Source organism: Dactylosporangium thailandense (assembly GCF_059739745.1).
The window spans coordinates 1,023,328-1,079,576 of sequence record NZ_AP029195.1 but is presented as its reverse complement, the minus strand read 5'-3'; the positions used below and the strand labels follow the sequence as shown (position 1 = coordinate 1,079,576).

The window sequence follows — 56,249 nt, the reverse complement described above, 5'->3', positions numbered from 1 at the left end:
CCGCATCTTGTGGACCGGAAGCCTCGATTCTCGCCGTCGCTGTCACTCGCTGTGACGAGGGACATCCTGCCGCCGCGCAGCATCCGCGGCAGATCCGCGCACGTGACCTTGAATCCGCGTGGTGCGCCGGGTGTGAAACGTGCCTCGACTGGAGCGAGCGGCGGCACCATTTGGCCGCGCTCGGCGCGGAGCCGCCTGGCGCGGATGGTGGAGTGAGCTGCGCTGAATACGCGTCGAGGAAGCCGGCCGGCGGGGTGGCTCCCGTGTTTCGGCTGCGGACCCTCATCAGGACTCAACGCGACCGGGCGCGGGGTGTAGGGGCCAGGATCGGGATACTGGCCGCTGTGACGATCAAGGCGCTGATCTTCGACTTTGACGGCCTGCTGATGGACACGGAGACCACGCTCCTGGAGAGCTGGCGCTGGGAGTGGCGGCGGCACGGTTTGGAACTCGACACGGCCGGCTTCTTCGCCGACCACGGCGGCGACGCGAACGAGCCGCGTTACGCCGCGCTGGCCGCGGCGGTCGGACCGGCCTATGACCGCGAGTCCAGCCACGCGCGGCGGATGGCGCACCGGGCGGAACTGAATGCGGTGCTGGAGCCGACACCTGGCATCGTCGGCTGGCTCGACCGGGCCGCGCAGCTGGGGCTCCGGCTGGCGGTGGCGAGCAGCTCCCCGATCACCCACGTAGGCGCGATGCTGGATCAGGCCAGGCTGCGAGCCCGGTTCGAGGTACTGGCGACCGGCGAGGAAGTGGCCGCGCACAAGCCGCATCCGGCTGTCTACCTGCTGGCGCTGGACCGGCTCGGGCTGCCGGCGAAAGAGGCGGTCGCCTTCGAGGACACCGCGCACGGCGTCGCGGCGGCGCACGCGGCCGGGCTGCGATGCGTGGCAGTGCCGAACCCGCATGCTCACGACGCCCGCTTCAAGGCAGCGGACCTGCTGCTTCCCAGCGCCACAGACCTCTCCCTCGACGCTGTGCTGGCCCGGCTGGCCGGGCGCGTGGGCGGTCCGCGGTAAGTGGAGCCGGCGCACGTCGGTGGCGTTTTCCCTGCTCAGCCGTAACGAGGTAGGCCAGCAGGGCGACAGCAAGTTACGCACGGTGCGGACTGGGCCTACAAGGTAGGCCGTCCCGGGCAACCTGGTTCCACGGGACGGTCATAACCGGCCCCGCCCATGTCTAACGCCGCCGCCATCGACATAACTATGAGTAGTCGCAACCTGGCGACAATCGAGCGGACGCGCGTCATCGCGGCAGATGTACGCACCCGATCAAACCGCCGCGACGCCCCATGCAGGGGCCTTGTGTGCCTAGGATCACGGCGTGATTTCGGATGGGTCAATCGGGTTGGGGCGGCCGAGCTGGCCCATCACACCCCTGGAAGGAGTCGGACCGTTGCGATTCGGCATGACTGCGGAGGAAGCTGCCGCAGCGCTGCCCGAAGCGCGTCAGCTGTACCGCTTCGAGGCTGACCCTCGTTCGCCGGAAGTGGTGGGCTTGGCGATGGGGTGGCACTCGGCACAACCCGCGTTTTATGAGTACTTCCTAGGCTCGGGACAACTGTTCTGCGTGGCGGCGGACGCTGTTCGCGGACCACTGATGTCGTTGAACGGAGCCCAGCTGACGGGGAGCGATCCGCCTGAGCTGCAGCAGTGGTTGCTGGGCGTGTCCGAGTCCATGGACGTTGCTTTGCGCTTCGGGCCGCGAACCAATCCTGGTATTGAAGAGCTGGGTCTGGTCCTGCGTGTACAGCGCGCTGCCGATGGAGTGGTAACCCGTCCGGTGCTGGTAGGTCGTGAGTGGTCCGAACGCTGCGTCGATGACTACGAAAGCATCATTCCCGAGAGCGAGTGGACCGGACTTCTGTGGCCTGACGAGCGGGATCCAGAACGAGCGGAGACGTGGCCCGCGGCTGGAGAATTGCCTTCCTGGTACGGACGGTGGGCGCCACCATTTTAGGCCACGACGATGGCCCAACAGTCACCGTCCGCGACGAGTCCGACGGCCGTCGCGCACCAACGGCGGCATGAGCGCGCACGTCTGCCAGCGACCTTAAGGTGGGGGCGTGGCTTTGACCGGTCGGCCCGAAACGGCCGAGCAGTGGCGGGTCTACCTCGCCGGGTACAGCGCAGACTTCCTCCGCGTCGCCGATGCCGATCGGCTTCACCAGCTAGGGGAGGAACGGCGGGCCTCTGGGTGGCTTGGATTCGCCGGTGCGGGCGAGGACGCGCTCGCCGCCGTCGAAAAGCGCCTCGGGGTGGCGCTCCCGCCGGGGTACCGCGCGTTCCTGGAAGCCTCGGACGGGTGGCTTGAGATGGGGCCCTTCGTATGGACGATGCGGACTACGGCCGACGTCGGATGGCTGCGGGATATCGAGCCCGGAAGGTGCGATGCGGGTGACGAGGACGACGAGCTGATGGCCCGGGCGCTGCTGGTGTCCGCCGACGCGGACGCGTGCTACTGGCTCCTCGATCCCGCGGACGTCAGCGAGAGCGGGGAGTGGGCGGCGTACGTCTGGGCGTCATGGTATCCGGGCCTCAGCGACCGCTTCGACTCGTTCGCCGATCTGGTCGCCGCCGAGCGGGATTCGTTCGAGGAGCTCAACGCTCGCGAGGGACGGGCGGTCGAGCCCGCCGGGGCGGCTGAGCTGGTCGCCGAGGGGCGGCGCATGGCACTGCGGGGCGATGCTGAGGGGGCGGCCGAGCGGTTCGAGGCGGCAACTCGCAAGGGGTCGGGAGCGGGGCAGTACCTCGCCGTGGTCGTAGGGGCGTTCCTGCGGCCCGACGTGCACCACAGGATCCGCAACGACGTACTCGCGCATCCGCACGTGGTCGAAGCGGTCGGCGCCGAGCGAGTACGCGCCGAGCTCGTACCGCTGTTCCTACAGCGCGAGTCCGGCGCGTGGGCCCGGCGGCTGGTGACGCAGGCGCTCGGCGAGGCCGGCGACGCGCCGGTACCACCAGAGCCGCCCGAGTTCGCCGCCGCACTCGAACAGGCCCGCGAGTTCGCGCGCCGAGGCGACACCGAGGCAGCCTGGTCGGTCGTGGCGGCGGCTGTGCCACGGTGGCACAGCGACGACCCACTGTGCATTGCACCCTTGACGCTGCTCACCGATCCGGTGCTGAGTCCGCTCATCACCCCGCAGCGCGCCGCCTGGATCGCCACCACTCCGAGAGGCGACGATCACTGACTGATCCGGCAAATGTCGTGATCTCGGCAGCTAGGAACCTGCCACGGTCCCGGGTCCCGGCGACGACCCTCCCGATCATTGATTCAGGGCTGCTCGACAAGCGCCGGAACCATCGGGGCGCCCAGCCGGCTGTAGCTGGGACCATGTCCGTGAGCTTCCACAGACCGACCCTTGCAGCCATGATCACGTGCACGGACATCGGCAGGACAGGAAGTCTTGGCCTCGCCGCGCTGGTCACCCGCTGTAACGTGCACGTGCCTGCCGCCGCGCACCAACGGCGGCATGAGCGAGCGGCTAATCAAGCCCTCAGTTGAAGCCGCTGCGCTGCGTCGTCAGCGTCGTGGTCGACCAGGCCACTTGCGGGACGATGTCGCTGCCGTGCGGGCACGGGCGGCCTGCGTGTGCGGCTGCGACACCGTCAGCCCAGCGTTGCTCGATGTCGGGATAGCGTGCTCGGTACCGTTCGGCGTAGCGGTGGATGAGGTCGGGCCGGCCGCGGGAGGCCAACCATTCCAGCAGTGCGACAGGGTTGTTGGTGCAGACTCCGGCGCGTGAGCCGACGATAGTGTCGGGGTCACTGGCTTCGGCGAACCACGGCAAGACACCCTCGCGGACCATCGCGACGAACCGCTGCAGGCGCCCGGCCCGCTCAACAGGTTCGGCCAGGTCGATGTCACCGTCCGAGGCGTCGCCGTACACGTAGCCGTTGGCTCGGCCCGACGCGTACCCCAGCAGGTGGGCGCAGACTAGGTCCTGATCGGCCGGCCCGCCGACCAGATACGGGTGCGCTACGTAGCCGCCACCGCCGCAACGCCGGATCCTGTACCCCCACATACGTGGCGATCCAGATAGACCCGCCGGTGCGGTTGAACGAACTCGGCTGCAAGGAAATCCGGTGCACGATGCCGTCGGCGTCCCGCTGGACATCGCGAGTTTTGACCAACCAGCGGAATCCGTGCTCGGTCAAGGCCTCAGCGATCCAAGCACCAGCAACATCAACCACGTCACGAGGCCGACGAGCAGTCATCAGCTCCTGATCAAGTGTCACCCGGCAAGTCAACCACCCGCCGCAACGTGGCCTGTCGTCCGAGACACTACGCCGCGCGCCCAGCGGCTACTTATCTAATTTGATCTACGACCTGTGCCTGGCCAGGCTGGGTCGAGGTGATCGGCGGGTGGCTCTCACAAGCGGCTGTCCACTGCACGTGGGTGTGACTCTCTCATGGCTTGCACCCGCCGGTCACCGTGGCCTGGAGTGGCTCAAGAGGGGTATGCCCAGCTCAAAGTAGCGTTGCCCTCCTCGCCGATCGTCCACAGTGTACGAGCGAGGAGAGGCAGCGGATGAGTCGTGTGGTGATCGGGTTGGACCCGCACAAGCGGTCCGCCACGATCGAGGTCATCAACGAACGCGAGAAAATCCTGGCGCAGGGCCGGTACGCCACTGACACCGGCGGCTACGCGCAGATGCTGGCAGCTGGTCGCCGGTTCCCGGACCGGACATGGGCGGTGGAAGGCTGCGCCGGGATTGGCCGGCACATCGCCCAACGCCTGGTCGCCGACGGTGAGACCGTGCTGGACGTGCCGCCGAAGCTGTCGGCACGCGTGCGGGTGTTCGACACCGGTCAGGGCCGCAAGACCGACCCGGTCGACGCGCACAGCGTGGCTGTGGCCGGCCTGCGCAGCCCAGACCTGCGCCAGGTCCAGCCCGACGATGCCACGGTCGCGCTGCGGTTGCTGGTGGACCGGCGTGACGAACTCGGCTACGCCCGCGCCGAGACCGTGAGCCGTATTCACCAGTTCCTGCTCGAGCTCGTGCCGGGCGGTGCGAAGAAGTTCCTCACCCGGGGCCAGGCCAGCTACCTGCTGCGCACCGCTCCGGAGCCGGTCGGCATCGTGGCTGAGACCCGCCACCGGCTGGCCCGCGAGCTCATCGACGAGCTCACCACGATCGACGGCAAGATCAAGGCCGCCGATAAACAGTTGCGTGACCTGGTTGCTGCGGCCGGGAGCACCCTGACCGGGCTCAACGGCATCGGCCCGTCCGGCGCCGCCCGTCTCCTCGGCGACATCGGTGACATCGACCGGTTCCGCACGGCCGGGCACTTCGCGTCGTGGAACGGCACCGCCCCGATCGACGCCTCCTCAGGTGACCAGAAACGGCACCGGCTGTCCCGAGCCGGGAACCGGCGCATCAACCGGGTCCTGCACATCATGGCCATCGTCCAACTCCGCCACGACACCCCCGGCCGCACCTACTACCGCCGCCGCCTCGCCGAGGGCAAGACCACGATGGAAGCGCTCCGCGCGCTCAAACGCCACCTGTCCGACGTCGTCTTCAAACGCATGCTCCACGACGTCGCACGCGCCCGGACAAGCGAGGCGGCGGGCCCAGCAGGACAACCGGGAACGACTCTGCAATCCAGCGCGACCGGCCCAATCCCGACAGCCGGCTCTTCGGACAAGTCACAAACCGAACCCGCCAACACCAAGCCTAGAACATTCCTCACTCCAACCCCTTGACCTAGAGGGGAGCCATGTGTGCGCACTGGATCAACTGGCCGCATCCCCCGCGGCCACAGCCGATCGCATCCCCAGACGGGCTCTGGCTTGCGAGCCTCGGCTGATATCCGCGACCGTTGTCATATGTCAACAGGGCAATCGAGCGACGAAGGCAAGAAGGCCGCCGATCGAGCGGCGCTGGAACAGATCCTGGGACGTCCGTTGCCGCGCGAGTGGCCGTCCGGGTCCATGCCGTCCGGTACGCGGGTTCGAGTCGTCAAGGACGCGGATTGGGACGGGCCGTGGAGACACGAGTTCCTCGGCACCATCGACGACATGGGCGCGCCGGAGCCCGTCCTGCACGATCGTGCCTGGCCGGGCGAGCTGAAGTACTGGATCACGTTCGACGAGCCACAGTTCGACCACGCCGGCGACGGGCCATACCGCAAGGCCCAGATCTGGTCCAGATATCTGCAGCTCGCCGGAGAACAAAACGACGCACGGCCATGACCGCACCGGATCGCAGCCATGAGCGTGTACCGTCGCCGATCGCTACAGCAGGTCGAAGAGTGTCTCGATCCTCGCGGCCAGGATCAGGTTGATGTCCCCGTCCACCCAAATGCTGACCACACTACCGCCGACGGCACGGGCCAGGTAAGCCGACAGCGGCGGCACTCCCGATAGCGGATAGCTGAACCAGCTCTCGACCGACTCATCGTCAGTACGCTCCAGAGCGCCGGTGAGCGCGACCTCGTCGAGGTCGTCGTAGCTGTACCCGATGTAGGCGCTGACGAGCTCGAGGAACCGAACGACGTTGCCCTCGAACACCCAGCCCGCGACGGACGCTATGGGGGAACAGTAGGCGTCGCTCGCCGCTGTCTACCCGACAGGCGCGCTCCGTCTCCCGCGCGTCATCGAATCCGAGGGCGGTCAGCGGATCCGGATGTCTGATCAGGTCTGCGTTCTTTGCCGACCGGTCAGGTTCATGGTGCGGGTTGGAGCTGAACGAGAATCATCCAGTTGTCGCCATCAGCGCGGTACGCCGCCTGGACCCGGTATGCGCTCGGCTCCAGATCGACGACGAGATGGTTATCCGCCTCCAGCTCAGATCCAGGCCACGCCGAATCGAACAGCACGACCGGCCCGTCCACCACCCAGCGGACATCTTCATCGGCGTCCCATTCCACGCCGTCACGTATCGCACGGCGCGCGGCGCGCACCAGATCGTCTTCCTCGTACGCCCGCCGCCCACCGCAAGAACAGCCGTTCCGAGGGCAAGTACGTCGTCATCGCCGGCTCGTCGCCCAGGACGAGCGCCTGCCGCTCGCTGATGGCGACCACACCGATGTATCCATCGATCGCGCACGCTCGGCCGTAGTCGCCCCAGTCCTCCAGGGGTCCATCTGTGGTATCGGCTCCGGTCCACAGCGATAGGGCCGATTGCGGAGCGACGAGCAGCGGCCCGCCGGCCGACGAAACCCATGTGTACTGCAACGACGCCACCCTCCTACGCCGATCTTGCCAGGACGAGCGTGATGCCTGCATGCCCGCCGCGGCCTCAACGTAGTCCAACGCCCGGAGCGTTGACCGCCCGTGCTGCCGTCGGCGATCCTGCAGTACGGAGACGACAGCAAGAGCAGTGAACGCCGCGCGATGACAGCGGCATAGCGCGCATCTGATCAAGTCATGAGCAGCCGAGTCGATGCGTCGCGATGGGCGTTGCGTTGACGGATCATCAGCGGGCAGAGTGCATGTATGTCCGCGCAGTACTACCGCAATCCTTCGGTGGCCTATGGCGCTTTGCCGCGTTGGCTGGCCCGGTTGCTCGAGGCGAAGGACGCCGCAGCGCTGGGGCATCAGGAGGCATTGCGGTCGTTCGTCGAGGGCCTGGTGGCGTTGGAGCCGTCGGGGTCTGTGCGGTTGATCTGCCAGCTGCTCGATTTCCATGGGCAGCGGGCAGGCTGGAATCACCTGGATCGGCATGTGCGGCAGCGGTTCGGATGGCATGCGGCGGCGATTGACGAGGTCGGCGGCCGGCTCTTCGACGGGACTGCGGGACCGGTGAGCTGGGTGCTGGCTGGGATGCACCCGGACGGCCGTGTCCGGCAACGGGCGATCGACGCCATCTGCACCGGCCCGCTCGCGGTGACGGGACCGGTGCATGGACTGGCTGACGGCGTCGGCGCCACGGCTCCGATCAGCACTTCTGGATGGGTGTCATCGTGGGACTTCCTGGAGCCGAAGACCGACAAGGGGCCGTTGGCGATCTTGATGCCGGTCGTCATGCTGCGCTCGGTTGACTGGGTCGAAGAGGTTCGTGACGCCTCCCGAGCAGCGCTGCGAACGCGGGTGCTCGCCGATGCACGCTACCTGCCGGCCGCGTTGTGGTGCCTTCCGCTCATCGCCGGACGTACCCGCGGGCACCACGCGGTGGCAACGCTGCGTGAAGCGCTCACGGTCGCTCCCAGCTACCTGCGCGATGCCCTGTCCCGGGCCGTCGACCCGGCGATCGCACGAACAGCGTCGGACCTGTGCCGGGACGCCGGGTCGGACCCAACAGGTTAGGGCTCCTCCGCGGCCCAATTGGACATCTCCCGGACGACACCCCGTAGCCGGAAACAGGGACGGTTGGCGGCGAGAGGTGACAAGCGACCGGTCTGACTATGCGACGGCCGGATCGCGGCAGACATCCGTGCCCGTGACCAAGGGGCGGCTGTCGTCCGTCAGCGCAGAGCTGGCCGCCCATACAGATGCCGCCGCGCAGTTGATCTGCAACGTGCGCTACTTGCACCTATGGAAGAGCTGGTAGCTGAGCGAGGGACACCTGGTGAGGAAGCGCCAGCCAGCTCACGCTTTTCGCGGACCAGTACAGATGCGACTCCGACGCCATCTGCGCGGGCGTTCGGTGATCCGACGGGATGGTCGTGTCGAAGTCGACATGCAGCAACCCCGAAGAGTCGTGAACTAAGTGGGGGTCGGCGAAGAGCACCCAGCTGAAGGTGTTGACGTCCACCACGCGCCAGTCCCGGACACCGAGCATGCCGATCAACAGCGTGACCCACGCTGAGGTGGCTTGCTCCCGCACGTCAATCGCGAGTCGGGTGCGGCTGAGGGCCGAAGCTGGCCCGAAGCCGTGTTCTTGCAGCACCTGGCGGACACACGCATCATGAAAGCAAAGCGGCTGGTGAGCTGCGGCAGCGTCTCTGGTGTGAGCTGCTGCCACTCTTCCGCGATTACCGCTGACACCCTAGCGGTCGCCGGCGTCACGCAGCAGGCGGTGGTCACGTTGCAGTGGACGGCGGATGCCGACGTTTGGCGCGGCTGCGCCCTTACCTCGCAGCATGAGCGCCACGCGCGCTCATCGGCATGGTCGTGAGTCGTGGTCAGGTTCCGGAGGCCATGTAGGCGGCGAGGATGTAGTTGGGGTGGCGGCCGAGGTTGTTGCGGGCCCGGTCGTAGCGCATCGTGGTTCGGGGGTCGGCGTGGCGGGCGGCGATCTGGACGTCGCGGAGGCTGACCCCGGCGTCGAGCATGGTCGTGACGAACGTGTGGCGGAGCATGTGCGGGTGCATCCGTGGCATCCGGACGCCGGCGGCCGCAGCCAGGTGTCTGAGTCGCCGGGTGGCGGCGTGACGATCCATGCGCCCGCCGAGCATGTTTCGCAGGATCGGTCCGTCGGTGCGGTCGCCGACGGCGCGTTCGATTGCCCGGGCTACCGCTGGCGGCAGCGGCACCAGGACGACCTTGCCGCCTTTGCCGCGGACGCGCAGGACGCGGTGGCCGTGTTCTTCGCCGAGGTCGGTGATGCTGGAACCACAGGCTTCGAAGATCCGTAGCCCGAGCAGACCGAGGAGCGCAATCAGCGCGAAGTCGTTCGGATTTGCCGACAGCCGGGCGGTGGTGATCAGTGCCTCGAACTGCAGATGCCCGAGCCCGAGCGTCGGTGACTCGGCGGGGACTGTTGGCCGGCGGACGTAGTCGGCGGGTGAGTGCGGCAGGATGCCGTCGATCACGCAGGTCCGGTAGAAGCCGGTCACGATCGACAGGCGCCGCGAGACGGTTGATGGCTGGTAGCAGCGTACGTCCTGCAGCCAGCGCACGTACCGTTCGATGTCGACCCGGATCGCGGCGAGCGGGTCGAGTTCGTGGTCGGCGCACCAGCGCAGGAAGATCCGCAGGTCGGACTCGCTGTGCTGCCGGGTCAGGCCGCGGTAGCGACCGAGATAGGCCGCCACCGCGGCCCGCAGAACAAGCTCACCCGAAGGCTCGAGGCGGGCGCTCGGGACAGGAAATACAGCCATGCACTACGGTGCGTCACCAGCCTCGATGAACGCCAGCACTCCCGCCGCGGCAGATGCGTGCATCGGGGTCACACATACGCGTGACCCCAACCTATGACCCACTGGCAGCGACCTGCCGCTTGCCGAACTTACGGCTACGGTGGATAGGTCTGGGATCAGTACAGAGGGTGCTTACGGCACGTTCCAGGCTGTCAGCGTTAAGTCGAAGACGCCGCGGTCACCCTGTGCTGTGACCGAATCGAGGCTCATGAACACGATCTTTTGTTTGACTCCCTGACTTGCCGCCGTCTTGCTATCGGTTACGAAGCAGAGCACCAATCCCTTCGCGGCGGCGATCGGCAGATGGACCGGCTGGGTGCGTACCTGCTCGAGGCAGTCCGCTGGTGTGGCGTCGACGCTCGGCACCGCCGCTTGCGTGAGACTGGAGTTCAGCGAGCCTGGATTGCAGCCGGACAGACGCACATCAGTGCGGTCACTGGCGGCGTCCGCTCTTGGTTCGTCGAAGTCAATCCCAGTGGTAAAGTTGCCATTGTCGACGCAGCCGGGCGTTTCGGCGCGCAGATGTTGGCGCTGGTAAGCGGCAGAGTAGGTTGGGCTTGGAGCGGTGGACGGCCGGGTCGGGGAGGCACTCTCAAGCTCGGCCACACGCTTCTTCAGCGATGCATTTTGACTCTCCAACACCTGCACCTGCTGCCGAGATGTGTCGACTTGCCGACTAGCAGCGTCGTTTCTCTTTGCGAAGAGCCCAACCGCGACTCCCAGTGTAGTTGCGATCGCCGTCAAGAGACCAATCGCCGCTGCCGCCACCTTAAGCTTCAACTCGACGCGTTCAAGTCGGGCTTTCTGGTCAATCTTGGGTGGATACGAATGTATCGCCACTAAGGTATCCCCTTCGGCTGCGGTATGCGTCGCACGGCCAATTCGAAGCGTTGATTTTGCTATTCCGATCGGCGGCAAATAGATCGGTTCATCGGAGCATAGTAGCTTGCACCTCAACGATTCACGCAGCTCTCACCACCGGGCCACCGCGGCAACTGTGCGTGCGCGATCCACGCGACGTTCGCTACGGGTACATCGCAGCAGAGCCATGTCCGGATTGATACACCCGTTCGGCGGAAACGGCATCCGCTCATCGGCATCTTGTTGACCCGCCGAGTCAGTCACCGTCTGCGACGAGCAGTGGCCAGCCGCCGCGCACCAACGGCGGCATAGAGCGCGCACAGGGCCCCACATCGGTCCCCGACGCCGAGCCTGGGCCGGTGACGATCCACTCGACTAGGGAGGCTTCCAGCTCACAAAGACGGATGCCCAATTGCCACAAGGACGTCGTCGGCATCCGCGGAATCACCGGCGGCATCCATCGATCATCGCTACTGCCGCGACAGCAGCCGCGCTGCGCGCGACCGGCCGCATGAGCGGATGCCAAGAACAGCGGCCGCCTCGATGCCGTGAAGGCGGAGACGAAACGACCAGCGGGAGGCGTGGTCGAGCTCGGATTCAGGCGAGCCCTAGCTGCCCCCGGTGCTGCCGCCCGGCAGGATGACACCACGGTCGAGGTATATGGTCAACTCTCGAGCCGCCGGAAGTCGCTTCGAATAACGCCGTGCTCGGCGGGTGTCACCCAGCAGCGAAAGCGCTGGCCAACTAGGTCGGCCACGTCGATCTCAAGCTGCATTGCCAAGACGGCAGCGTCGGTCCGGTAGACCTTTAGAGGATCTGTGACTGTCTGGAAGTTCGCGATTCCTCCGCGCAGGCCGACCACCGTGTACTCAACCTGCCTGCCGGTTTCCGAAGCAGGGCCGGCAAGCCACTGATGTGCGTGCCTGTCGTCCATCGGCTGGCCACAGACACCGCACCTGGGCAAGTGGACCGGAGCGATCACGGCGTGGACCGTATCGCCGCGCCGTCGCCGCCGCAACCGCGGCCAACTTAGGGCCGCCGATCTGCGACCCGCTCGACCGGTCTTGCGGGCTCGTCGACGGCTGACACTCCCCGTCCGGCATCAACATGTTGCTGTCGCTCATCCGCTTGATCATGACAGGCTGCCGCCCGTTCGAGACATCCGCTCATCGGCAGGACAGGAAGTCTTGGCCTCGCCGCGCTGGTCACCCGCTGTAACGTGCACGTGCCTGCCGCCGCGCACCAACGGCGGCAGATCAGGACGTCGGGCGCTGAGCCGGCCACTCGTGCCAGCAGCGATCACAATCCGGCATCGTGCAGTGCATCCAGCCGCCGCAGATCTCATCCGGTTCCCACAGCACGTGCTCGCGGATCGGGTGCGGGCACTGGTCACACACCACCGGCGGCGAGAGCCGCTCAGGTCCGCGATCGGTCACCGCCACATTGTCACCCGCGCTTCTTGGCGAGTCAGTGTGGTGGCCCGGTAGTCCAGCGTTGCCACAGACTCAAAGGATCGCCATATGATCGTCGCCGTGCGCACCACTGCTTCCAGCCCGATCGACATACCGGAGGTCTTTCCGCAGGTCGTGCCTTTCGCCATGACAGCCGTAAGGCTGCATCCCAGGCTTGGAGCACCGACCGTCGAACAGAGTTCGATGGGGGGTCCGCTGCTGTGGCCGGTGAAGGAACCTTGGCCGACATGCGATGGGCCGGAACCGTACGACCACCTCGACAACCAGCCATCTGAGGCCGAGGTGCCGCTTGTCCCGGTGTTGCAGCTGTTTGCTGAAGACCTTCCCGAGCTTCCGTTTCCCGCCGGCACGGACATGCTGCAGGTGCTGTGGTGCCCGTTCGATCACCAACCGTGGAGTTCGCCTCGACCTGAACTGAGGTGGCGCCGCCGCGCTGATATCGGCGCTAGGCTGCAGGAGTTGCCCGAGCCCGACGAGGAGGCGGACGCCCAGTACGTACCCGACCCGTGCGTCTTGGACCCGGAACGCGTCACCGAGTACCCGAGCCGCGACCTGCCCGAGGTTGTCTGGTTGCAGATCAGGGGCAACGTCGCGCGGATCGAGCGGGAGACCGGCTGGCAGTACGAGACCGATTTGGCGGTCGCCTCCGGTACGAAGGTGGGCGGCTATCCTGGTTGGACCCAGATGCCGGACTGGCCGGCATGCGGTTGTGGCGTGCCCATGGAGCATCTCCTCACGGTGGCGAGCTGGGAGTTCAGTCGGGGCGACGAGCGGCGTTGGATTCCCCTGCAGGACCGCCCGGCGATGGACGGATGGGGCTTCGATGCCCCTGATGATCATCCATGGCGACGTATCCAGAACCCGGCCGGTTTGATGCTCGGCGACGTCGGCGGCATTTACTTGTTCATCTGCTTGAGCTGTCCTGACCGGCCGTTCGACTACCGATTCGACTGCTCCTGATCAGTCGGTTGACTACGGTCGGCGGGTGGTCGGGTGCGCGCTCATCGGCAGGACGGGAAGTCCTGACCTCGCAGTGATGTTACTCGATGTGATGTGCGCCGGCTGGCCGCTGCGCACCAACGGCGGCATGTTCGGAAACGCGATCACGTATGGTCGGCAGCGGCGCCGGATACGGATGGCGACTTCCTCTGGACTTCCGCGGTCGGCTCACCTATTCTGGTCGACGGGCTGAAGCGCCGGCCCATCGCCCGAGCTGATGCAGCTCGCTGGCCAAGGTTCATGGAATCGCGCCTCTGTTTCTGCGTGCAGAGGAGGCTGCGACGTTGGCATCAAACAAGCCGGCACCGAGAGGGCTTGCCATCTTTCCTGCGGCCACAGTGAGTGGCGCGGTCGCGTGGGCGATCACTGCCGACGCTGTGGGTGTGATCCTGTTCGCTGGAGTGGTACTAGCGGCAGTAATCGCCATCATCGGGGGATCCTGTTGGATCTTGTCGGACGACGACCGGTCGAACCGCCTCGCTTTGCTGATCAAGAGATTCCGTGAGCGATAATGTCAACCTATTTAAGATTCCTGATTAAACGCAGCGCACGATTCTCAAGCGCGATCGATTGCCATGCAGAGGGTTAAGCCGCCGAAGCGCGTTACGAAGCATGACAGTCGTGCACGCATTGCCGCCCTGAGCTCAGGTCGGCCGGTCCCCAGGGCCCTGGCAGGATCATCGCAATGAGATCACTAGGCGTTACCTCTGGGTCAACTTCGATCACGCTCGTATCAACAAAGGTCGCAGCCCTGACGGCATTCCAGAGTTCGGCAGCTACATCATCCTCGTCGGACTCAATATTTGTGCTTGCAAGGATCAAGCCCGCTCGAAAGGTGCCGTGAGGCGTGTAGCCATCACTTCTCGTGAGTGACAGGAGGATGCGCATTAAGCGCCATCCTGAAGGCATGACTTATTGGGTCGATATGAGGCCCCCGCAGGCCGGGTTGACCAGAAACAGGGTATCCCATCGCAATGCGGCGGTGGCGATCATGAAACTCCCGCATAGGTGAGGCTGGATATGAATACTACCGGCTGCCACAAGACTCAGTCAGGGCCGTACCTGACCTTGGTTTGACCCGCCGGTCGTCTGAGCTCGAGTCGCCGACGTGGAGTTCGGACGCTTCCGGCCGATCGCCGATTTAGGCTGACTGATGTTCACTATCATCGGCAGATCCGGTAGCCGCCTTCGCTAGCTTCCGCTACTCAACGTCACCGTAGGAACGTCGATGGAAGATCAACATCCGACTCGCCATTCCACTCGTGGTTCGTGGCCTTGGTCGTGCTGAAGTTCACCGGTTGGGCGTTTGCGTTGCTCGGCGCGGCGGCAGTCAGTGGCCTAATTCGGCCACGATGAGGAGCAGATCCGGCACGGGTGAGGACTCACCGAGATTGGCCGACCGCTCATCGGCAGGACAGGAAGCCTCGGCCTCGCCGAGCCAGCCACCGTCTGTGACGAGCACCGTCCGGCGAGCGCGCACCACCAGCTGAGGCTGGTGGTGGTGCTCACGTCCAGCTGTTGATTGCGCTGAAGTCGTTGGGGGGGGCAACAGTTGTAGAGGGACGCCAATGTTGCATCTGTTGCAATGAGCCATTTTCAAGCTGACCTGGCAGCTCGGGGCGGGTGTGACAGGCCCGGGGATCGATGAGGGCGAGGCTCCAGGTAAGACAGCAGTCGACCAAGATCCGATGCCCCGACCGGGAGCCTCGCTGTGCTGTCTTACCCCGCCACGATCCCGCTGTCCAGCCGTACCCTCAACGACCTCGCCGACCGCATCCGCCAGCACCGCAACCAGCATCGATCCCGGTGGCGGCGCCTCGACCCGGGCCGGCAGGCGCTGCTCGCCCTTGCCCACCTCCGCAACGGCGACACCTACAGCCGCCTCGCCGCCGGGTTCGAGGTCGGCGTCGCGACCGCCTGGCGATACGTGCAGGAAGCGATCACCCTGCTCGCCGCGGCCGCCAGCGACCTCAGCACAGCGATGGCACGCATCCGCACCCTCGCATACGCGATCCTGGACGGCACCCTCATCCCGATCGACCGGGTCGCCGACCAGCGGCCGTACTACTCCGGCAAACACCGACGACACGGCGTCAACGTGCAGGTCATCGCAGACCCCACCGGCCGCCTCGTGTGGACGTCGCCGGCGCTGCCCGGCGCGACCCACGACCTGACCGCCGCCCGCACCCACAACATCATCGACGCGCTGAGCGCCGCCGGCGTGCAGACGCTCGCCAACAAGGGCTACCAAGGCGCCGGCGGGACCGTACGCACCCCGTTCAAACGCCACCGTCACCGGCTGAAGCTGTCGCGCCGGCAGAAGGCGGTGAACAAGGCCCACGCGAAGATCCGGGCCTGCGGCGAACGCGCGATCGCCACCCTCAAAACCTGGAAGATCCTGGCGAAACTCCGCTGCTGCCCACGCCGAGCCACCACGATCGTGCAAGCCATCCTCGCGCTACACCACGTGGAGACCAGGCACTACACACGATGAAAATGGCTCAATAAAAGCTATTTGACGATGCGGCGGATGATGGAGATTCCGTTGGCCCAGCCAGAAACCTTGGAGATCTTGACTATGTCTCCAGTGTGTGGTGCCTGCACCAGCAGGTCATTGCCGAGGTATAGCCCGACGTGGCCGGGGTGGTCCGGGGTGCCGTTGCTGCCGGGGATGAACAGCAGGTCGCCCGGCTGAATTTGGCTGACGTCTGAGACTGCGGTGCCGGCGGAGATCTGCTCGAAGGTGGTGCGGGGAATGCTGATGCCGGCCGCTCGGTACGCCTGCTGGACCAGCGACGAGCAGTCGCATTGGTGCGCCGGATTGCCGGAGTGCGCGGCGGTGCAGTCGCCGCCGAAATGGTACGGCGTCCCCAACTGGCCCAACGCCCAGAAGATGGCGGTGGCCACCGCCGGTGGCGTCGTGGGCGGCAGGCTGTAGTCGGCTGGCAGCGGCACCGTATCGCCGCTGGCCTGGCCGTCGCCGCCGTCCCCGTCGCAGTCGAATCCGACGGTGTCGACGGGGCTGGCGCTGCTGTCCCAGAACGTGCCGGTGCCGATCGTGTTGACCAGCATGCTGGCGTCTGGCTCCCACTTGGCGAATGCGTCCGGTGTCGCGCTGCGCTGAACCGCCTGCGCGGCGTCGGTCAGCGCCATGGTCTGCCAGTTCGGGACGGTGAGGAGCTTGGTGAAGAACTGCTGGCTGGCGTACACGGGGTCGTGGAGTAGCTCGGGGGTGCCCCAGCCTTGGCTGGGCCGTTGCTGGAACAATCCGATCGAGTCCTGGTCGTCGCCGGTGGGGTTGCTGAGGCTCGACTCCTGGATCGCGGTGGCTACGGCGATGACCCAGCCGCGGACTGGGACGCCCATCTGGGCGCCGACCGACACGATGGTGGCGGCCGTGGCGACCTGGTCGCGGCTGTACGCCCCGGTCGGCGGCCAACTGCCGGCGGGGACGGTCAGCGTCTGGCCGCCAGCGGGCATGGGCAGGCCGCATCCGGCGGCGCCGAACAGGGCGGCGCCGGCGAGCGCGCAGACCACGATGACGCCGAGGAGCGCCGCGACGATTGCGGCCAGGGCCTTGGAGGTCACGGTGCCACCTGCACCGCGGGTCGGGGACGGTGCGCTGGTGCGGGGTGGCGCGGTTGTTGTCTTGTCATGGAAGCCTCCAGAAACGGAAAAGGGCCCGATATGCGCGGCCCGGACGAGGGATGAAGCCTTCAGAAACGAAAAAAAGGGCGCGATACGCGCACCGAGCGGCCCGGTGAACGGGACAGCAGCACGGCCAAGGATCGCGTTCGAGACGTCCTTCCGTGAACGTGCAGTGCGCCGTCGCAGGCTTCAGTCGCGCGGCAGCGCCACGATCCCGCTGCAGTCGGCATGCTGGTCGCCACACCATCGGCGTGCCGGTGGTGTTGGGGTTCGGCCTGCAGCTGTGGTTGGTTGGCACGCCGCTGCGTCCCGCGGGCTGGTGCGCGCGACGCGGGCCCGGGCTTGGTCGAGCCCGGTACGAACTGGTCTCGTGTGCCTCTGGCGAGCAGGATCCGTGAGGTCGGCAGCGGGTGCTGGCCAGGTGGGCGGGACCGGTGTGCTCGCCGGGTCTGTCATGGGCGGCGTCGCGGCCGAGCGTGGACACAGGGAGTGGATGCTGGCGGGCGGCGCGACGGTGCGCCGGGCCACGGGGTGGTGGCCCGGCGCACGCTGCGGTGGTCAGCTCGTCGGTGTCGGGGGGTGGGGCAGGTGGCCGTTGCTGCGGGCCAGTTGAGCCAGCCGCACGGCGGGTGGGGTCGGCGAGTTCAGCAGGCCGGTGGGCCCGACGCTGCGGATCCACTGGGCTTGGCGGAGGGAGATGTCGTGCAGGTCCGCGAAGGCTTGCAGGTCGATGTCGGGCTCGGCGGCCAGTTCGGCCCATAGCTGCCGCCACCGGTCGTAGGCAGCCTGGTTGGTCGGAATCCGGCGTAGTACGTCCGTGGGTGGCATCGCCTGCCCCACGGTTGGCGCGGCGTCCAGGCCGTCGCTGTCACCGTTGACGGCGGCGGCCAGCGGCGGGGGCACCAGGTCGGCGCCGATCACGCGGGCCCAGCCGATCACGTCGGCGTGAGCGCTCAGCGCGGCGGCGACGGCGTCGATGTCCAGTGTGGTGGCCGCGATCGCAGCCCGGACCGGATCTTCGTGCCGGGATCGGATGAGGGTTTCGACGTGCTGGGCGAGCGCGGCACGGCGCCGCTCGTCGCGCAGCTGGGCCCGGGCGGCGTCGAGGGACTCGTGCAGGGTGTAGCCGTACGCGAGTGCGAGGGTGCGGGCGCGGCGGGTGACGGCGGGCTCGCGCCACCACTGCGCGAGTCCGTAGACGGGGGCGGTGTCGGCCAGCTTGCCCACGGCGCGGAGCGCGTCGCGGCGGCGGGCTGCGGCGTGCAGCAGCCAGACGCAGTATGCGAACACGCCGAGGCCGCCGAACACGACGGCCAGATAGGGCACGTCGGCGTGCCCGATGATGTTGATGGCAACGCCGGTGGTGACGGCGCCGGCGGACAGGACCCGCCAGCTGTAGGCGGTTTCGCCGAGGCGTTGCCGGGCGTCGGCGAACGCTGAGGTGACGACGCCGCCGAGGTCGATGACGGCGGCGAACGGGGTCACCAACGCTGCGCGCCACCACCAGTCCAGGGAAGCGGGCCAGGGCGGTGTTTGCACGCCGACCCAGATCTGGCCGATGGTGGAGCCGACCGCGGCGATGCAGTAGAACACCCAGGCCGCGCGTTCGGCGGCCTGGCTGTGGTTGACGATGTCGGTGCTGTAGGCGGTGTCGCCGGCGTTCATGCGCCACCTGCCCGGCGGCGGGAACGGTCGGTGATCGAGTGCACTGGGTTTCCTCCTGCACGAGATGTGCAGGCGCAGCGCCCCCATCACGGCGGGACGCTGCGCCTGGCAAGGCGTGGACGTCCCGCAGGTGCGGGCACCGGGGTTCAGCGCCCGCCGCCGAGGTGGCGTGCAGACACGGTCGTGTGGCCGATCAGGGATGCCCGGACACGTGACCGGCCGGTGTCGCCGGGCTGTGGTGCGGTACGAGCCGGTGGCCGGTGTGGGCTAGCCGAGCGGGGCGGTCTGGTAGCGCTCCGGTCGCTGGGTGGTGCGGACGGCCAGCGCCTCGTCGACGAGCCGCCGACAGATCTTGATGATCGCGCCGCGGGAGGTGCGCCGGTCCAGGGCGTTGGCGAGCTCGGCCGGACTGAAGTCCAGCGCCGGATACTGCCGCAGATGGGCCAGCACCATCGCATACAACTGCCCGGCGGGCAGCGCCGGGCGCCGCGGCGCAGACGGCCCTACGCTGGTGTCCGGTCTGCTGCCGGCCCGGCGCCCGGGTCGGGCTCTCACTGCGGCTCCGGCCGCGCCGGGCCGGGCTGCGATGGCGTTGTGAGGTCTTCCCACGCCTGGCCGGTCCACAGCTGCCACCACGCCCCGGCAGGCACGGCCAGCCGCTGCAGTTGGGCGGTGAGAGCGGCCCGCTGCGCAGGTGTGGTGACCTTCGCCGCGATGCGGCGTGCAGCGGTGTAGTACACCCCGTCGAAGCCGACGCCGAACGGCACGCGCAGCTGGACAGGGCTCCCACCGGCCCGCCTGGCCCGGGCGACGTGGGCGGCGTGCTCATACTCGGTGACGAGTTCCTCGAGCAGATCCTCCTCGGTCAGTGGCCGGCCGTCGGCGCTGCGGCTGGCGGCAACGAACGCGGCCAGGCGGCGCCGGTCGAAAGCCGATCCGGCCACCGGCCAGAACATGGTGATACCGCCCCTGCCCTCGTTGTGGATGCTCCCGACCGGGATACGACCCCATCGGACCGTCGCGGTGTACGCGGCCCCGTCCGGGGTCGGCAGCTCTCGGTAGGACGTGACCTGTAGCGTCGCGTCCGGGACCCGGATGCCGGTGTGCGGCAGGGTGACCAGCGTCGTGGCGGGTTGCGCGGCCGGGTTTGTGGTGCGTCTGGCCGTAGCTGGCGGGAGCGTGTGCGGTGCGGCTTGGACGGTGTGCTGCAACGCGGCGTAGAAGGCCGGCAGGTAGGCGCCGAGCTCCGGCAGCGCCGCGGCGATGACGAGGGCCGCGGCCGGGTTGGCCAGGTCGCCGATGACCAGCGCGGATCGACCGGCTGATGCTTCGCCGAGCGCGGCCCACCAGGCCGTGTCGTCGGGTCCGACGACGGCGATGGGTGGTGTGGCCGGTAGGACGTACAGCATGATGTCCTTCCTTGTCGTGGACGATGTTGGGATGGCGTGCGGCAGCGCCGGACTCTTCGTCCCGGGCGCTCGAGGCACGCGCCATGGATCGAACCGAGCAGCTGGGGTGGCTGCACGGTCGAAGGTTCTGTGCTTGGCGGGCTACCGCCGGCTGCTTGGTCTATCCGGCGGGCGGAGCCGTGGCCGGTGGCGTGGCCAGGTCGGCGAGCACGTCGGTGCTGCCGCGCACAAGGCGGGCCTGCGGGAAGGCGCGCAGCGTCTGGTGGGCGCCGTCGGACACAGCGGACGTGACCGGGCCGGGGACGACCATCGTCGGACGGTCGCGTTCGATGGCGTGCTGCACGATGGTGAGGGCGCGGCTGCGGGTGCTGGCTTCCACCAGCACGGTTCCGGCGGTCAGGGCGGCCACGAGCGCCGCGGTGGCGGTGTACCGCGCCCGTTGGGGTGTGGTGCCGGGCGGCCACGGGCTCAGCAGCATGCCGCGCCGGGTGATCTGGTCGAACAGGTCGCGGTTGGCGTGTGGGTGGGGCTGGTCTACGCCGCCCGGGAGGACAGCAACCGGTGTGCCGTCGCCGGTGAGCGCGCCGCGTAGTGCGGCGGCGTCGATGCCGAAGGCGCCGGTGGACACCACGGTCCAGCCGGTGCCGGCCAGGTCGGTGCCGAGCTGCGCGGCGACGTGCATGCCGTAGCTGGTCGCGGCGCGCGCCCCGACCACGGCCACGGCGCGCCCCAGCACAGCCGACACTGGCTGTGGGAGGTCGCTGCGGACCCACAGGCACAGCACAGCGCCGAGACCGAGTCCTGGCGCGCCGGCCAGGTCGGGCAGCTGCGAGGGCCATTCGTCGTCCTCCGGGATCACCACCCGGGCGCCGGCACGGGCGGTCTGCCGGGCGATGGCGGCGGCCTGCTCAAGCAACTGCGGGCCGGCAGCGCCGGCGGGCAGTGCGTCGAGCATGACGTCGGGCAGGTCCGCCGCGGCGAGCCGGGCGAGCGCGTCGACCGGCTGGTGGGTGGCGATGACCTCGACCAGCCACGGGTTGGCGAGGTGGGCCAGCCCGGCAAGCGTGGCCCGAGCCATCCGGACGTCGCCGATGCCGGCCATCACCGCACCCGCCCCCGTCCGGGACTGGTGAGGCGCAGCGCCGTGCACTCAGCAACATCAGTGAGGTCGGCCCGAACGTCGCGTGTGTGCTCGACGATCGTCGCGGCCGGCTCGCCGTGGCGGGCGTCGACGCTGCCCGGGGCGCGTGCTGCTGCGATGTGCTCACACATGGTTGGTGTCTCCTTTCGGCAGGCTTCTCAGCACCGACATGCCAGGTCGGTGGACCCCCGCAGGGGTTTCGCCGGGCCACTCGACGAGATCAGGAGACGTCGTCGAGGTGGGTCAGGAGACTGCGCAAGTGTTCCCAGGTGAGTTCGCCGTAGTCGGCTGAGCGTTCGTCGCGGTATCGGTAGTCGCCGGTCGACTCGGCTCGCACGCTGAGCCGTTCCAGTTCCGCGCCGGCCGCACGGTCGAACTGCCGGGATCACTGGATGGCCGCGCGCCATGCGGGGTGACCGCGATAGGGTTCCGCTCGCGGCGATCAGCCGGACAGCAGGTCGTGGCTGTCCGTTGATCCGCTGACGGCTGTTCGCCGTGCCGGAGCAGCTCGACGAGTGCTGCAGGATCGGACGCGGCCGGTGGGCGGTGCTCGAGGTGACATGGGCTGCGATCACGGCAATCACGTCGTCAAGATGGCTTCGTCGGTGACTTCGGGGAACCGCTTGTCGGCGAGCCCGGGTCCAGCCGTCCGGCGGCCGATGTCGGCAGTTCGGGACCCATACTTGGGCGATACGCTACGAGGATCTTCTCGCAGAGACCGATTGGTCAGCGGTCCGGCATGCGTTCGGCACGGCGCCAGGGGTGCCGCAGACGCCGGAAATCCTCGCGGCGCTGTTGAGTCAGGACGTTGCGGCGCAGGTCAGGGCGCTCGATGATCTCTACGAGCTGGTTCACCATCAGGACTCCGTCTACCCGGCGACGCCACCGGCCGTGGATTTCGTGGTCGCCGTCCTCGGCGATCAGCGGACGTTGACGCCGGTACCGGCCGATGCGAGGCGCGGTGCCAAGCTGGTGCCGTTACGGGCCAAGCTGCTCGGCTGGCTGACCTCCGTCATGGAGGCCGCTGCCGAGCACGACCAGTGGCCCTCGGCGGGCGGCCCGGCCGAGATCGCTGCCTGCCGTGCCGCTCGCCCGCGCGTCTACCACGCCGCACGTCTGTGGTGCGCCGACCCCGATCCCGAGGTCGTCTTCGCAGCGTTGGGGACGGTCGCATGTCTGCTCGATGCCCCAGAACTCAATGGTCACCGCCACGACACGGCCGTGTGGCTGCGTGAGAACGCCCTAACGTCGCCCGATCGCGGTGTGCGGGTCATGGCGGTGCTGATCCTCGCCTCATGGGGCTACGACACCGCACCGGTGCTGCAGCACGACCCGGATCCCGTCGTGCGCGCGACCGCCGCGCTGTCCGCCGCGACCGTCCGAACGCCTGCCGGCACCCAGGCGATCCTCCACGTGCTGTCGGCCCCGATCGACGCCGCATGGTGCCAGCAGGTGTTGCCGCATTTCGGGCGGCTCTTCCCGTTCCGGCTCCTGCCCGCCGCCATCGAACGTGCGACGCTCGACGAGCTCATCGCGGCGCTGACGCCGCTGCTGGCCGACGCGCCGGACGGCACCTACGCCGGCGACTGGGGCGCACGGCTGCGCGCGAAGGCATTTCCGGACGGCTTCCCGTCAGCACGGCCGCTCGATCCGGCCCAACGCGCCCTGCTGCAGCTGATTGCCGAGCGCTGCTTCGGCCCGGCCGCTCCGCCCGTCCGGTTCGACACGGACCCCAGAAGCGCACTGCGCGACCTCATACCCGACGGCGCGGTCCGCAACGGACGGGCAGCCGGGCAATGGCCGACACGCCAGGCGAAGCCGGAGTAATCCCACCTTTCGAGCACTCAGATCGACCTCAGCTGACGGGTCGGTACCCGCTCATCGGCCAGATCCGTCGGCGGCCACCGGCGAGCACCATCTCTTGCCGCCGAGATGACCTGCACGCGACATGCACCACCTTCCATCCGTCGGCGCGCCATCATCATGCCGCCGCACCTGCTTCGTAAACGCGTCCTCCTGATGAGTCACAACCTCACGTGACATGACCCATGTCGTCGAGGATGCTGCGCGCCCACCGCTAAGGTCATCGAGTATGAGCGTCGACATCGAGGTCGTACAGGACATCACTGACGAGCTGGTCAAGGCATTCGGCCGGCTGCTGCCCCAGCTGTCGCGATCCGCCCCGCCCCTCGATGCGGAGGCGTTGCGAACCCTTGCCGGCTGGCCGGGCAATCACCTGCTCGTCGCTCGCATCGACGGCGAGATCGTCGGCACGCTCACCCTGGTCATGTTCCCCATTCCCACCGGCATGCGCGCCTGGATCGAAGACGTCGTGGTCGACGGGGCAGCGCGCGGCCACGGGGTCGGCGCGACATTGACCCAGGCGGCCGTCCAGCTTGCCCGCAACAACGGCGCGCGGACCGTCGACCTAACCTCGCGGCCGTCACGCGAGGCCGCGAACCGCTTGTACGAGCGGCTCGGATTTCATCTGCGCGACTCCAAGGTATACCGGCTGGATGGCTGACCCAGGGACAGCAGGCACGCCTGCTTGTCCGCTTGGTCATTCGCGATTTTGTACGCCAGAAACCCGTTCTCACCGACGGGGCCAGCAACAGCTTCGCCGTCGTGCCGCGCCGGAGAGACGGCGATGCCCGTCAGGTACCGCGGGTTGTGGTGGTGCATGGTTTCCTTCTGCGGTATATGGCTGGGCGAGCCGGTACCAGGTTGTGAACCCGCACCGCCTGAGGCGGCGTACCGGCGGCTTCAGGTCAGAGACCGAACGCGAACTCGCGGCCGACCAGGTCAGGGTTCGTGGAGGCGGTAATGCGCACGAAGTAGCCGGCGTTGCCGCCGGTGCGGCCGGTGCCGGTCTCGGCGAAGATGTACTCCTGTGCCCAGTCGTCATAGGCGCCGCTGTCCTGATCGGCGGGTGGCACCGGGATGGTCACGGTCGCGGTGGTCTCGACGGTGCCGTACAGCTCGTAGACGTTGTCGATGTGCAGGGTGACGGTCACGTGCCGTGGTGCGACCAGGCCATCGACGGCCCAGCCGCGGTTGGCGGGGTCTTGGGGATGCGAGGCGTCCCAGAGTTCGGTGACGACCAGGTGTCCGTCGTGGTCGGCCCACCGCTGGGCTGCGGCGTCGCGTGCCGCGCGGGTCTTGTAGGTGATGAAGCCGGGGACCTGCGTGTGGTGGCGCAGGACCCGGAAGGGCCGCAGTGGCCGGACCGGGGCCGGAAGGTGATGACAGGGCATGGTGTCTCCTCCAAGGATTGGCTTGGCCATCCGGGGAGCCGGCGCACACGTGCCTCCGCCGTCGCGGAGGCTGGCGGGGCCGGCTCCCGGCGTGGCGGTGTGGTGCTCGTCGTCGGGTTGTGGGTTTCCCCCGCGGTATGGCGTGCGAGCGTGTCGCGGTCGCTGCACGGGCTACGCCGGGACCGGCCCCTCACCCCTGCGCTGTCGTGGCGGTAGAGGTGAATTAGCTTGCGGCTGGCCTGCAGGTCACCAGGCCGGCGGAAGCCGCCAGGTGATCGGCCGTATGCGGCGTGGACGGATGCCTTCGTAGGAGGCGATCAGCAGTCCGCTGTCATCGTCGGTGGCGGTGGTGTAGCGGTCGAGCCAGACGGCGAACCAGGGTTCGGCGGGGGCGCCGAGCCGGGCCGGCTGGTCGACGGCGCTGCTGATGCCGTGGCCGAGGGCGATTGGGGTGCTGCGGTGGCGGGTCATGCGGCCGGCGACCATGGGGCAGGCGGCGGCGGTGTACGCGGCGCAGACCGGGTCGAGAGCCGGTTCGGGCGTGCGGTGGCGGGGCAGGTCGCTGAGCCGCAGCAGCAGGATGCTGCGCCAGTCGAGCTCTCGGCCGCAGACCTGGCAGCGGTGTTCGGTGATGGCCTGGTGCTGGCGTTGCGGGTCGAGGCCGCCGAACAGGTAGCGGCCGTCGAGGCCGCGGGCGGTGATCCAGGGCACGGCCAGGCCGGCCACGACAGGCCGGTGGGCCAGCCACAGCGGGATCGGCGGCGGAGCGTCCGCGGCGGCCGGGGCATGGCCGGTTGTGATGACGCGGCTGGTGGGCACAGGGTGATGCCTTTCGATGTCGAAGGTGCACCGGGGCGGCCGTCGGCTGTCGCGTTACGGCACGGTGCGCGGGACGGTCAGGCGGCGGAGGAACCGCTCTGCTGCAGCGGCAGAGCGGTTTACGTCGTGGCGCGTTGGAGGACTTCGGTGCGGTGGCGCCTCGAGCACCAGATGCTGCGGAACTGGTTGGTGAACCAGTCGCGGGTGACGGCAGCGTTGTTGAGGGAGTAACTGGGGGATGCCGGCCAGCTCCAGGGCGGTAGACCAGCCGAGTTATCGCATCCGGTGCGCGGTGACGTCGCGTTCGCTGCTGCATGCGCCGATGGAGGCGTGAGCGCACGGCCGGCCGCCGGCGTCGGCGTCCCCGGCTCGTCCTCGAGGAGGTCGATCGAGATCCGTGGGCCGGTGCGCCGGTTGACGACCTCGACGACACGCGCCGAGGAACCCAGCCGGCGCACCGCGCGCCACGCCTGTGCAGCGGCCTGCCGCCGGGGTGCCGCCCCGACACGCGAGGACGCCCCGGGCCGGGCGGCTCAGGGCGGGACGCGTCGGGGCGGCGGGCGGGCTAGCGGCGGGTCATCGTCAGCAACTGCCGGTGGGCCCGGGACTTGATGTCGTCGTGGCTGCCTTCCAGGACCGCGGTCGCCCGGGCGGCGAGGTCCCGGCCACGCAGCGACCCGGTGGGCCGGTTGGGCTGCTTCCAGTCGGCGTACTCGGTGATGGCCCGCTCCGCCGCGTAGGCAGTGGAGCCCAGCCGGTCGGTGTTGGCCGTCCACAACCCGGCCAGCATGTCGCGGCGGTTGGTGTGGTGGGTGACAGTCCGCTTCGGTGCGCCCTGCTCGGGCGCGGGCCACAGCTGCTCCAGCACCTGGTGGAACTCGGCGATGGTCAGCGCGGTGCGGGCCAGAGCTTCCTCCTCCGCGGCGAACGCGTCGAAGTACTTGACCGACAGGCCCAGCGTCCGGCGGGCCTCGGCGACACGGTCGCGGGCGTTGCGGGTATGCCGCACGCCCCACCGGGTGAATGCGTCGCGGACCGCGAACCGTTCGGTGTTGCCGCACTCGATCCGCCACGGCGTGACCACCACTTGGGCCAGGCTGGACCCGTCGTGGGAGTTGATCGCAGCGATGTAGGGCACGATCTGGTCGTTGATGCCGGCCGCGTCGATGGTGACCGTCTCGGGCAGCCGCAGGCACACAAACACCCGCCGACCGTCACGCAACGCGCCGGCCGACTCCCAGACCACCTCGTGGTTGGCCACGAGATCCTGCAGGAACTCGAAGATGTCGCGGTTCTGGAACACCTCGTAGCGGGCGCCGACGACACCGAGGCCAGCTTCGGTGTCCTGCCGGACGGTGACGAACTGGTTCGGGAGGACCTTGGCCGGCCCGGCCAGGGCGTTCTGGTAGAGCACCGGCCGGCGGACCACCTCGAAGCCGATGCCACCGGCGTCCAGGACGGTGTCGATGTCGCTGGTGCCCTCGGGGATGACATTGCCCAGCTCGTGCCAGGCCGGCACCCGGGAGTACAGGGCAACCTTGCCGGTGGTGATGTCCAGGCCGTGCTCCGGCAGGACCTCGCCATCGGTCAAGGTCCAGACTTCGCCGTTGTCCCAGCTGTTCGGGTCGTTGACCCGGTAGCGGCCGTTACCGACCGGTACCAGGGTGCCCGCGGCGATGCGAGCCTCGATGTCGGCGCGCCGGTCAGCGGCAGCGTCAAGCTGGTTGCGCCGTTCGGCGGTGAAGGCCGCGTTGCGGTCGCCCGCGGGTAGCGTGTTGGTCATCGGGTCTTGGCTCCTTCCAAGGGTTTGGTGACCCGTGCAGGAAGCCCCGGGCGGTACCACGCCCGGGGCTTCCCGGTGTGTTGACCGCACGGCCCGCGACCCACCCGGGGCGCGGGCGCTGGTGCACGGTCGGGTGGTTATCGCGATGCCGGCCCTGGGCCGCGCAGCAGCGCGCGCAAGGGTTGGCGGTGGTAACGCATACCGTGGTGCGGTTCGCCTGTCGCACAGGCGGCTCCCGCCGGTCGGGCAGGTTCGGCGAGGATGCCGGTCGGATGGATGCGCTGCGCTGGCCCGTGTCCAGGTCGGCGTGCCAGTTCAGCCGCATTCCGGTGGCCCGGCAGGCGATCCGCGCGACGGTGTGAGCGCGTTTGATTACGGCTGCCGAGAGGACCTCGAGCCGCGGGCTCAGGCCACAGCGGTGACCAGTCCGATCCTGGCCGTGGCGGTGCCGAACGGTGTGTCCAGGTCCAGGTGTGCCGCGGCGAGCTGGTCAGCCAGGGCGCGCAGGACCGCGAAGCGGGCGAACGGGTCGGTCAGGTCCGCGTCGGCGTCGACGGTGACCGTCGTGGTGAGCGTGTACGTGCGCCGAGATCGGTGGCGTTCGACGTGGGCCGGTGTGGTTGGCGGCATGCAGGTTGTCCCTTCTGTGCGGGAACCCGGCGCCTGCACGTCGCCCCCGAGCCGATGCTGGGGTCGCCGCGCAGGCGTCGAGGTCCCGGCTTCGGGTCGTGGATGGTTGAGATTCGGCGGCGGGCCGCTGGCCCGCTGCGGGGTAGGCCCGGGGCTACGGCCCGGCTGTGATCCGGGTGGCGGTTTCCGGGTCTGGGTTGGTCGGCGGTCGCCAGGTCCAGCGTTCGCCGGTGCCGCCGGGGCCGGCTCGGAAGCCGTACATCAGGACCGCGCCCGCGTCGTCGATGACGCGGACCTGCCAGAAGACGCTCACGCCGCGAAGCTCGGTACGGACGTAGCGTTTGATCGCGTCAAGGTCGGTGAAGCGGGTGCCGACCCCGGCAGGTACCGCGGCCGGTTCCAGGTCGATGGGATGCGCGTTGGGGCTGCCGACCAGGTAGCCGTGGTTGCCGCGCACCGACACGCACAGCAGCCGCAATCCGCGGCCCGCCACGACGGGTTGACTGCCAGTCGGGGCGGTGGGGTCGTCGAAGCAGCCAGGCATCCGATCGAGCAGGTCGGCGCGCAGCTGCGGCCCGCTCCCCCACGCCTCGGCCCGGTCGCTTGCCCCCGTGGCGATCGCGTCCCATTGGGTGGCCGGGATCTGCCAGTCGTCCGGTGAGATTCCCCCGCCCTGCTTGAGGTCAGCGAGGCGGCGGCTGTCGTAGCGCAGCAGCGCGTCGTAGACGTGCGCCAGGACGGTCGGCAGCAGCGCGGCCGGCTCGTCGACCGCCCGGATGGCGGCCAGGATGGTGCGCATCTGCTCACCGGTCAGTGTCCGGCGGGTCGCCGTGTTCACGACTGCAACCGCAGGCGGAAGGTCGGCACGTCGGTCAGTTCGAGCCGGCACCGCTGCTCGCACGTCGGGCAGTAGATGGTGTACCGGTTCTCGCATGGGCACGGGTCGTCGCGGTCGCCGTTGTCGTAGGCGAGGCAGTCGCGGCATTCGGCGTACGGTGCGCCGGGCCGGCGGCCGAACAGGTCGGTGAACCCGATGGAAGTGCCGTCCTGGTCGAGCAGGCAGGTGTGGTCCAGCCAGGTCCAGCGGTGCCCTCCTGGGCAGACGATGTCCACCGGTTCGACCTGCAGCCAGTAGCCGTCGTCGGTGGTCACGTCCAGGAACACCTCGGGTGCGTCGTCGCCGATCTGGACGAGCGCATACGCGACCCGGTCCGCGTCGACGGCCAGAACGATACTCACCGACTCGGTGAGCGCGTTGTGGTCGTGGTAGTAGCTGGTTTCCTCGCTGGTGGTCCAGCCCCGGGCAGCGCACCACAGCTGCATCCGGGCGCTGGTGTCCAGCTGCGGGTGGTAGTCGGCGAAGACAGGGTGCCGGATGAACTGGGCCACGGCGTCGGTCAGCTCCGGCAGCGGGTCGCCGGTGCGCTGGCGGACCCACGCGCCAGCGTCGATGAGGTGGTAGCCGTGTTCGATGCGCACTGCATCGTGGTGCATGCGTGACTCCCTTGATGACGATGCGCCCGCCGATGGCGGGCTGAAGGATCGGAGGCAACTGCCGGACGGACGGTCCCGGCGGCCCGGGCCGGCTGCCGGCGTGTCGGCTTCAGCCGCGGGTGCGCCGGCGCGGCCGATGCTGCCGCGGACTGGCGGTGTCCGGGTCGGGCGGGCAGAAGCTCAAGCCGCCGGCCGTGGTGGTGTAGTCGATGGACACCCACGCTCCGTCGATCTGGGCGAGTGGGGTGCCGCACCGGGTGCAGTCGTGCTCGGCGGTGGCCGCGTACGTTTCGCGGTCGGCGCGCCAGCGGCCGGCGTCGGCGGCCAGGTCGAGGCGGGCGTGCGGCGCGCCCACCGGGTGCAGGGTGATGGTCCCGTCCAGGTCGTAGGTGGCGCGGGTCAGGTACGCCGGGCCGCCGTGGGTGGCGTAGGCGACATACGGCGTCCCGCCGATGATGAGGAACGCCCCGCGGTCGTCCGAGGCCGGGAATGGGTGGGTGTTAGCCATGGGCGGTGTCTGCCTTTCCGCACCCTGCCGGCGTGCCGCCGAGCGGCCCCACGGGGTGTATCCCCCGGCGGCGCCGTGACGCGCCAGGTGGCGCGCTCGGCGGCCACCGGCAGGGAATGCACGCAACCGCAAGCCAGCGGGTGCCGGCCGCGCGGGGTTGGTTGCTGCGGTTAGTCGGTGTCGGGGCCGATCTCGCTGCGGTCGGTGACGTGCGCCCAGATGCTCGGGTCGCCGTCGGTGTGGATTTCCACCCCGGCCGGGCCCCAGTCGCCGACGACCCGGTAGGGCCAGTCGCCGTCGGCGTACCGGACCCGATCCCCGGGCCGGTACTGCACACCCGGCAGCGAGGCCAGCTGGTCGCCGCCCTCGTCGTGCCATCGGCGGATGTCGTCGTCGATGGCGACCAGGTTGCCGTGGTCGGTGATGCACCAGGCGTTGGGGAACACGCCGCCGTCGGCCATCGCCCGGGCCAGTTCGATCTCGGCCACCTCCCGGCTGGGGTAGTCGCCGACCCGCTTGCCTTCGAGGCTGACGTGGTAGCGGCCCCGGTCGAAGCTGATGTAGCCGTCGAACTCGTCCGGGGTGTCCTGCCAGCCGTCGAGGATGTCCTCGTCGACGTCGTCGGCCAGGTGGTGCAGGCTGGCCGCGAGCAGCGACACGTCGTCGTACAGGTCGCCGATGGTGATGTACACGTCAACGCCGGCGGCACGGACCTGCAGTCGCACGTCGCCGTCGGGGTGGCGTTGCACCGCGAACTCGGGCTGCGTGTCGCGCAGGTCCAGCCGGGTCACGCCGCACTGTCTTGAGGTTCGGGTTGCGCCTGCGCGCCAGCGCCGTCGCCGCCAGGCGCAGCATCCGCGTACGGGTGCTCGGGGGTTCCCTCGCAGTCGACGAGGACGACGAACTCGGCCGGGTGGTCGGCGGCGGTGACCCGCACGGACGACAGCACCGGCCAACGGTCGGCACCGACGTGGGTGGGTGGGGCAACGAACCGCATGAGGATGCTCCTCACTGTCGCAGCGGGGTTGGGGTTAGTCGGTGTCCTGCAGCAGGGCGAAGGCGCGGGCGGCGAGCTCACGCTGTCGGCTGCTGAGGTCGGCGGGGTCGCCGTGGACCGCTTCGGCCGCGGTGATGACGAGGGCGTCGAGGTCCTCCGGCGGGAACGCGGCGCTGATGCCGACGAGGACCACGCACGACAGACCGGGCGCCATGACGGACGGCGAGGGGGCGGTGTGACCGACCTCGTCGAGCGCGTCGACCGTGGCGATGATCGGCTGGAGCCGCTGCAGCAGCCCGATGTAACGGGCCTGCTGCTGGGCGGCCAGCCGGGCGATGCCGGCATAGCCGGCCGGGGCCGGTTCGATGTTAAGCAGCCCCGGTCCGCTGCTCGGCGCTGATGCGGGCCGGTCAGCGCCGGCGGTGGCTTCGGCACCGGCCCGGCTCCATCCCTCGGCCGCGGTGGCCAGGGCCTGCGCGACGGTGCGCAGCTCGTCGGGGGCCAGCAGCAGCGGGATCAGCTCGTCGCCGGGTGTGGGCAGCCACGCCATCCCGGCCTCGACGATCGGGTTGACGTCGCGGCGGCGCAGCAGCGGCCGGGTCCCGTCCAGCGACGGCTCATCGTCGCGGTCCGGGTCGAAGATGCGGATCTGGCTGCCGCCGTCGCGTTTCGCGGTGTACATGGCCGAATCGGCGCGGGCCCGGGCCTGCTGGGCGTCGACCGTGCCGTCCGCCGCGGTCCCGGCGGCGGCGATACCGACGCTGGCGCGGGGTTGGATCCGGTAGCCGCCGATGACCGCCGGACCGGCGAGTACTACCCCAATCTGGTCGGCGAGGTCCTGCGCGTCGGTGCCCCAGGCCAGGAGGGTGAACTCGTCGCCGCCCTGGCGGACCAGGACGCCGTGCGGGGGCACGGCCTGCGCGAGGCGTCGGGCGATGAGGGTCAGGTACTGGTCCCCGGCGGCGAGGCCGAGGTTGCCGTTGATGGTGTGCAGGCCGTTGACGTCGATGAGCGCGACCGTGATCGGTGCGCCGCCGCGCCCGGCCGCAGCGAGCATCTCGTCGGCGAGGGCCCGGTTGGGCAGCCCGGTCAGCGGGTCGGTGCGCGCCGCGGCCACCGCATGGGCAAGCCACTGCTCGTAGCGGCGCGCGACGACGGCAGAGCCGGTCAGGTAGGTGACGCCGAGGGCGAGGACACCGATCACCGTGACGACGGTGTGGCCTGTCACCGCGGCCAGGATGGTGGCGCTGGTCAGCACGAGCGCGGCGAGCGTCAGGCGTTGCCGGGCCGCGGCTGCCGGATGCCGCTGCTCGCGGTGGTCAAACGTGGTGGTCACGAGAATCTCCTCCACATTGGTGTGGATCGGGTTGGGATGGCTGGGGCCGACCGGCCAGGCCACCGGCACACCGTGGGGGCGGCCTGGCCGGCGGGAGCCTGGCGCGGCGCTGGCCGGGCCGGGTGACGGTGCGATGCCGGCGGGTTCCGCCGGTGCTAGCCGCAGGGAGCAGCCGCGTGCGCCCGGCAGGAGATGCCGGCAGCGGACGCGATGACGGTGCTCATCACCGGCCGCTGCGGCGCAGGGGTCCGGGCGTTCACCGTCCCGCTGAGCCGGCCGTGCTCGACCATGGACGCGGCCAGCGTGGTGGTGTGTGCATGGCTGCCGCGCTGGACGCCGAGGGTGCCGGTCGCCTCGGTGCTGCGGGTGTTGTGTCGGTGCACCGGCAGGAAGGTGGTCCACCAGTCGGTGCCGCGGCCGGTCGCGAACACCATGTCCTCGTCGCCTTCCATGTCCCTGGTCACTGAGGTTCGTGCGGTCCGGCCCCACCGGCGGGTCCGTCTGCGCCGTTGCCGGCGGCGAGGCGTTCGGCCAGCTTCACCAGGTGCGCGGGTGGCTGACGGCGGTCCGGAGCGTTGTCGTCCAGCCAGCCGGCGAGGAGCTTGTCCGATTCGGTGACGAAGGTGTGCTCAGCGTCGGGCGGCACGTCGCCGGTGGTGACCTCCGGGTATCGGGCAGCGAACGCGGCCCACATCGCGTCCCGTGCGGCGTCGGCCGCTTGCGTGAAGCGGGCCCGGCCAGCTTCCACCTCGTCGATGACCGCGGCGGTGAGCTCGGCCAGTGTGCCGGTCGTCCAGTTCGCTGGCACGGGGATCGCCCACGTGTCGTCGCGGTCCGGTCCGATGGAGCAGTCGGCGGGATCGGCGATCGGACGATCCAGGTCCCGGCGCTCATACCAGCCGGGGCCGAGGGCGGCCGACCAGCGCAGGTCGCCGTACCGGTCCGGCGCCTGCCGGCCGGCGTACACGACGACCACACCGCCGCTGGTGTGCTCGACAACCGCGTCGTGGCCGCGCTTGCGCAGTGCGTCAGCGACCGCGGCCAAATCGATGCGCCGGGGGTAGCGGCCTTGGTTGAACGCCACGCGCAGCTGCCCGAGCAACGCCGGGTCGATCTGTTCGGGCAGGTGCAGGTCCTGCGCAAGCCGGGACGTCCCCCACAGTTGCGCATCGGTCGGTGGTGGTGTCTGGTTGGCGGCGCTGGCCTCACCCCACGCGGTGATGAGGTCCAGGTGTTCCCACCATCGTGCGTCGTTGCGTTGCATGGCTCCTCCGCATGGTGCCGGTATGGAGCGCTGCACATCGGGCGTGCCAGCTGCGGCGCACGCCGCAGTTGGCAGAGCCGTCCGATGTGCAGCGCCGCAGCGTTGAATCGGGAATTTCAGGCCGCAGCGGCGGCACTGCGTCCGCCCTGACAGCGGCGCAGTTCGGTCAGCCTCAGGGGCGGGACGCCCTGCCGCGGCGCTCCTGCAGGGTGGGCACGTCGCCGAGGTCGGCGCGCAGCCGGCGCTCGGCGCATCGCGGTTCTTGAAGAACTGAGCTCGGTCCGCGCTGGCACGCGGCCGCGTCCGCTGCTCGGGCCGGATGACGGTCCGTGGCTGGTGAGCCCCGGTTGCCGCCGCGACCGCGTGCGGGCCTAGTCGTCGATGTTGACGACGTACAGCTCCTCGCCGTCGGCGTCGATGCGTTCGAAGGCGTCGGCGAACCAGTGGCCGGCGGCGGTGAGGAGGTCGGTGACCAGGGATTCGTCGGGCCATTCGTCGTCGCGGTCGGCGTGCCATTGCAGCTGCCCGGTGCTGTCGTATCCGGCGACCAGGCTGACGGATGCGCCGGACACGTCGCGGGTGCGCCGGAACAGCAGCTGCGCCACGGTGGGCAGCGCGGCGCGGGCGGCGATGCCGGCCTCGGCGATCAGGAGTTGGGCGTAGCGTGCCGCGGCCCGCTGTGCCTGTTCACGGGCGGCCGCGAGCGTCTGTTCGCGGACTGGTTTCGGGAGGCGGACGTAGCCGGTTGTGGTCATGGCTGCTCCAGGGTGTGGTGTGCAGGGAGGCGGTGTGATCCGGTCCGGTGCACCGACCGCTGCCTGGATCGCGGCAGCTGGTGGACAGCGGATCGGCGGGTTCGGGCCTGGGATGTGCGGCCTGCGGCGGACCTGCTGGGGCGGGCGCTGGCGCTGTCGCCGAAGGCGGACAGGGCGCCGGCCGGTCCGGGTGAGGCTCAGGCCGTGCCGAGGCCGAGGCGCCGGCCGAGTTCGGGTCCGAGCTGGACGGCGGCGACCGCGGCGGGCAGGTGGCGGCGCTGCCATCCGTCGAGGGCGGCAGTCAGGTCGGCGTGGTATTTGCGGTGCTGGGTGAGCGCTGCGGTGAGGCCCCAGGCTTGTTCGATGCCGTTGTTGGCGCCGCGGGCGGTGTGCGGCCGGACCGGGGCGAGGGCGTCGCCGAGCAGCACGGCGTGCCCGCTGCCGATGGGCCACACCATCCGGGTCGGGGGTTCGATGTCCATCACCGGCGCGGCCATCCGGGTGGTGGTGGCCTGGACTAGGGCGGCCTGTTCCTCAGGCAGGTAGCGGCGGGCGCTGGCGTCGACCTCGGCGCGGGCCGCTGCGGTGACGTGCTGTGGCAGCGCGAAGACCCGGCGGGTCGGCGGGGCGCCGAAGAAGTCGATGTATTGGGCGGACGTGGCGCCCAGGTAGAAGGTCCAGTCCGCGCCGCCGGGGATGGGCGCAACGTTGAACTGCATCCCGTTGTACGGCGAGGGTTCGAAGCGCAGGAAGTCCGACAGGCCCGGCAGGGTCGTGTCGGTCTGGCCGCGGTGGGCGATGTAGCCGGCATAGTGCAGCCGCCGCTGCGGGTCGAGCAGCCGCCGTCCGACCGAAGAGCGGCCGTCGGCGAAGATCACCAGGTCGGCCTGGGCGGTGTCGCCGCCAGCGAAGTGCAGCAGCGGCTGGTCATGCTCGGCGGACAGTCCGGTGACCCGGACGCCGGTCTGCAGGACCTCGGTGGGCAGACGGCGGGACAGCGCCGTGTGCAGCAGTGTCCAGGTGGTGTTGCGCCCGGCGTAGAGGTTCCGCCGGATTTGACCGGGCCGGCGCTGGCAGACCGTGATGTGCATGACGGCCTCGGAGTCGTAGCGGACGAACTCGTCCTGGGGCACGCCGAGGTGCTCGAGCACGTCGAGGGATGAGTGCTCCAGGCCGATCAGTCCGCCGCCTTGCGGGGCGCTGGCCGGGACGGCCTCGTAGACGGTGACGTCGTCGAATCCGGCCTGCAGGAGCAGCAGCGCCATGGTGGGGCCACTGAGCGATCCGCCGACGACCGCGACCCGCAGACGTGTGGTGGTCCGCCTCGCCGACCTGGCCGGCGTCCCGGCCGGCCGGACGGCCTGCGGCGTGGTGGTGGGGTCGGGGTCGGGCGTCGTGGTGGAGGGTGGCTGGCTCATGTCAGGACTCCGTTCGCCTGGGTTGCGCGAACAGCCGGGCACAGCCGTCGGCGGCCGTGCCCGGGTTCGCGGTGGATGCGCGTGGTGGCCGGGCAACGGCCGGGCAGCGCCGATCGGCGCTGTGGTGCTGCTGGTGCGAGGTGCTGGTCGCGGCGGTGAGCCGTGACGGGTGGTGCTGCGCCGCGTGGTTACTGGTGTGCGGCGGTGATCATGCGGGCGTCCGGTGGACGGACGGCCACGTGGAGCAGGAACGTCCACAGCCGGGCGCCGCGGCGGACCTCGATGGACAGGTCGTCGCGGTGCAGGCCGAGGGTGGTCAGCTGGTCGGTGGTGTTGTCGGCCTGCCAGCGCAGCCGCACGATGTCACCGACGCGCAGGAACGTCGCGACCGAGTGCCAGACGTCGAGCAGCGGCGCGCCGCCGATGCTCACCGACGCCGTCGCACCGGGCAGCTGGTGGTCATGCCAGCGGCGGCCGGTGTCGTAGCCGGCGATGTCGGCGGCCACCTCGATGCGTCGGCGACGGTGGGGTCCGGCGGTGTCGGGAAACAGGCGCTGCTGTTTCGCGGTGTAGATGCGCCGCTCGCCGCCGCCGAGGCTGGTGAGGGCGGCGTCGATGAGCCCCGCCCCGGCGGAGGCGGTGAACGTCAGCGCTTCAGCGTGACGCAGGGCCTGCACGTCGCTGATGAACAGCAGTCCGCGCGGATGCTCATCGTCGGGTGTGGACGGTTCGGTGTGGCTGGACGTGGTGGGATCTGGTTCGCCGGCTGTGTGCTCGGCCATGCTGGTTGCCCTCCGTTCGGGTGGAAGGTGCTCAGCCGGTCTCGCGTGCCGCCCCACGCGAGCGCCGACTGGTGCCAACGGTTGCGGCGGATACGTGGATGGGCGACGCGGGAGACGGTGTTAGACCAGCGTCAACGGCGAGGGTGCGGGGACGGCGGTGGTGTCGGTCCAGGTGTCGAGGTGCCCGGCGTCGCACAACTCGTCGTCGGCGGTGGCGTGTGCGTCGACGACACGGCGCAGTTGCCGCTCGGACAGCGCGGTCGGGCCGCTGGCGGCGGTGAACATGACCAGGCCGCACACGAACGGCGCGTCGTGCGGGCCGGCGAACGTGCCGCCGGACAGGGCGCTGCACATCTGGGTGGCGACCCAGTTGAGTTCGCCGCTGCCGTCGTGCTGGTCGCCGTCGAGCCAGCAGGCGATGCCGTCGCCGAGGTCGATGCGGTAGGCGGTGCCGGTGCGGGTGCGCCGGTGCATGGCGGTCGTGGTGGCGTTGCCGGGCGCGGCCGGCAGACGCAGCTGTCCGGAGGCGGTGACGACGGCGATGCACGCCGGGTCGGGTGCGAGGGCTGTGAGATCCGGGGTCCGGATGGGCGTGACGTGGTGCAGCGTGCTCGTCATGTTGTGCGTCCCTTTCGTGGGAGTTGGTGGCATGCCCGGGTGGTGTGCTGCCCGGCTGTCGCCGGGTCGGGCTCGAGCGCGGACGCCGGCATGGCCTGTCAGGCGGCGACGGTGACGAGCACGTCGTCAGGTGCGGCGTCGGCCAGCAGGAGGATGGCCTGCTGCATGTGGTCGACCAGGGCGTGTGGGCTGTTCTCCTGCGGGTAGCGGCAGGTGCCGGTGCGCATGACGATGAGGGCGTCGCCGGCCAGCCTGCGCAGGCTGTGGTATGTGACGTAGCTGCGGCGTCCGGCGTGCAGCAGCGCGGATTCGGCCCCGTCGGGGCGCCGTGCTCCGACGCGGCCGGTCGCCGACCACGCGTCGTACCGGGCGGTGGCCTGCTGGGCCGCGAGCGCCCCGGTGGCGGGGATGTCGAGCAGCCGCAGCGGTCCGCCGGCGCACCACGTCGGGTGGCCGTCGGTGGGTGCGGCCAGCAGCGCGCGGGAGTGGTCGGCGCCCGGGTCGGCCAGCAGCCGTCGCGCCGGGCGCAGGTCGTCGTCGAACAGGCACGCCAAGGTGGTGTGCCAGTCGGTGATGCCGAGGTGGTCGGCCGGATACCAGAACGTGACGGTGCGGATGGTGATGCCGGTGGGCAGGGTGATGGACATGCTCGTGCTCCTTTTCGCGGTGGTGGCGGGGTGCGGCCAGGCGATGCGGGCCGGGTGACGGGTCAGTTCCCGCCGGTCGGGGTCGGTGCCCGGTGGGTGGTGAGCGTCAGGTACCAGCCGTCCGCGGCCAGCCGGGCGGCGTCCTGCGCGCCCAGGGTGCGCAGCTCGGCGCCGATCGCGCGGGCCTGCTCGTAAATGGCTGCTGTCCTGGCGACGATCTCGTCGCGTTGCGCGAGGACGCCGAAGCCGGCCAGGGTCAGGTGGGCGTGGTGCAGCCGGGTGGTGTCCTCCCGCAACCGGTCGATGCGGGCCATCAGCGCGCGGATGCGCTCGTAGCGCGGCAGCGGCCGGTACTGGCGCAGCAGGTCCTGCCAGTGCGTGCGCTGCGCGTCGGCCCGCGGCTGGCGGTGCTGGGAGCGCTCGCGGCGACGGCCGACCGCGATCGACGGGGCTGCACCGCACAGCAGCACCGTGACCGTGGCGGCGCCGGCCAGGTAGCCGGCGCGCAGCTGGTGCAGCAGCGGGTGGCTGGCCGGCTCGTCCAAGGCCAGCACGTGCGTGAGCGGGGTGGCCTCGGTACGCAGCAACCGGGCCTGCGCACGCGAGGGGGTGCCGGGTGGGCATTGCGCAGCGAACGCCGCCCGGCGCTCCAGCGTGCCGGGCTGGCCGGCGGGTGCGGGCTGGGGGTGCGCCGCGTTGCTGGTCAGCCAGATACCGTTGCTGCCGGAGCGCAGCAGCAGCGCCGGCCGGGGGTTGCTGGTGCCGGTGGCCGCGGCGGCGGCGTGCTCGGCGAGCTCGCAGACGGTGTCGAGGTCGAACGTGAGCCGGATGGTCATGGTGGTGCGCCTCCTACGGGCTTCAGGCTTGGATGGGTGCGCGTCGACGCGCGCCCGGCGTGGGCGCGCGACCGCGGCAGGCATGGGTGGTCAGGCCGGGCTGGCCACGGCGACGAGGTGGGCGTCGCGGGGCAGCTGAGCCAGGTGGGCGTTGGCGGTGGCGAGGTAGTCCAGAAGGTCGGCCACGCGTTGGCTGCGGCTGGTCAGCCAGCCGCCGGCCTGCAGGGCGAGCCCGTCGCCGGGGACCGCCGCCAGCCAGGCCAGGTTGACGTAGGTGCCGTAGCCGGCTTGGAAGGCTTCCAGCGCCGAGGGCGGCAGCGGGCAAGCCTGCCCGGGAATGGCGTTGTGGGCCGCCATCGCCAGGACCCGCGGTTGGGACAGATAGTCGCCTCGCGCCTTGGCGAGGGGGTAGCGGTGCGGGTCGGCCGTGTGCCGGTCGGCGAACGCCCAGAAGGGTTGGGCCGGTCGAGTGCCGGCGACGACCTGCTGCCACAGCAGCCACTCGGCGGCGGCGCCGGCCGCGGCGCGGGTGCGCATGCCGTGCAGGTCGAGGAGTTTGATCGGGCCGCCGGAGGTCAGGCCGTTCCAGCGGTCGATGAGTTTGCCGGTGCGGCGGGTGTGGGTGTGGAAGTGCGGCAGGACACCGCTGGTGGCCAGGCCGCGAGCCGCCAGGGTGGCGGTGGCCTGTGCCGCGAGGGCGGCGGGTTGGGTGCTGGCGGGCAGGCACACGACGGCGGTGCCCATGGTGCGGGTGGGCAGGTGCAGCCGGCTGGTGCCGGTGGACGTGGTACGCGAGCTGCGCATGGCTGTTCCTCCTTGTCCTGGCGGGCGTGGGGGCGCGCGGAAACGCGACCCCTGATGCGGGGGTCGGGCTGGGATGCGCGGGACGTGCGGGGATGGCCTCTGGTTGGGCCGGTCGGGTCGCGGCGACCCGGGCGACCGCGGTGTGCGGTCGGATCGCGGCGGGATGCCGCGGTGTTCAGGTCGGCCGGCGGCCGACGGTGCTGCTCCCCGGATGCGAGCCGAGGGCGGGCCCGTGCGGCTGAGAGCCGAGCATGGCGCCCGCGTGGCCTGGGGCCGATTGGTCGTGCGTGCCGGCTATGGCCGGTCGGTGGTGCGGGGGTGGGCGTGGGGCCCGGTGGGGGTGGTCGCGGCCGACCGGCCAGAGGCGGGTGGGCGGGTGCGGTGTCCCTGCCGTGGCGAGCGTGCGCCCGGGTGGTGCGGTGATGCTGTGGGGTTCTTGGAAAAGAAGCCTTCACCGTAGAGCGGCGACCCAACTGGTCCGGATGCTGCGGCCGGGACCGGGCCCGGCGCCGCTGAGCTGGGCGGTTGGGCACCGGCCGGGGTGTAGTTGGGTGCCGGCCGGCACCCGCCAGTTGGGTCGGTTGGCCTGGTTGGGTTGTCCCCGGGCGGGTTGCTCGGTTGCCTCCGGCGACGGGTGGTGGGTTCATCAGGCGGCGGGTGGCTGCGCGGCGTCTCGGTCGGTGCGTTCAGCCGGCGACGTGGGCGCACTGTGCCGGTGGCGGCGGGCGGCCCGCTCGGCGTCGGCGTCGTGCTGCCACTGGCTGAAGCGCCGACCTGCAAGGCGGCGCAGGAAGTGCGGGATGCGGTTGGCGGGGATGCCGACCAGTCGCGGGCCGAGCACGGCGAGCAGGTCCGAGGCTTCCTGGGAGGACCAGCCGGCCATGGTGATGGCGTCCTCGTCGGGGAAGACGTCGGCGACCCGGTCGGTGTCGGGGTGCAGGAGGTGGTCCTGGGTGCCGCCGTAGGAGTAGACCCACAGGAAGTTTGCGGGCGGGTCGAGCTCGACGAGGCGGCGGAAGCGTTCGACTTCCTTGGTGTAGGCGTAGAAGGTGACGTCCGGCCAGGTCCGGCAGATCCGCAGCCACGCCCGCAGGTAGTCGTCGGTGAAGAAGTCACCGGCGTCGTGGATCCGGACCCAGGCGCCGCGGAACTTGGCGGCGCCGAGTTCGGCGGTCATCGCGGTCTCCCAGCCGGGCAGGTCGTCCAAGACGAAGGCCAGGTTGGCCTGGTGCCGGCCGCGCACGACCGGCCACAGGTAGGTGCCGTTGCGGGCGTAGCAGACCTGGGCGCAGATACCGGCGGCCGGGCAGGTGTTGTAGGTGCGGCCGTCGGGGAGCCTGCCGGCCCAGGCCGGTAGGCTCCAGTTCCACACCCCGATCGCTTTCATCTCGCGGTTCTGGGTCAGCAGCCGCTTCGGGCGCGGCGCACCGCCCTGTGGTGGCACAGATGGAGACATCAAAGTTTCCCCTTGGATGGAAGGTGGAAGCAGCAGGTGCGGCGAGCAGGAGCCGCCCGCACCCCGGTGCACCCGGCACGGCGACTCGGCGGTCCTCGACGTCAGCCGCACGCGTGCGGACCAGCCGGCAAAACCAGGCCGGAAACGCGAAACGGCCCCCACGCCGGGCGCCGCATTGGGGCGTCCGGTGTGGGGGCCAGTCGGGTTGGTTGGTTGAGGCGGCCCAGTCGGGTGTCACGGGCCTCGATCGCGCGGTGCCGATGCAGTCCACGTCGGTGTGGGCGGTGCATCGCCGCGCAGCAGATACAGTTCCTCGTCCAGCGTTGGCGGAGAGACCCCGTCCAGGCCGGAGAGGGCCGGCCAGCCGCGGCCGGCCGCGGCCATGGCAGGCCGCCGTCCCCATCAGCCCGACCGGCCTCGTCGTGGTCGCCGGCGTGGTCCGGTGTTCGAGGCAGGCAGCGGGGTCAGCGGGTTGTCAGCCAGTGCACGGCGCGGTCGCAGTAGCGCTCGTCGGATTCGATGAGCACGGTGCGGCGGCCCGCTGCACGGGCTGCGATTGCCGTGGAGCCGGACCCTGCGAACGGGTCGACCACGGTTCCGCCTGGTGGGCAGGCGTACCGGATGAGCAGATCGAGCACCGCGACTGGCTTCTGGGTGGGGTGAATGCCGGTGCGGTGCTCAGATCGCGCGTAGATGACGGATCGGGCCAGCCGAGTGGGCCCGTAGGTGTAGCCGACCGAGCCGATGCTCCCGGTATGGGTAGGCCGCGGGCGGTGGGTGATGGTGGCCGTGGGCCGTGGCTGTCCGGTGGGCCACTGGTCCCACGGCAGCGAGGTCTGTTGATACGGCGGATCTGCGACGATCAGATCCGCGTGCAGCAATGGCAGGAGGTCGAGACAGTCGCCGTGATACAGCGTGACCGTCTCGTCGGCGTAGTAGGGCTCAGGTCTCGCCAGAACGGTCTCCCTCACAGCAGTGGCGTGCGTGGACCCGCGCGGGACGTCGTGCAAGCCGGCGGGCGTCGCTGCGACAGCCTCAGGTAGCGACCCGTTGGGTGGCCGGGCGGCGACTCGGCGAGGGCCGCCGGGTCCCAAGGATTCTGGGTCTCGAGCGGACGACAGGTGGCGCCGGTCGTGGCCGCGACGATCAGCCGGCCGCCGTCCGGGCGGCCAGGCTGCGGCACGGCGGGAGGTGATCGGGCAGGTGGTGTGCCCAGGTGGGTGCTGTGGCGGCGCCAGTCGCGCCGCACGGGCCGGTTCAGACCAGCGTGGGCGGCGCGTCGTCGCGCAGCAGGTACAGCGGGTCCTCGTCCGGTTCGGGCTGCCCTGGGTGGAACGGCCCCTCGGGGCCGGGTGGTCCGGGCAGCTCGGCCAGCCGGAGCCGACGACGGCCGTTGCCGACGACCTTCCATACCGGCCCGGCCGGTCCGCCGTGCTCGCCGGCGTGGTCGCGGGCAGCTGTGGCGATGAGGACCCCGAGGGCGCCGCCGGCCAGGCTGGTGAGGTGCTGGTGCAGGTTCGTCTCGATCGTCGTGCTGGGCAGCCAGAACAGCACCGGCCAGGTGGGGCCCTTGTCCTGCAGGGTGCGGTACCCGGTCAGCTTCTCGGCGCGGGCCGGATGCGACTCGGTACCGGTGTCGTGTTCCAGGAAGAACGCGACCTGCTGTCCGCCCTCGGTCCACACGCCGTGCGCGTCCGGGCGGGTGTTGTGGTCGACCTTGGCGTAGGTGCGTCCGGCCGACCACCAGCGGGTCAGCCGGGCCTGCGGGTGGCTGCGGCTGTAGGCGAGCAGGTCGATGAAGAACTGGTTGACGCCGTCGGCGTGGGCCAGGTGCCCGACGCGGGTGGCGGCGGACGGGTGCCCGTCGCGTGCGTCGCGCAGTGCCCGGCTGCTGGGTGCCGGCCGGCCGTGGTAGAGCGCCACGTACCGGGTGGAGAGCCGGCCGGGCACCCAGTGCACCGGTAGCCGCCCGGCGCGCGGGTGCACCGGCATGAACCACTCGATGAAGCCGATGGTGCGCAGCACGTTGAGCCGGTTGCGGCAGGTGCGCGGTGAGGTGAACAGGACGGCGGTGATCTGGTCGGTGGTGAGGAAGCGGTGCTGGTCGAGCAGGTGCGCCAGGACGTAGTCGCGGGGTTCGAGACGCCAGGAGATGGCGAGCAGGTCATCGGGGGTGGTGGACCGGCGGGGGGTAGCCGCCGGCCGGGAACGGGTCACCCCCGGTCGGGGGATATCCCCCGCAGGGATATTTCGCGGTTGGCGCTGGTCGCTGGTCATGGGCTCCTACCAGGGTGGTTGGGTGCCAGTGGGCACGGTTGGTGACGGGTGCGGCGGTGCGGGGTGCGCCCGGGGGTTGACCCGCCGGTGCGTATGCCGTGCCACCCGCCTCGTGCAGATCGGTGCTGCCAAGGTGGGTGACGTTGGCGGTACGAACCCGCGGGCGCCGGAGCCGGTCAGCGGCGGGGGCTGCGGTTGCCGCGAGGCCGTCGGGCCAGTTGCTCGACGCCGGACGTCTCGTCGGTCTCGGTGCGGGCGACCGCCTGACGCAGGGCGGTGGTTTCGCCGAGGACCGGCAGCGGCGGGCGGGTACGCATGGTGAAGGCGGCGGTTTCCCGGTTGGCCACCACGAGGCGGCTCGCGGTGGTGTACGCGTCCAAGTGGCTCAGGTCGTGCTCGTCGAGCTCGGGCAGCGTGTGCCGGGCGAGTTGGTGCGCGTCCTCCGGCGAGCAGTTGAAGAAGATCTTGTTTCGGGCGTTGGCGGACAACGCCAGTTGGGTCTCCCGCGGCAGCTGGCTGAGGCTCTGATGGGCCAGGACGAGGCTGAGGTGGTAGCCGCGGGCCTCAGCGAGCATGTCCCCCACCGCACCGGCCAGATTCAGCACATTGTGAGCCTCGTCGATGTATACCGAGGCGTCGCGGCGCTGGTCCTCCGGGATGCGGGCGCGGGCGGTGGCCGCCTGCCACACGGACGCGAGGACGAAGCTGCCCATGAGCTTCGCGGTCTCCTCACCGATCTGGCCTTTGGGCAGGCGGGCAATGAGGATGCCGCCGTCGAGGACCTTGGCCATGTCGAAGCTGGACCTGGCAACCCCGATGGTGTCGCGGACGAAGTCGCGCAACAGAAATGCCCGCAGCCTCGCCAGGACCGGGCCGATGATCTGGGCGCGCAGTGGTGGCGGGGTGGCCTCGTACCACTCCCAGAACCCTTTCAGTCCCTCGGGATCGTCGAGGTCGACGGTGAACGCTGCCCGGAACTGCTTGTCGTTGAGCAGTGGCGGTACCAGGGTGAGGGTGGCGTTGGCCTTGCGCATCAGGGTCAGGCACGCCACGCGCAGCACGTCGTCGATGCGGGGACCCCAGTGCCGTTGGAAGATCTTGCTGAAGATACTGACGATGTTGTCGACGACGAGGTCGTCGTCGGGGCCGGACAGCGGGTTGAGGGTGGCGCCGCGGACCTGGTCGGGGTCGATGAGCACGAGGCGGTCGGCCACCGACGCGGGCAGCCGGTCCAGGATGTCGAGGGCGAGGTCGCCTTTCGGGTCGATGACCACGACGCCGCGGCGGGCTTTGACGTCATCGATGACCATGTGGGTCATCTCGGTGGACTTGCCGGAGCCGGTGGCGCCGAGCAGGTGGATGTGTTCCCGCGCGTCGACCACGCGCAGCGCCACCGAGTGGCCGCCGACTTCCGCCCGTCCCAGGACCCGGGTGCCGCGCCCGCCGGCGGGGACTGCGACGGGGGCGGGGACGGCCTTGGCGCGGGCCCGGTCCAGCCCGGGGACGGCCACGTCGGTGGGCAGCGCGGCCAGCACAGTCAGTTCCTCGGCGGACAGCAGGAAGCCGCCGCAGAACCGGCGCCCGGCCAGCACGGCGGCCGGGCGAGCCAGTCTCCTGCGCCGGAGACGATTGCGGCTGGTGTAGATGCCGTATGCGGAGGCGATACCGTGCGCGACGGTGACCAGCCGGCGGCGGAGCACGTCGGAATCGGCGGTGGTGGCGCGGCCGGGCTGGACGGCGACCGCGTAGCGGATGCCGACCTCCCACTGCGGGGCGAGAACCTTGTCGATTGCGGGGCGGGCGTCGTGGTCGCGGATCGGGTCGCTCGGCACCGCCCGCCCGTACCCGCCGCCCCGCGCCGTGCGGCTGCGGGCCGGGGTCAGCAGTTCGGCGAACAGGTTCAGCCCGCCGCGCAGCCAGGTGGCCGGGTCCAGCAAGCCGCTGCCGGGTGGCCGGCCGGTGCGCAGCTCGGCCGCGGCGCGCCGCGCCTGGGCGACCCGGCGGGGTGCGGCGGGGCGGGCCAGGATCTGCACGCAGGCCCGCTCCCCGGCTGACAGACCGGCACCGGCCGCGACGAGGGCCCGGGTCGGGTCGGTGTCGTGGTCGACTTCGAGGGGATACCAGGCGGGCATCGCCGGGGCGAGGGCGCCGCCCTCGTCCCGCACCACGTGGTCGTCGGCGGGTACCGGGACCGGGTCGGTGGCCTCGGCAATGGTGGCTGAGGCGCCCGGCCACGCGGCGCGGACCGCGGCGGCGACCGGCCCGGCCGGGACGGTACCGGGCAGCCACACGTGGATGGTCAGCTCGCGGCCGGCCCACCGGTACTCCATCGCCGCGTGCGGGGTGCCGTACACCAGGCGCCGCCACCGCGAGGCACCAAGAGCGAGCAGCTCGTAGAGGTTGGCCCACCAGGCGGTGGCGCCGGCCGCGTCGACCTCGGGTGGCGGGGTGATCAGGACCTGCTGGGCGTGCCGCGTCAGCCGCCGGTGCCGCCAGGACCGCACGCGCCCGCGGGCAACCGCGCCGGTCAGTACGAACGTGACCGCGATGGCGGCCAGCCAGGGCCGCTGCGCGGCCCAGATGGCGGCGGCCTGGATCAGGTCGAGCAGGTGGGAGTGCGGTGCGGTGGGCACCATGTTGGGGTCCGTCGACCGGGTCGGGGACGGTACAGGTGTGGGTGGCATGGAACGCTCCAGATGCAAGCCGTCCGATGTGGGGCGGAAGGGGTTACAGGTCGGGGTCGTCGGCCAGGTCGGCGAGCCCGGCGCAGAGGTGGTGTTCGCGGACGGAGGCGACGGTCTGGAATGCCACGCGGTGCGAGCCGGCCAGCAGGAGGGCCTCGCCGCGTCCGGCTGCCAGGAGCATGCGGGCCTCGCCGCCGGTCAACGCGAACGCCTCGGCTATCAGGTCGATCGCCTGCGGGGCTTGGCGCATCAGGACCTGGGTGGCTGCGTTGGCAATCACCGCCTGGCCGAGATCGCTGCCCAGCAGATCGGCGGCGTCCTGGGTGACCACCGCGACCCCGGCCCGCCGCTTGCGGGCCGCTTTGGCCAGGCGGTAGAGGAACTTGGCGCCTTCGCCTTCGCGCAGCAGGGTCCAGGCTTCGTCGACGACCACCAGGCGGCGGGATCCGAGGCCGTCGGCGCGACTCGAGGTGGGGACGTCGACGTCGCGCCAGATCGCGTCCAGCGCGAGGAGCATGCCGGGGGCGCGCAGCTCGTCGGCGAGCTGCCGGGTCGACCACACCACCAGGTGCCCGCGCGGGTGGAAGGTCGTCGGCCCGTCGAAGAGCTCCTTGAAACTGCCGTCCGTCCACGGCGAGAGCCGGGCGGCCAGGGTCTGCGCGCCCGGGGACTCCACGGCGTGCAGGGTGGCGGCCAGGTCGCGCAGCAGCGGCGCCGGCCGCGCCCAGGTGTTCGGGTCGTTACTGATCCCGGCCGCGGCGTAGGTGGCACTGATCGCCTTGTCCAGGGCGGCCCGCTCCTGCGGTGGAGGCTGCTGCCCCAGCAGGACACTCACGAGCGTGTGGAGAAACAGGGCCCGGCGGGTGAGCGCGTCGGCGCGGCGGTCCCCGGGCGGAATGTCGAGGGGGTTGATCCGGATGCCCGGGGCGCCGAGCTGGATGGCGGTCCCGCCGACGGCGTCGCACAGCCGCAGGTACTCGTCCTCGGGGTCGATGATGGACACCTGGACGCCGTCGTAGAGCGAGCGCAGGGTTTCCAGCTTGACCAGGTAGGATTTGCCTGCACCGGAGCGGGCCAGGACGACCGAGTTGTGGTTGTCGCAGGACCAGCGGTCCCACCACACGACGCCGTTGGACGCGGTGTTCAGCCCGTACAGCACCCCGCCGGCGGGCACGCCTTCACCGGGCAGCGGAGCGGGCAGATCAGCGCTCGCCAGCGGAAATGCGGCGGCCAAGGCGTCGGTGTCGAACACCCGCCGCATCCGCAACGAGTCCACCCCGAGTGGCAGGGTCGTGATCCAGCCCTGCACCTGCCGCCAGGTCGCCGGCTGCGTGTCGAGCAGGACGGACGCGGCGGCGGCGCGGACTTCGGCGACCGCCTCCACCAGGTCCTCTTCGGTGGGGGCGTGGACGCACAGGTAGTGCCCGGCCCGGAAGAGCCGGGCGGCGCCGCGGGCGAGGCGGTCGGCGAGGTCGGCGGCGTCTTCGGCGGCGGCGTCGGTGACCGGGTCGCCGAGGCGGCCCTTGTCGAAGTCGAGGCGCCGGTTGGACTCGAGGCGGGCCCGCTGCCGCCGCAGCCGGGTGGCCGCGGTGGCCGTGGGGATCGGTTCGATGTGCTGCACGACGTCGACCCGGCCCGGCCACGCCAGGAGGGCGTCGAGCCAGGCCAGGCCGACCTCGGGCGGGTACCCGGTGATGATCAGCACGGCGGTGTAGCCGCCACCGACCTGCAGGTAGCGGGGCGTGGACTCCACCGCGGCCGGGCCAATCGCCGCGGCCAGGGCCGCGGCGTCGCCGCCGCCGTTCCTGGTGGGTGTGGCCGTCTTCGTGCGTTTCATGGGGTGAGCTCCTCGTCGAACCGGGGGGCGGTGATCGGCTGGTGCACGGGGGTACGCGGCCAGGACGCGTCGGTGTACTGGTAGGGGTCGACCGCGGCGGTCAGCACCGCCGACGCGGTCGCGCCGTCGAGGACCCGGGTCTGCGCACCAAGCGTGGCCAGGGTGGCGGCGGTGTGCTCCGCGCGGCGCATCGCCTCAGCCGGGGCGCCGCGCTCCCCTGTTGCGGTGTGCGCGATGGTGACGGTGCGCCACAACGGGTCCCGTCGGGCGGCCACGTCGAGCAGGAAGTCGCTGTAGTCCAGCGCCGCGTCGGCCAGGGCCGGGTGCGGCAGGGTTTCGGCGGCGTCGGCGACCCGCATCGCGTGGCTGGTCAGGTCGACGCGTTGGGCGGAGACCACGACCTGCACTGGCCCGGTCAGGCTGTTGAGCCAGCGGGCGTAGGCGCCGACCAGGGCGGCCTGTTCCGCCCCGGTGCGCAGGCCGATGTTGACGGTGGTCGCGGCGACCAGCACCGTCGCCCCGCCCTCGCCGAGAGCGATGACGCCGTCGTCGCTGATCGAATCGGCGGGTAGCCGCAGCACCGCCGGCGGCGGCTCGTCCGCCGCGGCGGCCGGCGCCCACGCGGGTGCCCGGGCTGCTCCTTCCGGCGCGGGTGCCGCGCGCCGCGGGCTGCGGTGGTGCATGATGGCGGCCCACAGCCAGGCATCCAGTGGCAGGCCGTCGCGGCGGCCCAGCGCGAGCGCGAACGCCACCCCGGCGAGGGGGATGAGCAGGATCGCCACCGCGGGCAGCGGCAGGAGCCGGCCGACGGACTTGAGGATCAGGTAGCCGATCGCTGCGGCAGCGCCGAGGATGGCGACCTGCCGGGCGGTCAGGCCCCATACAATCCGGTCGGGTGCCTCGATGTCGGCGGGTACCCGGGCATGGACTTCTTCAGCATCCACAGTGGACTCCTATAGGCAGGTGATGGGAGAAAGCAGCCCGGCACTGCCACCGTGGTCCGCGGCTCGGTTGGGCGCCGGCGGGTGCTGGCGCCCAGCCGAGGCAGAGCGCGGATCAGCGGCGGTGTGGGGTGTTCCACGGGCCGTGGGCCTGCGGCCGGACCGGCCTCGTCTTGGGCATCGCGGTGGCCGGGTTGACCCCGGCCGGGATCACCGGCCGTGAGCCGGCCGGCAGCGTCGGTTGCACGCCGGCGGCCCGGATCGGCGTTCGCGCCGAGCGCGGCGGTGTGGGTGTAGATCGCCGAGGTACGGCCCGCCAGCCGGAGTCGACTCCAGCGGCCAATTCCTGTGCGGTGTAGGGCCGTACCGGCCGGCCGGTGGGCCAGGCCACACCGACCTGCCCCGGCCCGGCGCCGGCCGGAGGCGGCAGCGTCCCGCGGCCGGTGCCGCCACCGCGACCACCACCGCCCGAAGGCGGCGTACCGCCGAGCGCGCGCGGCATCCGGGTGCCGCCGCCAAGCCGGCCCCCACGGGCTCCCCCACCGGCCGCGACTCCCGCCCGGCCGCCGCCAGGACGGCCGAACGGCCGCCGTAGCACCCTGGTCAGCTGCTGGATCAGCACCATCCGCAGGATCGTCCCAGCCACGTTATGGCCGCCGCCGCTGGTCGCGAACCGGCGCATCAGGCCGGGAATCTTGACGACGACCCACAACAGGCACAGGACGATGAACAGATTGAAGGTCCCCGTCGTGTCGTTCGGCAGGCCCAGCTGCGGCACGTTGGCGTCCGGGTTGAGGAACACCGACAGCGCGGTGTGCAGCGCGACGGCCTGCAGGACCACCGTCGCGACAGTGGCCAGGATCGAACGCCACCACAGCTTCGCGGCAGCGTCGGTGAACGGGGTAGCGTGACAGGCCAGGGCGAGCGGGCTGACGCCGACCAGAACGATCAACACGCCCAGACGGACGAGCCAGGTGGCCAGCAGCATCCCGATCAGCGCCGCGATGATCAGGCCGATGATCACGGCGAGGAACGCGCTGGGCGGGTTGTCCATCGCGTCGAAGGTGACCTTCTGCAGCTGGACCAGCGAGCCCTGAGAGGTCACGCCGTCGCCGGTGAGCGCCACGGTCAGCGTGTTGGCGAGCTGGATCAGGTTCTGGCAGATCGGTATGGCGAAGTTCGCCGCGATCCACCCGACCACCAGCCGGGGCACCAGTTCACCGATGCCGTAGCGGGACTGCACGGTGCCGTTGGTCATCACCATGATCCCGACGGTGATGACGGCCAGCACGAAACAGACGTTGACCACCATCATCGACTTGGTGGTGATGGCGGTGACCTGCGGCAGGGTGCTGACGTCCGGCGTGGTGAACGCCGTGGTGGACAGCAATCCCCACAGCGCGTTGAGGGTCGCCAGAATTGCCTTGGCGATCGCGTTAATCACGTCGTTGACCAGCCGGCCGGCCATGTCAGCCGCCCAGGATGTTGCGCAGGATGGTCAGGATCACCGGAGCCAACAGGGCGAGGGCGTAGCCGATCCCCGCGCTCTTGAGTGAGCCTTTGGCCCGCTCGACCTGGGCGGGGTCGCCGCCAGCCATCAGGTACTGGGCGCCACCGATGGTCAGGAACAGGGTGGCGACCGCGGCGATGATGCCGGTGATCCAGGTGGTGATATTGCTGATGACCGTGGGCAGGTCGTTGACCGCAAGAGGGACGCTGCCGGCGGCCCACGCGGGGGCGGCCGTGACCAGCAGTGCTGGGACCGTGGCCGCGACGATCGTCGCCGCGCGCCGGATAACGGTGCGGGGGTTGGGTTTGCGGTGCATGGGTGCCTCACACCTCCCGCCCCAGCGGTGTGGGGCGTTCGCGACGAGCGGATGGGAGGCGTCACCGCAGGAGCGGCAGGGGCCGTGGAAGCTCTGCTTCTGCCCGGCTATGACTGGCAACGGGGGGTGACCCGCCCGTCTCGGCCGGCTGGCCCCGCGCACGCCCTGTGGTGGCGCAGGAACCGCGCGGGCCCCGGTCGGAACATCAGGGGTCGGTGGCGATTCCTTGCCCACCAAGGGCCTCAGTTGGGTGCCCAACCCAGCACCCGCGCCGGCGAGGGCACCCAACTGACCCAACCGGACCCTGGTCGCCCGCGCGCAGCGGTCCGCGGCGCCCACCAACAACGGTGCAGTTGGATTGGTCGACGTGTCGCCCAGAGACCGCGGCCGCCATCGGCAGATACCTGCAGCCGACCCGCACACGATCTGCCGGGCCCGAACACAACAAGGGCGGGGCGACGACCCGTGGAGCAGTCGTCGCCCCGCCGCAGTCGTGCAACCGGAGGGTGTGCCGTGTGGGTGGCTCGCCGAGGCCGGGTCGGCGTCAGCCGATGCCACCGCTCAGGGTGGCGTACACATCGCGGGTCATCTCGTCCCACTCGACGCTACGCTCGCCCACCCCGCAGCAGCAGAAGCTGTGCCGGCCCGCGGGGCCAAGGAACGCCCACACCGCCGGAGAGGGGTCCGCGCCGCGCAGCACCAGACTCCAATGCAGGCCGTGCAGCACCACCACAACCGGACGGCCCTGCCGGTCCCGGCCGATGCGCACGGTGCCCGGTGGCGGGGCGGCGGCCAAGACCCGGGCCTGCCGAATGAGGTCGCGCACCACGTGCCGCTCGGGGAGACAGAGCAAATCCTGCGGGTCGTCGAGGTTCACCCAGCAGCCGCCGTCGAGGCTGCGCCCGGGCGCGGCACTGTTCCGTCAACACGGCGGCCAGCTGATTGGCAGCGCGCCGGCACCGCCGGTGCCGGCGCAGATAGCTGGGCAACGTGACGGTGGCCGGTCGCACGACGACGACAGGGAACGGACCCGGCCGCCCGAACTGCGGCCTCCCGGTGCGGAAGGCAGACGGGACGGCTGGCTGCGTGGATGCCGGTGGCATGGCACGCCCCGGGCTCATCGGCTTGCCGCGCTGGTGGCGGCCGACACACCGCCGCCGTCGTCGCCGGACGGGTCGTCCATCGACAGGTCGCCGAGAGCCTGCGGGTCCGGGCTGCCCTTCATCAGCGGCACCAGCGGCACCCAGTCGAGCTCCCCCGCGCGGATCGCGCCCGCCAATCGCAGTTCGGCCTTGCGCCGCCACGCCGCAGCCAGGGCAACGCTGATGCCGAGCTTGTCGGCCACCGTCGCCAACGCGACCTGGTCCAAGCGCGTGCCAGCGATCAACCGGTACTCGTCCGGGTCGATGACCGCCTGGGCGACCGCGCGGGTCAGCACCCAATCCGGGTGGTCCCAGGGCTGCTGCGGCGGCAGCGACCAGGTGGCGTGCACCCGAATCACGTCGGACTCCGCTTCCCGTTCCCGGGCTATCTTGACCGCCCGGGCGCCGGCGTCGATCAGCTTCCCGGCGATGCGGCTGTCGGACAGGTCGATGCTGCGCAACCGGTCCACGAACCCGGTCAGCAGCTCGCTGTCGCGGTCGCTGGAGTCACCGGGCCAGCCCCTGGCCAGCATGCCGGCCGTGCGGCGCAGCCCCGGCATGGCGATACCGACCGCAGCGATCACCCAGGCCGGGCCGTCCCGGCGAGCCCGCACGACCAGTTCCCGCCACACCTCGTCACGGACCGGGCGGGGGGTCGCGTCGGCGATGAGCAGCTTCTTCAACTCGTCGAGGGGCAGGATCCGGTCGGGCAGCCCGGTGAAGCCCCGCCCGTCGAAGGCCAGCGGCGCGGGCGGGCAGACAAGCAGGTCGAACGCGCGCTGCGCGGCGTCGAGCGGGGTGTTCGGCCAGGGCCGACTCTGCGGCCGACGGCGCGGCCGGGGCCGCCGTAGGGACTGCGGCCAGGACAGTTGCGTGGGCATTGGTGTACTCCCGTGTCAGGCGAGACGCCTGCCGGGCCGCGAAACGACCGGGTCAGGCGCGAGACGCCGTCCATGGGCGCACGCCAACCCAACCGGTTGGCCAACCAGCAATCATCGAACCGGACCATGACCGTGGTGACGAATCGGGTCGCCAGTTAGGCGGTTGGGTCCAGCTCAGACCGCGTCTGCCTGGGCGACCGTCACCGGCTGGAAGGTCTTCGGACAATGGCCACGCTGGCCGCACCGCGGGCAGCGTATGCGCAGCTCAACGCCGACCTGTTGGGTCCGTTGGGTAGCCCCAGCCCAACCGGGTCAACTGTGTGCACGCAGGATGTCGTCGACGCCGGCTTTGTTGCTGAGTGTGGTTTTGGCACCAGATGTCGCTGAGTTTGGGCATCAGCGGGATCTTGCCGATCTCGATGTTCGCGAGTTTGACTCCACCCAGGTTGCGTCGTTCACCCGCCGCCGAGGTAAGCCTGCCGCTCACGCAAGGTGACGAGCGGCCAAGAGCCGGACGAGCGTTCTCTGCGGCATGTCCGTGCAGCTGATCAAGCAGTGCCGACAGCCGCGAAGGGCCCGCCCGTGGTACTTGATCGGGCGTAGATTGCGATCATGAATCTGCGGTTCGAGGACGGATGGTATGTCGGCGACGCTGCGGACGATCTCGCAGAGGTTCTGCTGATCAACGGAGCGGACGGGTACCCGGTCCACGAGGTTCGGCACAGCATCTGCAGCGGGTGCGGAGCGGCTGTGTTCGAGGTGCAGGGCGCCGGGCAAGAACGGGTGCGGAAGCGTATCTGCCGCTCCTGCAGGGACCAGCACTATCTCTTGGACAGCGAGGACTATTGGGACGACGACAGCGCGTACATATCCGTCTGCACGTGCGAAGAAGAGCTGTTCAACGTCGCCGTCGGGTATTCGATGTACGCCGATGAGGTGGGCGGTATACGGTCCGTTGCGGTCGTTGAACGGTGTACCGCGTGCGGCCGGATCGGATCGCCGGTCGAGTGGATGCTCCGCACCGGTGACATGGGCATGCTGGACCGCGCATAAACGAACACTTCGGCTTTCCGTCACTCACTGTGATGCGCGCTGTTGGGCCGATGCACGACATCCGCGGCAGAAGCGGAAGCCAAGATTGGTTTCGGTCGCATCGTTGCCACGATCGCACCTGTCCGGTCGGCCATCCGCCCAATGCCATCCGTTATGAAGATGAAGCCGTGCTACCGGGCTCGAGTTGCGGCGAAGTCCGGCCTGAAGCTTGTAGGTGTCACGAGAGGGCAGCGACATGGCCTATGAAATGAAGTGTTACTGCCGACGGGCCGGCGATGCGTCCGCGGTCGCGGCAGTGGTGCAAGGTGGCATCCTGGCGCGCTATCCGGGCGCGGGCTTCCGCCAGTACCCGTCCCAGCCCGACATTCGGGAGTTCGACATCGAGGCGTCCACCGGGGCGTCGTTGTACATGCTCGTTGACGCCGATGCAGCACGGGTCGCCGCGGCCGTTACCGCCATGCCTGATGCTCCGGCCGGGTTGTCGGCCACGAAGTCGATCGCGACGGTTATCACATCAGGCGCCGCTGACCCCGCGCTGCTGATGGCGTGCGCCACGACGTTCGTGGCTGATCTCGACGGAGTGTTATGGGACGAGATGGACGGGTTCGACGTCGCACTCCCCTGACGAGGTCGTTCTGCACTGATCTTTGATGGGCGTCCGCTCATTGGCACTCCGGCGAGGCGGCGACACTCGCCGAGGCCCGTCAACGCCGATGACGAACTCCGGCTGCCATCGCGCACCAACGGCGGCAGAGCGGAAACGTGATGGAGCACGGTCGTATCCGTCCTGTACCACGGGTCGGGGAGGGCACACCGGTAGGACCTCGCGGCGGGGTCGACGATTTGCCGGGTCATTTCAGTACATCGGCCATCCAAGGAACTCGTGATCGCCGCGGGGCGGAGGCAGCGCTCTCGAGTGCGCCGCCCTCGACGTTCCTACGAATCCAGCTGCGTCTGCACTCCGGTCGCGTCCAGGCGTTTGGCGAGCAGGAGCACTTCGGCTCGGGTACCGATCACGCCTGGGCCGGTCAGGCGGGCGTACGTGTCGCTCGCCTCTGTGAGCGTCGCGCCGTAGCGTCGCAGCACCCGCAGGATCGCCAATCGCAACGGGCGGCCGCTGCCGGGATCGACCCCGAGCCGGCCGACGCCGTCGCGGTCGAGCAACAGCCGGCGGTAGTCGTCGGGCAGCGTGCCCCAGTCACAGCTTTCGAGCCGGTCGCCACATCCGTCACACAGCCAAGAGGTCGACCAGACCAGCCGGTCCCCGTCGACCGCCTCGCTGAGCTCACCACGCAACAGCGCACCGCATCGTGGGCACGGTGTGACCAACTCGTGCCCGACGATCAGCTCCTCGCTCACGGACGCCATCGTAGGCACCGGCCGTACGCAGTCCCGCGACAGAGCGCGGAACGCTGCGTGGCCCAGCACAGGGCCTGCCTCGATGAGCCCGACGAGCCCCGCGAAGCTCCTGCCGAGCAACCCGGGCCAGCTCCGACGGCCGAGCCCACCGGGGCGATGGCCGAACGTCGCCGCGCCCACCACGCCCTCGTGCATGAACTGCTGGCGCAGGGCGCCGGGTTCCGGCAGATCGCCCGGCACCTGGGCTGGAACCACCGCACCGTGTCGCAGTACGCCCACGCCGCAACCTGGCAGGAAATGATGGTCGGGCAGAAGGCCCGGCCGAGTCTGGTCGACCCGTTCAAGCCGTACCTGATCCAGCGCATCAACGAGGGCTGCCTCAAGGCCAGCATGTTGCACCGCGAGATCCGCGCTCAGGGTTTCGCCGGCAGCTACGCGATCATCCGCAAGTTCGTCGAGCAGTACCGCAGCAGACCCGACCTGACATCGGTGCGGCGACCGCCCTCAGTGCGGCAGGTGACCGGGTGGATCTGCCGACGCCCTGACGACCTGCCCGACCGCGACACCGAGCAACTGCAGGCGATCCTCGAGCGGTGTCCGGAACTGCGCGCCGCCGCCGGGCTGGTGCGGTCGTTCGCCGACATGCTCACCCGCCTGCGCGGTCAACGGCTCAGTGCGTGGATCACCGAAGCCGAAGCAGCGGCATTGCCCGGCATGACGAAGTTCGCCACCGGTCTGACGGCAGACCTGGAGGCCGTGACCGCCGGCCTCACCCTGCCGTTCAGTTCCGGACCGGTCGAGGGCAACGTCAACCGCATCAAGATGATCAAACGATAGATGTACGGCCGGGCCGGTTTCGACCTGCTACGTAAGCGTGTCCTGCTCGCCCCGTGAAAGCTGTGGCGTCGATCAGTCTCCGCAGAACCACAGGTACCGGTGAGATCCCTGCTCTACCATCGCGGCGAGCCTGCGGATCTCAACACGAGCCTGCTCAGGGATCACGCCGACCGGCAACCGCTCCAACTCGTCCAGCAACAGCGGAAGCTGCCGCTGGTTGAACACCGTGTCGAGGTATGCACAGAGCCCGGCGAGCATCGGAAACACCGAACTGTCAACATCGATCAACTCCTGGGTCCACTCCAAACCTGACGCATGCTCCAGAACACGCCCAGACTCGTCCCGGACCTGAAGATCGATCACCGGACCCACCGTATCGAACCCACCTCAGCAAGATCAATCACAATGTGTGCGCCAGAACCTCGTTCTCACGAACGAAATCACGGACGCCGTTCCTGACCCGTGCGGTGACGCGTCAGCAGGGACATCGGCAACGACGCGCCCTCGCCGCCGCGGCCGGCACCAGCTCCTCGGCGACGGCGGCGCCGACCCGGTCGAAAACCGGGGCCGCGCTCCGGCCGTTGCATCCGGGGCCGGTCGTTGCCGAGGGCATTACGTCGAACCGGCCCGCAAGGTGGCAGCCCGGCCGCATAGGCAGCGACGTCGGTGCCCGCGTCGCCGGCCTCAGCAATGATCTCGGCCAAGCGACGTGGATTCCCGACCAGCGGTGAGCGGCCAGTCAGTACGCGCAGGCCAGCGGTAGGGTCACGGGCCGGCCCGCGCG

General features: G+C 70.2%; 58 protein-coding genes. 13 read left to right on the top strand and 45 right to left on the bottom strand.

Going from position 1 to position 56,249, the window contains the following annotated elements; all coding sequences use genetic code 11:
• Positions 1-344: 344 nt before the first annotated feature.
• The 3 genes from AC6JBM_RS04640 (at position 345) to AC6JBM_RS04630 (ending at position 3,193) form a co-directional block, all read left to right on the top strand.
• Positions 345-1,022 (top strand): HAD family hydrolase, encoded by a 678-nt coding sequence (locus tag AC6JBM_RS04640; protein ID WP_497982385.1) that lies wholly within the window; start codon positions 345-347, stop codon positions 1,020-1,022.
• 376 nt (positions 1,023-1,398) lie between these two features.
• Positions 1,399-1,962: a hypothetical protein gene (locus AC6JBM_RS04635; RefSeq protein WP_497982384.1), complete on the top strand. Its 564-nt coding sequence runs from the start codon at positions 1,399-1,401 to the stop codon at positions 1,960-1,962.
• 112 nt (positions 1,963-2,074) lie between these two features.
• The gene (locus AC6JBM_RS04630) at positions 2,075-3,193 is read left to right on the top strand and encodes an SMI1/KNR4 family protein (protein ID WP_497982383.1); all 1,119 of its coding nucleotides are present in this window, start codon (positions 2,075-2,077) and stop codon (positions 3,191-3,193) included.
• A 306-nt stretch (positions 3,194-3,499) separates the two neighbouring features.
• On the opposite strand, the gene AC6JBM_RS04625 is transcribed toward AC6JBM_RS04630, so the two are convergent.
• A complete protein-coding gene (locus AC6JBM_RS04625; RefSeq protein ID WP_497982382.1) occupies positions 3,500-3,892 on the bottom strand; it encodes a hypothetical protein in 393 nt (130 codons plus the stop codon).
• Between the two features lie 642 nt (positions 3,893-4,534).
• Here AC6JBM_RS04625 and AC6JBM_RS04620 point away from each other — a divergent pair.
• Together AC6JBM_RS04620 and AC6JBM_RS04615 are read left to right on the top strand one after the other, a co-directional pair.
• Entirely contained in the window at positions 4,535-5,713 is a 1,179-nt protein-coding gene (locus tag AC6JBM_RS04620) for an IS110 family RNA-guided transposase (protein ID WP_497982381.1), read from the top strand.
• A gap of 123 nt (positions 5,714-5,836) precedes the next feature.
• Positions 5,837-6,202, top strand: a complete 366-nt coding sequence (locus AC6JBM_RS04615; protein ID WP_497982380.1) for a hypothetical protein — start codon at positions 5,837-5,839, stop codon at positions 6,200-6,202.
• Positions 6,203-6,244: 42 nt separating this feature from the next.
• Here AC6JBM_RS04615 and AC6JBM_RS04610 read toward each other — a convergent pair whose 3' ends face one another.
• The 3 genes from AC6JBM_RS04610 to AC6JBM_RS04600 form a co-directional block, all read right to left on the bottom strand.
• On the bottom strand, positions 6,245-6,520 hold the full coding sequence (locus AC6JBM_RS04610; protein ID WP_497982379.1) for a hypothetical protein: 276 nt from the start codon (positions 6,518-6,520) through the stop codon (positions 6,245-6,247).
• A 155-nt stretch (positions 6,521-6,675) separates the two neighbouring features.
• Complete coding sequence (locus AC6JBM_RS04605; protein ID WP_497982378.1) at positions 6,676-6,879, bottom strand: Imm21 family immunity protein; 204 nt, start codon at positions 6,877-6,879, stop codon at positions 6,676-6,678.
• Between the two features lie 4 nt (positions 6,880-6,883).
• Positions 6,884-7,264, bottom strand: a complete 381-nt coding sequence (locus AC6JBM_RS04600; protein WP_497982377.1) for an Imm21 family immunity protein — start codon at positions 7,262-7,264, stop codon at positions 6,884-6,886.
• Positions 7,265-7,447: 183 nt separating this feature from the next.
• On the opposite strand from AC6JBM_RS04600, the gene AC6JBM_RS04595 reads away from it, so the two are divergent.
• Positions 7,448-8,257, top strand: coding sequence for a hypothetical protein (locus AC6JBM_RS04595; RefSeq protein ID WP_497982376.1), 810 nt, complete (start codon positions 7,448-7,450; stop codon positions 8,255-8,257).
• Positions 8,258-8,483: 226 nt separating this feature from the next.
• Here the strand turns inward: AC6JBM_RS04595 and AC6JBM_RS04590 are convergent, their stop codons facing one another.
• The 4 genes from AC6JBM_RS04590 to AC6JBM_RS04575 form a co-directional block, all read right to left on the bottom strand.
• A complete protein-coding gene (locus tag AC6JBM_RS04590) occupies positions 8,484-8,840 on the bottom strand; it encodes a hypothetical protein (protein ID WP_497982375.1) in 357 nt (118 codons plus the stop codon).
• A 235-nt stretch (positions 8,841-9,075) separates the two neighbouring features.
• Positions 9,076-9,927 (bottom strand): tyrosine-type recombinase/integrase, encoded by an 852-nt coding sequence (locus AC6JBM_RS04585; RefSeq protein WP_497982374.1) that lies wholly within the window; start codon positions 9,925-9,927, stop codon positions 9,076-9,078.
• Positions 9,928-10,164: 237 nt separating this feature from the next.
• Positions 10,165-10,872, bottom strand: coding sequence for a hypothetical protein (locus AC6JBM_RS04580; RefSeq protein WP_497982373.1), 708 nt, complete (start codon positions 10,870-10,872; stop codon positions 10,165-10,167).
• 685 nt (positions 10,873-11,557) lie between these two features.
• Entirely contained in the window at positions 11,558-11,875 is a 318-nt protein-coding gene (locus AC6JBM_RS04575) for a hypothetical protein (protein ID WP_497982372.1), read from the bottom strand.
• Between the two features lie 538 nt (positions 11,876-12,413).
• On the opposite strand from AC6JBM_RS04575, the gene AC6JBM_RS04570 reads away from it, so the two are divergent.
• Both AC6JBM_RS04570 and AC6JBM_RS04565 read left to right on the top strand, forming a co-directional pair.
• A complete protein-coding gene (locus tag AC6JBM_RS04570; RefSeq protein WP_497982371.1) occupies positions 12,414-13,325 on the top strand; it encodes a hypothetical protein in 912 nt (303 codons plus the stop codon).
• 1,750 nt (positions 13,326-15,075) lie between these two features.
• A complete protein-coding gene (locus tag AC6JBM_RS04565) occupies positions 15,076-15,858 on the top strand; it encodes a transposase family protein (RefSeq protein WP_497982370.1) in 783 nt (260 codons plus the stop codon).
• Positions 15,859-15,875: 17 nt separating this feature from the next.
• Here the strand turns inward: AC6JBM_RS04565 and AC6JBM_RS04560 are convergent, their stop codons facing one another.
• From AC6JBM_RS04560 to AC6JBM_RS04535, 6 genes are all read right to left on the bottom strand, one after another.
• A complete protein-coding gene (locus AC6JBM_RS04560) occupies positions 15,876-16,952 on the bottom strand; it encodes a C40 family peptidase (RefSeq protein WP_497982369.1) in 1,077 nt (358 codons plus the stop codon).
• Positions 16,953-17,570: 618 nt separating this feature from the next.
• Positions 17,571-18,677 (bottom strand): hypothetical protein, encoded by a 1,107-nt coding sequence (locus AC6JBM_RS04555; protein WP_497982368.1) that lies wholly within the window; start codon positions 18,675-18,677, stop codon positions 17,571-17,573.
• Between the two features lie 267 nt (positions 18,678-18,944).
• Positions 18,945-19,130: a hypothetical protein gene (locus AC6JBM_RS04550; RefSeq protein WP_497982367.1), complete on the bottom strand. Its 186-nt coding sequence runs from the start codon at positions 19,128-19,130 to the stop codon at positions 18,945-18,947.
• 98 nt (positions 19,131-19,228) lie between these two features.
• Positions 19,229-20,086 carry a hypothetical protein gene (locus AC6JBM_RS04545; protein WP_497982366.1) on the bottom strand — a complete coding sequence of 286 codons (858 nt, stop codon included), beginning with the start codon at positions 20,084-20,086 and terminating at the stop codon, positions 19,229-19,231.
• 160 nt (positions 20,087-20,246) lie between these two features.
• Positions 20,247-21,188 (bottom strand): DNA-processing protein DprA, encoded by a 942-nt coding sequence (locus AC6JBM_RS04540; protein ID WP_497982365.1) that lies wholly within the window; start codon positions 21,186-21,188, stop codon positions 20,247-20,249.
• A complete protein-coding gene (locus AC6JBM_RS04535) occupies positions 21,188-21,358 on the bottom strand; it encodes a hypothetical protein (RefSeq protein ID WP_497982364.1) in 171 nt (56 codons plus the stop codon). The genes AC6JBM_RS04540 and AC6JBM_RS04535 overlap by 1 nt, the downstream gene beginning before the upstream one ends.
• A 631-nt stretch (positions 21,359-21,989) precedes the next feature.
• Here AC6JBM_RS04535 and AC6JBM_RS04530 point away from each other — a divergent pair.
• Together AC6JBM_RS04530 and AC6JBM_RS04525 are read left to right on the top strand one after the other, a co-directional pair.
• The gene (locus AC6JBM_RS04530; RefSeq protein ID WP_497982363.1) at positions 21,990-23,054 is read left to right on the top strand and encodes a hypothetical protein; all 1,065 of its coding nucleotides are present in this window, start codon (positions 21,990-21,992) and stop codon (positions 23,052-23,054) included.
• Positions 23,055-23,319: 265 nt separating this feature from the next.
• Positions 23,320-23,751, top strand: coding sequence for a GNAT family N-acetyltransferase (locus AC6JBM_RS04525; RefSeq protein WP_497982362.1), 432 nt, complete (start codon positions 23,320-23,322; stop codon positions 23,749-23,751).
• Positions 23,752-23,995: 244 nt separating this feature from the next.
• On the opposite strand, the gene AC6JBM_RS04520 is transcribed toward AC6JBM_RS04525, so the two are convergent.
• The 29 genes from AC6JBM_RS04520 to AC6JBM_RS04380 all read right to left on the bottom strand — a co-directional run bounded on the left by AC6JBM_RS04520 (position 23,996) and on the right by AC6JBM_RS04380 (position 52,216).
• Positions 23,996-24,481 (bottom strand): hypothetical protein, encoded by a 486-nt coding sequence (locus AC6JBM_RS04520; protein ID WP_497982361.1) that lies wholly within the window; start codon positions 24,479-24,481, stop codon positions 23,996-23,998.
• A 246-nt stretch (positions 24,482-24,727) separates the two neighbouring features.
• Positions 24,728-25,300 (bottom strand): hypothetical protein, encoded by a 573-nt coding sequence (locus AC6JBM_RS04515; RefSeq protein WP_497982360.1) that lies wholly within the window; start codon positions 25,298-25,300, stop codon positions 24,728-24,730.
• A gap of 565 nt (positions 25,301-25,865) precedes the next feature.
• Entirely contained in the window at positions 25,866-27,083 is a 1,218-nt protein-coding gene (locus AC6JBM_RS04510; protein WP_497982359.1) for a DUF932 domain-containing protein, read from the bottom strand.
• 405 nt (positions 27,084-27,488) lie between these two features.
• Positions 27,489-27,713: a hypothetical protein gene (locus AC6JBM_RS04505; protein ID WP_497982358.1), complete on the bottom strand. Its 225-nt coding sequence runs from the start codon at positions 27,711-27,713 to the stop codon at positions 27,489-27,491.
• Positions 27,714-27,867: 154 nt separating this feature from the next.
• Positions 27,868-28,551: a hypothetical protein gene (locus AC6JBM_RS04500; protein WP_497982357.1), complete on the bottom strand. Its 684-nt coding sequence runs from the start codon at positions 28,549-28,551 to the stop codon at positions 27,868-27,870.
• Positions 28,548-29,207: a hypothetical protein gene (locus tag AC6JBM_RS04495; RefSeq protein ID WP_497982356.1), complete on the bottom strand. Its 660-nt coding sequence runs from the start codon at positions 29,205-29,207 to the stop codon at positions 28,548-28,550. The genes AC6JBM_RS04500 and AC6JBM_RS04495 overlap by 4 nt, the downstream gene beginning before the upstream one ends.
• 109 nt (positions 29,208-29,316) lie before the next feature.
• Entirely contained in the window at positions 29,317-29,715 is a 399-nt protein-coding gene (locus AC6JBM_RS04490) for a hypothetical protein (RefSeq protein ID WP_497982355.1), read from the bottom strand.
• Between the two features lie 170 nt (positions 29,716-29,885).
• The gene (locus AC6JBM_RS04485) at positions 29,886-30,506 is read right to left on the bottom strand and encodes a hypothetical protein (protein ID WP_497982354.1); all 621 of its coding nucleotides are present in this window, start codon (positions 30,504-30,506) and stop codon (positions 29,886-29,888) included.
• Positions 30,503-30,712 carry a hypothetical protein gene (locus tag AC6JBM_RS04480; RefSeq protein ID WP_497982353.1) on the bottom strand — a complete coding sequence of 70 codons (210 nt, stop codon included), beginning with the start codon at positions 30,710-30,712 and terminating at the stop codon, positions 30,503-30,505. The genes AC6JBM_RS04485 and AC6JBM_RS04480 overlap by 4 nt, the downstream gene beginning before the upstream one ends.
• 34 nt (positions 30,713-30,746) lie before the next feature.
• Entirely contained in the window at positions 30,747-32,048 is a 1,302-nt protein-coding gene (locus AC6JBM_RS04475) for a GGDEF domain-containing protein (protein ID WP_497982352.1), read from the bottom strand.
• 155 nt (positions 32,049-32,203) lie between these two features.
• Positions 32,204-32,512 carry a hypothetical protein gene (locus AC6JBM_RS04470; RefSeq protein ID WP_497982351.1) on the bottom strand — a complete coding sequence of 103 codons (309 nt, stop codon included), beginning with the start codon at positions 32,510-32,512 and terminating at the stop codon, positions 32,204-32,206.
• Positions 32,509-33,312: a hypothetical protein gene (locus tag AC6JBM_RS04465; protein ID WP_497982350.1), complete on the bottom strand. Its 804-nt coding sequence runs from the start codon at positions 33,310-33,312 to the stop codon at positions 32,509-32,511. Before AC6JBM_RS04465 ends, AC6JBM_RS04470 begins: the two co-directional genes overlap by 4 nt.
• A 371-nt stretch (positions 33,313-33,683) precedes the next feature.
• Positions 33,684-34,067, bottom strand: coding sequence for a hypothetical protein (locus AC6JBM_RS04460; RefSeq protein WP_497982349.1), 384 nt, complete (start codon positions 34,065-34,067; stop codon positions 33,684-33,686).
• Positions 34,068-34,264: 197 nt separating this feature from the next.
• A complete protein-coding gene (locus tag AC6JBM_RS04455; RefSeq protein ID WP_497982348.1) occupies positions 34,265-35,485 on the bottom strand; it encodes an FAD-dependent monooxygenase in 1,221 nt (406 codons plus the stop codon).
• 188 nt (positions 35,486-35,673) lie between these two features.
• A complete protein-coding gene (locus tag AC6JBM_RS04450; RefSeq protein ID WP_497982347.1) occupies positions 35,674-36,267 on the bottom strand; it encodes a hypothetical protein in 594 nt (197 codons plus the stop codon).
• 120 nt (positions 36,268-36,387) lie between these two features.
• The gene (locus AC6JBM_RS04445; protein ID WP_497982346.1) at positions 36,388-36,885 is read right to left on the bottom strand and encodes a hypothetical protein; all 498 of its coding nucleotides are present in this window, start codon (positions 36,883-36,885) and stop codon (positions 36,388-36,390) included.
• A 98-nt stretch (positions 36,886-36,983) separates the two neighbouring features.
• A complete protein-coding gene (locus AC6JBM_RS04440) occupies positions 36,984-37,532 on the bottom strand; it encodes a hypothetical protein (protein ID WP_497982345.1) in 549 nt (182 codons plus the stop codon).
• 62 nt (positions 37,533-37,594) lie between these two features.
• A complete protein-coding gene (locus AC6JBM_RS04435) occupies positions 37,595-38,368 on the bottom strand; it encodes a hypothetical protein (protein WP_497982344.1) in 774 nt (257 codons plus the stop codon).
• A gap of 90 nt (positions 38,369-38,458) precedes the next feature.
• Positions 38,459-39,172 (bottom strand): hypothetical protein, encoded by a 714-nt coding sequence (locus AC6JBM_RS04430; RefSeq protein WP_497982343.1) that lies wholly within the window; start codon positions 39,170-39,172, stop codon positions 38,459-38,461.
• Between the two features lie 646 nt (positions 39,173-39,818).
• Complete coding sequence (locus AC6JBM_RS04425) at positions 39,819-40,628, bottom strand: GP88 family protein (protein WP_497982342.1); 810 nt, start codon at positions 40,626-40,628, stop codon at positions 39,819-39,821.
• A gap of 464 nt (positions 40,629-41,092) precedes the next feature.
• The gene (locus AC6JBM_RS04420) at positions 41,093-41,599 is read right to left on the bottom strand and encodes a DNA methyltransferase (RefSeq protein ID WP_497982341.1); all 507 of its coding nucleotides are present in this window, start codon (positions 41,597-41,599) and stop codon (positions 41,093-41,095) included.
• A gap of 286 nt (positions 41,600-41,885) precedes the next feature.
• Positions 41,886-42,845: a replication-relaxation family protein gene (locus tag AC6JBM_RS04415; protein WP_497982340.1), complete on the bottom strand. Its 960-nt coding sequence runs from the start codon at positions 42,843-42,845 to the stop codon at positions 41,886-41,888.
• A gap of 236 nt (positions 42,846-43,081) precedes the next feature.
• Positions 43,082-45,541 carry a type IV secretory system conjugative DNA transfer family protein gene (locus tag AC6JBM_RS04410; RefSeq protein ID WP_497982339.1) on the bottom strand — a complete coding sequence of 820 codons (2,460 nt, stop codon included), beginning with the start codon at positions 45,539-45,541 and terminating at the stop codon, positions 43,082-43,084.
• A gap of 91 nt (positions 45,542-45,632) precedes the next feature.
• Positions 45,633-47,426 carry a VirB4 family type IV secretion system protein gene (locus tag AC6JBM_RS04405; RefSeq protein ID WP_497982338.1) on the bottom strand — a complete coding sequence of 598 codons (1,794 nt, stop codon included), beginning with the start codon at positions 47,424-47,426 and terminating at the stop codon, positions 45,633-45,635.
• Complete coding sequence (locus AC6JBM_RS04400) at positions 47,423-48,370, bottom strand: PrgI family protein (RefSeq protein WP_497982337.1); 948 nt, start codon at positions 48,368-48,370, stop codon at positions 47,423-47,425. Before AC6JBM_RS04400 ends, AC6JBM_RS04405 begins: the two co-directional genes overlap by 4 nt.
• Before the next feature lie 112 nt (positions 48,371-48,482).
• Complete coding sequence (locus AC6JBM_RS04395) at positions 48,483-49,835, bottom strand: conjugal transfer protein TrbL family protein (RefSeq protein WP_497982336.1); 1,353 nt, start codon at positions 49,833-49,835, stop codon at positions 48,483-48,485.
• Position 49,836: 1 nt separating this feature from the next.
• The gene (locus tag AC6JBM_RS04390; protein ID WP_497982335.1) at positions 49,837-50,193 is read right to left on the bottom strand and encodes a pilin; all 357 of its coding nucleotides are present in this window, start codon (positions 50,191-50,193) and stop codon (positions 49,837-49,839) included.
• Between the two features lie 544 nt (positions 50,194-50,737).
• Positions 50,738-51,070, bottom strand: coding sequence for a hypothetical protein (locus AC6JBM_RS04385; protein WP_497982334.1), 333 nt, complete (start codon positions 51,068-51,070; stop codon positions 50,738-50,740).
• 240 nt (positions 51,071-51,310) lie between these two features.
• A complete protein-coding gene (locus AC6JBM_RS04380; RefSeq protein ID WP_497982333.1) occupies positions 51,311-52,216 on the bottom strand; it encodes a hypothetical protein in 906 nt (301 codons plus the stop codon).
• Positions 52,217-52,828: 612 nt separating this feature from the next.
• Between AC6JBM_RS04380 and AC6JBM_RS04375 the strand changes: the two genes are divergently transcribed.
• Positions 52,829-53,269, top strand: a complete 441-nt coding sequence (locus AC6JBM_RS04375) for a hypothetical protein (RefSeq protein ID WP_497982332.1) — start codon at positions 52,829-52,831, stop codon at positions 53,267-53,269.
• 235 nt (positions 53,270-53,504) lie between these two features.
• Positions 53,505-53,894, top strand: coding sequence for a hypothetical protein (locus tag AC6JBM_RS04370; protein WP_497979916.1), 390 nt, complete (start codon positions 53,505-53,507; stop codon positions 53,892-53,894).
• Between the two features lie 311 nt (positions 53,895-54,205).
• On the opposite strand, the gene AC6JBM_RS04365 is transcribed toward AC6JBM_RS04370, so the two are convergent.
• Positions 54,206-54,628, bottom strand: a complete 423-nt coding sequence (locus AC6JBM_RS04365; protein WP_497979915.1) for a hypothetical protein — start codon at positions 54,626-54,628, stop codon at positions 54,206-54,208.
• Between the two features lie 189 nt (positions 54,629-54,817).
• On the opposite strand from AC6JBM_RS04365, the gene AC6JBM_RS04360 reads away from it, so the two are divergent.
• Positions 54,818-55,465, top strand: coding sequence for a transposase (locus tag AC6JBM_RS04360; protein ID WP_497982331.1), 648 nt, complete (start codon positions 54,818-54,820; stop codon positions 55,463-55,465).
• 72 nt (positions 55,466-55,537) lie between these two features.
• Here AC6JBM_RS04360 and AC6JBM_RS04355 read toward each other — a convergent pair whose 3' ends face one another.
• On the bottom strand, positions 55,538-55,828 hold the full coding sequence (locus AC6JBM_RS04355; protein WP_497982330.1) for a hypothetical protein: 291 nt from the start codon (positions 55,826-55,828) through the stop codon (positions 55,538-55,540).
• Positions 55,829-56,249: the final 421 nt, after the last annotated feature.

Coding starts and splice junctions, on each gene's coding strand:
- AC6JBM_RS04620 (WP_497982381.1), top strand. CDS start 4,535: ATGAGTCGTGTGGTGATCGGGTTGGACCCGCACAAGCGGTCCGCCACG.
- AC6JBM_RS04615 (WP_497982380.1), top strand. CDS start 5,837: ATGTCAACAGGGCAATCGAGCGACGAAGGCAAGAAGGCCGCCGATCGA.
- AC6JBM_RS04595 (WP_497982376.1), top strand. CDS start 7,448: ATGTCCGCGCAGTACTACCGCAATCCTTCGGTGGCCTATGGCGCTTTG.
- AC6JBM_RS04570 (WP_497982371.1), top strand. CDS start 12,414: ATGATCGTCGCCGTGCGCACCACTGCTTCCAGCCCGATCGACATACCG.
- AC6JBM_RS04555 (WP_497982368.1), bottom strand. CDS start 18,677: ATGAACGCCGGCGACACCGCCTACAGCACCGACATCGTCAACCACAGC.
- AC6JBM_RS04550 (WP_497982367.1), bottom strand. CDS start 19,130: ATGGTGCTGGCCCATCTGCGGCAGTATCCGGCGCTGGACTTCAGTCCG.
- AC6JBM_RS04545 (WP_497982366.1), bottom strand. CDS start 20,086: ATGCTGTACGTCCTACCGGCCACACCACCCATCGCCGTCGTCGGACCC.
- AC6JBM_RS04540 (WP_497982365.1), bottom strand. CDS start 21,188: ATGGCCGGCATCGGCGACGTCCGGATGGCTCGGGCCACGCTTGCCGGG.
- AC6JBM_RS04535 (WP_497982364.1), bottom strand. CDS start 21,358: ATGTGTGAGCACATCGCAGCAGCACGCGCCCCGGGCAGCGTCGACGCC.
- AC6JBM_RS04525 (WP_497982362.1), top strand. CDS start 23,320: ATGAGCGTCGACATCGAGGTCGTACAGGACATCACTGACGAGCTGGTC.
- AC6JBM_RS04520 (WP_497982361.1), bottom strand. CDS start 24,481: ATGCCCTGTCATCACCTTCCGGCCCCGGTCCGGCCACTGCGGCCCTTC.
- AC6JBM_RS04510 (WP_497982359.1), bottom strand. CDS start 27,083: ATGACCAACACGCTACCCGCGGGCGACCGCAACGCGGCCTTCACCGCC.
- AC6JBM_RS04505 (WP_497982358.1), bottom strand. CDS start 27,713: ATGCCGCCAACCACACCGGCCCACGTCGAACGCCACCGATCTCGGCGC.
- AC6JBM_RS04495 (WP_497982356.1), bottom strand. CDS start 29,207: ATGCACCACGATGCAGTGCGCATCGAACACGGCTACCACCTCATCGAC.
- AC6JBM_RS04490 (WP_497982355.1), bottom strand. CDS start 29,715: ATGGCTAACACCCACCCATTCCCGGCCTCGGACGACCGCGGGGCGTTC.
- AC6JBM_RS04480 (WP_497982353.1), bottom strand. CDS start 30,712: ATGCGGTTCGTTGCCCCACCCACCCACGTCGGTGCCGACCGTTGGCCG.
- AC6JBM_RS04465 (WP_497982350.1), bottom strand. CDS start 33,312: ATGCAACGCAACGACGCACGATGGTGGGAACACCTGGACCTCATCACC.
- AC6JBM_RS04460 (WP_497982349.1), bottom strand. CDS start 34,067: ATGACCACAACCGGCTACGTCCGCCTCCCGAAACCAGTCCGCGAACAG.
- AC6JBM_RS04455 (WP_497982348.1), bottom strand. CDS start 35,485: ATGAGCCAGCCACCCTCCACCACGACGCCCGACCCCGACCCCACCACC.
- AC6JBM_RS04450 (WP_497982347.1), bottom strand. CDS start 36,267: ATGGCCGAGCACACAGCCGGCGAACCAGATCCCACCACGTCCAGCCAC.
- AC6JBM_RS04445 (WP_497982346.1), bottom strand. CDS start 36,885: ATGACGAGCACGCTGCACCACGTCACGCCCATCCGGACCCCGGATCTC.
- AC6JBM_RS04440 (WP_497982345.1), bottom strand. CDS start 37,532: ATGTCCATCACCCTGCCCACCGGCATCACCATCCGCACCGTCACGTTC.
- AC6JBM_RS04435 (WP_497982344.1), bottom strand. CDS start 38,368: ATGACCATCCGGCTCACGTTCGACCTCGACACCGTCTGCGAGCTCGCC.
- AC6JBM_RS04430 (WP_497982343.1), bottom strand. CDS start 39,172: ATGCGCAGCTCGCGTACCACGTCCACCGGCACCAGCCGGCTGCACCTG.
- AC6JBM_RS04425 (WP_497982342.1), bottom strand. CDS start 40,628: ATGTCTCCATCTGTGCCACCACAGGGCGGTGCGCCGCGCCCGAAGCGG.
- AC6JBM_RS04410 (WP_497982339.1), bottom strand. CDS start 45,541: ATGGTGCCCACCGCACCGCACTCCCACCTGCTCGACCTGATCCAGGCC.
- AC6JBM_RS04405 (WP_497982338.1), bottom strand. CDS start 47,426: ATGAAACGCACGAAGACGGCCACACCCACCAGGAACGGCGGCGGCGAC.
- AC6JBM_RS04395 (WP_497982336.1), bottom strand. CDS start 49,835: ATGGCCGGCCGGCTGGTCAACGACGTGATTAACGCGATCGCCAAGGCA.
- AC6JBM_RS04390 (WP_497982335.1), bottom strand. CDS start 50,193: ATGCACCGCAAACCCAACCCCCGCACCGTTATCCGGCGCGCGGCGACG.
- AC6JBM_RS04380 (WP_497982333.1), bottom strand. CDS start 52,216: ATGCCCACGCAACTGTCCTGGCCGCAGTCCCTACGGCGGCCCCGGCCG.
- AC6JBM_RS04375 (WP_497982332.1), top strand. CDS start 52,829: ATGAATCTGCGGTTCGAGGACGGATGGTATGTCGGCGACGCTGCGGAC.
- AC6JBM_RS04370 (WP_497979916.1), top strand. CDS start 53,505: ATGGCCTATGAAATGAAGTGTTACTGCCGACGGGCCGGCGATGCGTCC.